Here is a 57,658-nt window from a genome sequence, read left to right on the forward strand (position 1 = left end):
AATGCCAGCTTATGCAGAGTATCTTCCCAAAGGAAAATGCCGATAAAGCCCTAAAATACAGGCTATACCGACATTTACCAGCTTATGAAAAGATAATCAGAAATTTAGTGAGTTTTTAATGTAAAAATAAGGTATATTTTATATACTATTTGAATCATAGTGATGTCAAATATCCCGATAAACATCGGATTTTTTGCGTTTTTCGTATGGTGTAAGTGCGATAGCAAACCCCATACCAAACCCCATACCAAACCCCATACCAAACCCCATACCAAACCCCATAGCTTTTTTAAACTTTTTTCGCACTATAATTGATTGGATAAATCATTTGAATTAGAGCACTATTTCTGTATCAACTCATATAAAGTATCTAGATAGATTCGTTCAGTAAAATGCCCTTTTCCTATCCTGTATTCGATTTCTTTAAGAACAGAGCGGTCTACTCCTTGACAAAGAAGTTCCCAATACTCTACATAATAGTGATCTGCTTCCTTCATCAATTGCTCTTGTTGATCCAAGTTCTCCGTTTCATTCACTTGCAATTCAAGCATCTGCATTTTTTCTTGCAACTCATACAGTTGATTTAATTTATTCATATCCATATTCCTTACCTCATTTCAAATAGTTCAACTGGAGCCTCCAAACGATCCCCTGTATCTTCACTACGACAAATTAAAACTTGCTCATCATTGAAATAACGAACATCTATGATAATACATGCAATTGCAAACTCTTTATCTCGATAACCATAAATAGCTCTTTTTCCAATCAACTTATCTCGTTGATCGATTATGTGTTTCACCCTGTTCATAATCTGTTCTTGATAATATTTTTCTATATCTGACATGAATCTCTGATAGTCATTTTCACAATGTAGAGCAGTTAGTTGATCAACGATATTTTCATCAATGGAAAGTCTTTGCTTCAGTGTTGATGGTATCTGTTCCTCAGACAGATGAAACTGATACAGCATCCAATCCAGCGTTTGTTGATAAATGTGATGAACTTCTTCTATAATGTCGCTAGCTTCTATATGAAAATCATTCACCATTTCTTTTTCATATCGTTTTATTTCTTCCATCGTAATCCATGTAGGTTTCTTATCATCCGGAAAACTTTCATATAAAAGTTTCATATCTAAAATAGGATCTTTCACATTGCCAGACCATAGATTTTTTTCATTTCTTCTTCCAAAACCCAAATAGTAATCACAATCTCCTCGCAAACGATCTAATAGCATGTATTTATACTCATCATCTTCTTTGTATTGATTTATTATTTTCTTCATATCTTCTTCTGGCATATTCTTCTCACCTCTATTTTTCAAGTAATTCCATTCGCAAAATTTCATTGATACGCTGATCTTTTATTGATACCTGTAATAGGTATGTTTGCCTGGTAACTGATATTTTACTTGTTGAAATTAGAGTGAAAATAGCTAATGCTCCATCATCATTTGAATAAAAAGTTGAATCATCTATCTCCGTTTGATAATCTTGATTGTCAATCTGAGCATCTTTAACGGCTATTTTATCAAATAAAGAACTGCTAATGATGCTATTTAATTCTTGATCCCTTTTTTTCTCATTTTTGCTCTCATATACTACACTTACATACCGTTTCAAAAGATCAATATTTTTTTGATTAGTATCTTCTTTCTCTTCAGATATAGTATTTTGATAAACATCTTCTTTCTTCGAATCTATATCTTTTGAAGAAAGATCTCTCTGTGTGCTGCATCCACTCATCATTAACATAATCAATAAAATGATCATATGTTTTTTCATTATGTTCACCCCAATTCTTTAAACAATTTAGTTGGATCGATTATTTTATTAGAAGTTCCCAGAGAACCTGCAGTATCTTCATGGATCTCAATATGCAAATGGGATCCTGTTGAATTTCCACTATTGCCTTGTGTCCCTATTGCTTGTCCTTGAACCACTTGCTGACCCTCATTAACATATATATTTTCCATATGTGCTAGAGTCATATATAAAACACGCTCATCATAGTGAATTTCTAATTGTATATAATTCCCTGCTCCTGCTGCTTGATCAAAAGGACAATAATTCCCATAATAACCTCCATTCGACTCACAACTTGAACTAGCTTTATGTACAATTGCATCTATTGGTGCATAGATTGTTGCTCCATATCCAGCAGAAAGATCCAATCCATAATGAAATGTGTCTAAATCACGACCACCATAATCAGAAGTAACTACTGCATCTCTCATGGGTATAATGAAATCCCCCTCTGCAACTACGATGAGCGAATATGTATAATACGACATTACTTTTGCAGCATAATGCGGATCCCCATAAGAGCTCCAGCCAAGAAGTTCACATTGTAGTTTTGCAAATTCATTTGATGACTCTAAAGACCACTTTCCACCATTCTTTTGGATCCATGAAATATATCCATTTCCAAAGTTATAACCTTGCAAAGCAATTTTAATCGCTTCTAGATCTTGTGGATTTTTTACGTTTGCAAGCTCTAAGCATGACTTTAACTCTTTAATACCACACTCTATAGAATATATTGGATCTAAAATTGCATTTGGCAAGTGCGGATATCGAAAATTAAATGGACCTTCACTCGCTTGCATAGGATCATTACCATTCCCTCCAGACTCAATCTGCATAACAGCTAATATAAGATCTACATATTCCTCCATACCATTATCTGCTGCTATCTCTTTCACAGTCATTCGATAGTTCTCTACTTGAACATTTAAAGTAGATACACGATCAATACTGTCATTGCTTTGCGCATTGCTCACACCGCCACCAGAAACGAGCAAAATAGAAAATAATGCTAACAATGGAAATAGGAAGAAGATCAATAACGATCTACGTATCCATTTCATTATTGATTTCCTCCATCTCTGTTTCTTCCTCAATATCCTTTTGTTCTTCTTGTGAATTATTCTGTTCTTCTAAAGACTCTATACTTTCTTCATTGATCTCTTGTCTTTCATTCGTACTATCTGACGCATCTGGAGAATCTATATCTGATTCAATTGTCTGTACAGTTGAATTGCTATCACTTTCTATTTCATCTTCATTTGCATCATCTATGATATCTAGATCGAGATCAGTCTCATCTTCCAACACGTTATCTGGAATATCACTTAAATTTTCTTCGGTATCTTCTTCTAATGAATCCATTTCTGATGGGATTGTCTCATCTGATTCTTTATCATCCAACTCAAAAGATTTGTCATATGTATTTCCCGAATCTGCTTCCTGTTCTCCTTGCAACATTTCTGCTTGCGTTACCATTTCTTCATCGTCAATTTCTTCTGATAAATTTGAATCTGCATCATGATTTTGATCTTCTGCATTTTTAGCATTTTCTTCACTTTGACTTAATTCATCATCCAAAGCTGTAGATTCATCAAACAGCTTATTATCTTCGGCATTCTCTCCTGCTTCGTCTGCCGCATCTCCATCGTTCATTTCTTCATCATTAAAGATGTCATTATCTTGATCGGAAAGATCCTCTTGGTTTAAACTTTCTGACTCAGTTTCATCTAAATAATTACCATCCTCAGATACACTACTTTCTTCATTTGCAGAATCAATTGAAGTTTGACTGTTCTTTCCAGATAGGTGAGAGAAAGATTGGCTAGGTGATTGACCAACTAATGCTGCCTGTAAAATTTCTCCAGATTCTCTTAATTTTGCTCCAATGGTACTGATATTTTTTGCTGCATAAATGCAAAGAACTAGAAGAAGAACATCGAATGCAATCATAAGCAATGGATGTATAGCAGAAACTTTCACGCATGCCTCCATCACAAAATACATTGCGATATTAAATAGCAAATCTACTCCAATCGATAATATGCTCCAGGTCATGCGATCTAAAAACCATTGCCTTGCTCGATGCGTTCTTCGAATCATCCACCATAGTAATTGATATACGCTTAAAAACATTAATAGAACTTTTAATAATTTAACTATACCAACTCCAATTGCTAAAATGGCAATTACCAATCCAATCAAACCACGATGTACAAGACCCATGAATGAAAGAAATAAAACTTGCGAACAACTAGCGATATCATGAGAAATCGCTGTGTTATTAAAATCATTTAATTCTATCCTTGCATTATTTTCCGTTGGATCATCTAATAGCGTTTGTACTCTAGTTTCTGCATCTTCCTTGCTTTGATTGGCAGATGCAGCAATCGCATCATAAGAGACAGTTCCAAAATGTCTTAACATAAATGGCTGCAGCTGCATAATTTCATATATATTTTCTTTATTAGCAATTTCCATATTCTCCGATTGACCATCGAAAACAAAAGTTTCGACCAGAACATCTTGCGCCAGGCTCTCCATAGAAAACATGATCTTTCTTCCATTTTGTCCAATAAAGATAATCAAAAACATCGATAAAAAACCAGAAAGAATTACTTGCATGATTTGTTTGTATCCATGTAATTTAGTGAAATTTTTAATCAATTGATATAGGATACCGACCAAGGTAACTAAAACGACTACTTTTATAATCCAAGAATTATAATCTGACCAATTAAAGACCACTGATTCTATAGATTTCAAAATCGTATCAACGACCGTCATCATAAATGTACTGCTTACGAAGTTATACAGAACCATAACAAAGAATGTAATCACGCTTCCTAATAATTCCAACAACATTGTAATCACATTTAATAGTGTCATAACAATTGTATGTGGTCGAAATAGATTCAACCCTTCCGTCATTACTGTTTGCGTAGAATTATAGAAATTACGCATATAATTTTCATTACTTTCCTGTGCAGCAGTATTTTCATCTAAACTGCCTAAAGCACCTGTTATAAAGTCACCATTTGAAGAAGTTCCCTGTTCTGAACGTAAAGTAGATTGTACTTTTATAAAATGATCTGCTGCATCAACATGTACAGGCACACTTAATGCAAAAAGAATGCCAATCACAAGAAATATACGTTTTACTTTTATACTCATGCCGGCTCATCTCCCACTACAGCATGCTTTTGCTTGTTGTCTTTTTTCAATGTATAAAATGCTTTTGAGAACGTATTTAAAAATTTCAGTTTCGTCATACACTTTCTGTTATTGTAATCAACGTATAGAAAATTGTACTTTTTTGTTTCACTGAGTCCTTCATCTTTTGTTCTATCCATCAACAATCCACTGAGAGCTGAATTACTTGTTAAATCAAAATGTTTGAGAATTAATTCTATCTCTTGCTTGCTCTTCATGCTGCCTATGAAGAATTGTCCAGTATTGTTTATGATCGAATCCGGAAGATCGCTCCAATTTTGTAGTATGATCAGTAGATTCATCATTTCAGAACGAGCAATTAAATTATTATTAATCAATACATCGATTCCACCCGGTACAGTAGACCAAAGTTTGGCTTCATCAATTAATAAGGTTTTTGGTTTTCCTTTTTCCATTCGAATAAATCGATTCGTAATTTCTGTTGTTTTTCCAATGATCAACGCATAGATGCGATGTTCTAGATCTTCTTCATGATAAACATAGCCTCCTTGTTGAGAAAATACTGGCAATTTTGCAAAGGTAACAAGGTTATATGGACGATCCAAACGAAATACCGAATCAACGTCTGTTGTTTCTTCTCCAAAGAATAATCGTGCCATTGGATCCTTTTTTAATGATTTAACATTGCTGGCTACTTCTGGATCAAGCTCCATTAAATAGTCGATCAGATAGCTCATTGTAAACCTGTGGATCTTTCCATGTTTTTTTGCCAAACACATTTGGTCATATGCTTGATCTATCAATAGCAAATTCACTTTTTGATTGTGATTAACTGCCCTCGATAAATTCACGATATCGTTCTTCGCTAATGCTAATGCCTCCATCGAATCATCTGGATGCAAGAGAAAAGCATCAAACATGCCCGAAGGAGAATCTTTGTCACCAATGATCAGATGTGAAGCTATATCTCCATATCGATTTAATGTATTTATAAGTTCCATTCGATCCCCTTTAGGATCGATGTTCAAAGTTTTATGTCCATAAAAGATCATAGATGTCATCACAAAGTTATTGGCGATTTGTGATTTCCCTGCTCCTGTTTCTCCTGCAAAGATCATTGTAGACGAGGCACTTTTTGCATTTCCTTTTATCGGAGCCTCCACGTCTACAAGGATTGGAAGATCTGCAGGATTCGTGTAAGTAGCAATCGTTCCTCCTGACTCCTCTCCAATATATAAGCCACCAAAAAAATTAAAACTTGCGAAATACAAAACATCTGTCAAATTTAAGTAGTGAGGATAACAGCTATTATATGGAAAAAGATGACGTGCCAATCGTTCTTGTTCCCCGATTGCATAAGTTAATGGAACATGTTTTCCTTCAAACCGTTTACGCATACGATCCGTTCTTTTATTAAGCATCGATTCATTATCAGCTCTTAACCTAAATAACATTTGCCAGCGGAGCTTACTCTCTTCGATACTAGGATCAGCATTTTCTCCTATCTTTGCCAATTCGATTGCCTTTTTTGCATCTACGTCTTGCCGATCCGAAAGATTATAATATCTTTTTGCACTTTTTCTGATATCCTCTCGTTTACTGGTCATATTTCTACGAAATGCTTGCGTATGCTCTAAATCAAATTTCACAATGGTATCTACTGGATAGTCATACTCTTGTATCTTATTAACAACAGTATTTGCACTATTTACTTTCACAGAAAGATATTCGATCCGTTCAGCAATCAATGTACGAGTATAAATCGAAGTAAATTGATCATCTCCTTTACTGATATATTCTTGCTGCAAATAAGTTGGTTGAGGCGTCGTGTAATACTCCTCTACTTTCTTTTCAGAATCAACTGGAAGCGCCAAATAATTATGAAATTCTTCAATATCTTGCTCTGTTAAACGATCTACTGATAAATTTGATGCTAGTTTTTTATAAATTTGTTCATCTACAATCTCACATAAACTAGATGTACGATGATCCATCTTGATGTTTTGATGCTTTAATAGATCTGCATAAAACCTTCTGCGTAATGGCTCTCTATTATCGGTAAATACTACACAGATTCGATAACGATAACGTATTTTCTCTTTCAACTGTTCGCTCACGTCTTTTAATACGCTTTTAGCCAATTTATTCATTTCTTGCCTTTGATTATCCTTGTAAAGTGATTTATATGTTTGTAATATTTCTTTCTTGCTCACCTTTTTAGGCAATATGTATATTGCCCCAGGCATATTGATTGCTAAAATTTTCTCCTTAAGAGTCTCAACCAATGTCTGCAATTGGGTATCACTAGCATATAAACTATTAATTGGCTTTATCCAGTAGTAATACCCTACACAGTCTTCATGTGAGACGATGTTTCCTTCCCCATATGTGTATATTTTCTCCACAAACATAATGGATCACTCCCTCTTTTCTTTTTGATAAATAATGTCTATTTCCATGCATGTCATAAACAATTCTGTATTTTTTGATGGATGTATAGAAAAATGTAAGTAAACGATTCTTTCCAGATTCTCGATCAATTTCAGTTGCAAATGTAACAGTAATCACCTCAAGCAGTACTGTAAGAGCTACTGCAATCACAAACCCAAAATCGCCAAATATCAATGAAAGTGGAAAGCCTAATATAGGTAAACCAATTAATACTCCTAATATCATTCCGATTACTACTGACCATCCAGAAAATTCAAATCCTACATATGGTATATAAATTTTCTGTTTATGTCGTTCAACTAACGTATAATTATAGGAAGATTTAATGCTCATACTTTTACTCCAACAAATCGTAAAATCTGCAGCACTAAATCAAAAATCCAAGTAATCGGGGTTTTTAAAAAATTAAATACTGTTGTAGGCGGTAAGCTTCCAACTAAAAGAAAGCCAGCCGAGACCACGATTCCGATGGCGATCTCATCAATCACTGACGATATTTTTCCACCTGTTCTTTTTAATGAATTACTTGCACTTCTTACCAGCCACATAATTAAGCTCAACCATACGATTACTAAAATCAAATAATAGAAAACTGTAAATCCTGGCATATTTAAAAAATCCATATTAATATTCCTCCATGTCTAAAATTTTATTTGTTGCCTGATCAATCCTAAATCGGATTGTTTGTCTTTGTTGTATTAAATCTGAACTGCTAACTAACACGCTTACATCCACGATATACTCGTCGTTATTTTCTCGAATACTTCCAAAATTTTCGATCTTAATAGTTGTTGTTGCATCTAGTGGATCCAACTCTGATGGATTATTCATCAACAATCTAGCCTGTGTATAATCGCTGGCATATGTTGTTAAAAATAACTGTATTGTTGTTTTTAATTCTTCTTTTTTTGAATCATCACATTCTGTTCCTTCTAAAGCGTGATCAACTGCATATGTTTTTTTTAATTCATCACTCATACTTTGAGAATCTGTATAATTCATAGTTATTGGAGCGATTACTAAGTAACTTTCTCCATTACGAATAACTTTTAGTTTCACATTTGCACCTAGATCTTGTGATTTTTCTTTGGTATCTACTTTTAAATTTATGTGCGCATAATAATTAAAAGCTTCATCTGATTGTTCAACACGATAAATGTCCGTGTTAGTTACTTTTGCCGATTGCACCTCTCCTAATCCATAATCTGCTTTCCAATTTCCATCCAATGCATTGCTGTTCAGATAAGCATTAGTGCTTTCATCTTGAGGAAATTGAAAATAATTAGATATGTATGAATCAACAAAAGAATAATCGTTGATAGCTAACGCATAGGGTGATTCTTTTGTGCTAATCAACAGACCTTTGATTGAACCGATCACAACGATAAGTATTAAGCAATAATACAAAAAACCTTTTAATCGCTGTGTGATATGATCCCACTAAAGTGGACACACGAAATAAATAAACGTGGTTCTATGGAGGTGGGATTTTTCTATGGGGAGAAAACCAAAATTATCAGTTGAACAAAAAGCGAATATTTGTGAACAGTATTTAGGTGGAAAGAAAAGTGTAAGAGAACTGTCTCAAGAATTTGATGTTGGTGTAACCGTTATACGACTATGGTCAAAGATGTATCAGGCAAATGGTGTAAGTGGTTTACAGACAAGTTTACATAATGCAACCTATACGAAAGAGTTTAAGCAACAAGTGGTGGAAGCTTATTTCAACAAAGAAGGTACCATTAATGATCTGATAATTAAATATAAAATTCCTTCATCTACTACCCTAAGAAAATGGATCAAGAAGTATAATGACCTCGAAGAGCTTAAGGATTATGATCCTCAGCCGGAGGTATATATGAAAGATCGCACTAGAAAGACAACGCTGGCAGAACGCATGGAAATCGTAAATCATTGTCTGGAACACGGGAACAACTATAAACAAACAGCCGAGGTATTCGATGTCTCTTATACGCAGGTCTATCAGTGGGTCAAGAAATATCAGTCATATGGAGAAGACGGACTTGTCGATCGTCGTGGACAGCACAAGAGGAATGAGGAGCTCAGCGATAACGAAATATTAAAGCGTAAGGTCAGGATACTTGAACGTCTGCTTAGAGAAAAGGAGATGGAGATCGATCTATTAAAAAAAGTACAAGAAATCGAAAGGAGGCGATCTTCTCTAAGACGAAAAACGAAGCAAAATACCTAGCAGTCAAGGAACTTCACAAGAAGAAGGATTACAGTATTCAATGGATGTGCAAACGTTTGAATACGAGGCGTTCCGCATACTATAAGTGGCTGAAACGTTCCATACCCAGCAATGAACAGGAAGATATGGAATTGGCAGAAATCATCATAGGCTACCATAAAAGATACGGTGGTATCTTAGGATATCGCAGAATGCGCCTATACATCAATCGCGATTATGACAGGCACTACAATACAAAACGGATCCATCGAATCATGAAAATCATGGATGTACATTCATCCATCAGGAGAACAAGAACGTGCTGCACAGTGGCAAACAAAGCAAACCAAACAGTAGAGAATGTACTTCACCGCGAATTTGAAGCGTCAAAGCCGAATGAAAAATGGACAACGGATGTAACGGAATTCAAGGTCCCGCATTCAACAGAGAAAATATATCTTAGTGCATTTTTAGATCTGTATGACCGTTCGATCATAGCTTGGTCAATCAGTAACCGAAATGATAATGCGCTTGTATTCGATACGCTTAATAAGGCAATTGAGAAATATCCTGACACACATCCTCTATTTCATTCGGACCGGGGATATCAATATACCAGTCCATTATTCCAGAACAAATTGAAAAATTATGGAATGGTACAATCGATGTCCAGGGTAGCCTGTTGTTTAGACAATGGTCCAACAGAAGGATTATGGGGTATCATTAAAACAGAGATGTACCGAATGTATGAGATCCATACAAAGGAAGATTTAATTCAAGCAATTAGCAAATACATTGATTTTTATAACAATCGACGTTATCAAGCTAGATTCGATTCCAAAGCTCCTATGGAAGTAAGAGAGGAGGCGTTCAATAATAAGGCACCTAAAAAATATCCAATTGCATATAATCCAAAAATAGCAAAATATAAAGAGACCCTAAAAGAGAATGTAGAAAAAGATGTGTAAATAGTTGAAAACAGGTAAGAATGAAGATGAATAACGATCTTATCAGGAGGAATTCGACATGAACACATCTTTTATTTCGACACAACAGATCAAGGATCTGATCAATGAACAAAAGTTTACATCTACCAAGGATATCATGGACTGCATGAAGAGCATGTTCGCCGATGTCCTCGAACAAACATTACAAGCTGAAATGGATCAGCATCTCGGTTATGAACATGCGGAAAGAAGAAATGATGATGCTAAAAAGAATTATCGCAACGGTTCCGTTAAAAGGACGATGAAAACACAGCTGGGTGAAGTGGAGGTCAATGTCCCCAGAGACCGCAACGGAGAATTCGAACCAAAGATCATCTCAAAGTATCAGCGCAATGCAGATGGTATCGAGGAACGTATCCTGTCCCTTTATGCTGCTGGCATGTCTACCCGTGAGATCAAGGAGCAGATCAAAGGTCTATATGACGTGGAGATATCGGAAGGACTTGTAAGCAAGATCAGTGAGCGTATCCTTCCTGAGGTGAAACAATGGCAGGATCGCCCTTTAGAAGCCTGCTATCCCTTCGTATTCATGGATGCCATCCATTACAAGATCCGTGAAGATCATCAAGTGGTGACAAAGGCTGCCTATGTGATCCTGGGAATCAATGAGGACGGAATCAAAGAGGTCCTTGGCTTATGGGTAGGTGCCAGCGAATCGGCCAAATACTGGATGGGCGTATTGAATGAGCTGAAAAGCAGAGGGGTACAGAACGTTTCTTTGTTCTGCGTAGACGGCCTTACCGGCTTCAAAGAAGCAATCACGGCTGTTTATCCCAAAGCAAGGATACAGAGATGCATCATTCACCAGATCCGCAGCAGCACACGTTTTGTGAGCTATAAACACATCAAGGAATTTATGAAAGATCTCAAGCAGGTATATCAGGCAAATACAGAAGAACAGGCCATGAGCCAGCTGGCGACATTCAGTGAAAAATGGGAGAAACAATATCCAACAGCGGTGCATAGCTGGGAAGAAAATTGGGACATACTAAGCACGTATTTCGATTATCCCGTGGAAATCCGAAAGATCATCTATACGACAAATGCGATCGAAGGACTAAACCGACAATTCAGAAAAGTGACAAAGACAAAGAATGTATTCCCTAATGATGACAGCTTGAGGAAGATGCTGTATCTGGCTATTCAGAATCTGAGCAGCAGATGGACACAGAGGTGCAGGAACTGGGACCTGATCATCAATCAGCTCAGGATCATGGACAGCAGTGAAGAATGATATGTAATAAAAAACGAAAAAAAGCCGGCATGAAATCAACTCAATGATCATACCGGCTTAAGGGACGAGGACAAAGGTCAGGTGACACCATTCGACTTTCACGGGTCAAAACCTGTCGAATATTACTTACACATGATTGGTCACATTCCCCCCTAAAAAACAAAGCCCAATCAGCATGATACTAATTGGGCAAGACTTTTTACTTATTAAACATGTCCACTTGACAGGGACCAGATCAGTATTCGCTTCATCTTTTTTATTTCTTTCTGCAAACGGTTTTCTAGTTCTTCTCCATCATTTATCTTTTCTTTAACTGTCAATTCTTTCTCTCTATCATCCGAGAAATCGTTCGCTTTATGTATTTTTTTAAATAACACATCCATACTCCTTTCCAAGCTCTTGCAACCCTTGCAAATATCGTTCACAAATATATTGCATTTGCTGAACGGTTAGATTCTTTGTTAAAAATTTGCTATTTCCATATACAGAATAAAGGTCTGCATAAACTTTTTGATTCAATGGATCATTTTCAAAATTTCGTAGATGTCCTAATATTTCTACAATGCTTAAAGCTTTATTCTTCTGATGATAATCCAATTTAAGAAAAAGGTAGCGCTGAATGATTTCTTGATAACATTCCGGATATATTTTTTTGAATGAATCAAATAACTGTTTATAATAAGACAACATCACTATCTACCCTCACATCCTTCACTTTTGTACCAGTCTCTGGTACATTTTTAATTAACCAACTCATACCCAACAGCAATACCATTTTCGTCCATAATTACCTTGCAGCTGTATGTCCCTGCTCCACTCTGCTTTCCGGCAGCCATACAATCTGTTCTTGCATCTTCGAATCCATATCCTTGCGCAACATACCACTGTTTTTGAGTTATTATTGGCTGATTAGATGTACCAGTCTCTGGTACATTTTGAGAATCAGTTTCTTTTGATGAGTCACTTATTACCGTAGATCCTTCTTCCTTGTCTGAAGTTTCATTATTATTTTGTTTCTTCGCAATTACTATTAACTTTAATGTTTTAACTGTCTTTAAATTGCTGCTATTTTTAACCGTATAAGTAATGGTATAAGTACCCACCTTATTCAAATCATAATTTCCGCTGATCGCTACTTCTAACTCTCCATCATAGATATACACGGCTTTTTCAATGTACTCTTTTGGATCAAAAGGATCTCCTTCTGTTATTGTCACTTCTTCTTTTGCCAGTTTTAACAGTGGAGGCTTAACAGAAATAATCGTTATTTTTTTCATAAATTCCTTTTGTTCTCCATGCTCCCCAACAGCTATGTAAAGTAAATTTTTTTCTCCTGGCTGACTACTATCAATCGTGGGATATAAAATCTTCGCAGAGGAGGAAGATTTAACCAGATCAACCGGATCAATCTCCTTTCCTACTTTGAAGGTATTTTTATCGACAAAAGTTATGTTTAATTCATCTTTTGTCGGTTGTCGCAAAAGAAGATACCAAGTCAAAAGACTACATATTAATATGATTGCTGCAAAAAATACTGCATATTGCTTTTTAGTCATGGGTTTCACGACGGCGATACATAATTAGCGCTGCCAATAATGCTCCTGTACCAAGGAATACCCAGAATGTTGTTGTATTTGTTGTTCCAGTACCACCACTTTCTGGTAGTGGCATATCTGGATAAATGATTACACGTGTATGATCACTGGAGATCCAATTCTCATCTATAGTAACTTCAACGACCTCATCACTTAATTGATATCCAATAGGAGCTCCAGTTTCTTTAATATAAACTGTACTTCCATACTCAATTCCATCAAACCTCGCTATTCCATCTTTTCCGCCTTTCTGCACGTCAATAACCTTAGTACAGTCTTTATCTGCATACATTGTAAATTCAGCGAATGGTAAGGCTCTAGCTTGGTCATAATAATCAACTTTCAATATATCAATATGATATTTTGCTAAATCATCCTTCATCTGAATCTTCTGAACTTCACTTGTATCCGATATTGTAAACTGGATGTCTTTTGCAATTTCATATCCAAGTGGTGCTTCTACCTCTACCAAGCGATATGTATCTCCAACTACCAGTTTTTCTACAATGTGTGCTGTACCATCTGAGATCCATTCATCTACAATATTGTTATGAGCATCTACTATCTGCAGATGAGCCCCTATCAGTTCTTTTTCACCTGTAATATCTGTTTTAGTTATTTGTACTTGTGTTCGTTCATTTTGAAACTCAAATGCAAATTCTTGTACAGACTGATTTTGATCTGTATATTTTGAATCGAACAAATGGCGAATAGTTCCACCACTTACATATCCTTGTGGTGCTTTTGTTTCCTGAACATACCACAATGAGTTCAGATTACCTTCATAGCGGATTCCATCATCATACATAACACCAAACGCATCATCTTCTAATGGATCAACAGCATATTCTGGTGTTAGATCCATTGGCAGATCTACATCGAATACTGCTTCTCCATTTTCATTAGTAATGGCTGTTGCTACTAAATCATTTGGCTCTAAGATTACTTCGCCATCATAGTTATATACTTTTCTATTTGCATATAAGCTGATTTCTGCACCTTGCAGCTTTTCTTTTGTTTCTGCATCTAACTTAGTAGCAGTTACAGATACTTTTTGACGATCATTCAGATAGGTTTGAAGATCACTGAATACTACAGGCGTAGTTTGATCTTTGTAAGTTAATTCGACATATTTCACTTCATTAGTTAATACATAGCCATTCGGCGCTTGAATTTCATGAATCATATATTTGCCCAATGGAAGTTCTTTTGAAAGAACCTTGCCATCTGATCCAGTCGTAACGGTATCGACAATCGTTCCTGCTGAATATAAAACTGTACCATCGTTCGATGGATCAAGAATATCTTCGCTGGCGATGATATTTGCAGTCATTCCCTCAATACCACGTTCCTCGTAAATAAATTGACCATCTTTATAGTCCGTTAATACTTCACCACGTTTTTCAATCTGAATCTGTCCTTTGACTGCTTGATCGCTCATTTTTACTGTGATCAAAGGAGTTGTTCCATCTGGTAAGGTTTCATAAGCGGTATTCATTGTGATTTTAAACTTCACTGGCTCTGTATTTAGCACATAGCCATTCGGTGCTTTGACTTCTTCTAATTGGTATTCTCCCGGATCAAGAACATCACCAGTCATTACCACTCCATCTTCTGATGTTGTCCACTGATCCACATAATGAGGTAATGGAGTCCATTCCCAATATCCGACATATTCATTTGTAGTCAGATTTTTAATCTTAAAGGATGCTCCTTCAAGTTGAATTGTTTTGCCTGTATCTGCATCTAATTTTACGATTTCAATTACTGCACGGAATTTTTCATCATTCAGTATTCTCCATGCCTGCGGATCTCTGCTATCCTCATCGATCACTACCGTAAAATCGTCAACAGCATAATGATCAGCTGGCACTTTTGTTTCTCGCACAACATATGTTCCATAAGGCAATTCATCCGATACGGCATATCCTTTTGAATCCGTTACTAATATGGATGCTTCTTTTCCTTGAGCGTTCTTTGCAATTGGTGCATCTTCCCAGCTACCATATTGATCGATATCTTTTTGTGCTTTAATTGTAAATTCAACACCTTTTAAAATATCAGCTTCCCCACTGCCATTGTCTGAAACTTTGATGATCTGAAATGCCTGTGATTTTACTTTTTCTTTTACAATCTGATTGACCGTTACAGTTGCTGTCGTTTGTCCTTGATAAGATAAAACGACATCATACTCTGTTTCATCCAATGTATATCCTTCACTGGCTTCGATTTCTTTTAAGTAATATTTTCCTAAGTATAGATCTGAAATACTTGCTTTGTGTTGATTGTTGATCGTTAATTCAGAAACGAGTTCATCTGCATTGTAAATAACAGAATGATCCGCTGGATCTAATATATTCTCTCTTGCATATAGTCCATACTTTGCACCGACAAGTGTTCCCTCTCCTTGTGCAGTATTACCAGTAATACTATCCTTTTTTTCAATATTGATTGTTCCTCGTACTCGTTCATCTACACCATTGACTTCGATCTTTTGTTCATTTTCAGTAATTGTTACTGGATATTTCGTATCATTCAAAATATAGCCATCTGGTGCGATTACTTCTTTTACATAATAGTCGCCAAAACGAAGATAATCACTGGATGCATATCCATTGGCTAAAGTAGTGATTCTAGCAACCTCTTGATTCGTATTTGCATTGTAGATAGCATATACTGCACCAGCTACTTGCTTTCCAGATTCTTTGTCCGTTTTGCGGATCAACACTTTTCCTTTTTTCCAATTGTTCTGTGCAGTAAAGGATGCTGTTTGATTCGCTTGTACGGTTACTTGATGAATGGTAGAATCTAGCACCAAATGATCAGGGACAGCTGTTTCCTGCACATAATAGGTTGCCGGCAGCAGATCATTGATCGTTACTGTTCCATCATTTCCTGTTGTATAAGTGCCGATCGGATTGCTCATATCATTATTTGCAGAAACCTTAAAAGAAGTATTCGGAACAAGTGTTCCATCTTCATCCTGTTTTGCAATCTTTAAAGATCCATATTTATTTACTGTGATATTGATATTGAAACTTCTTGGATCTTCTTGTTTAAATACAGCTACATTTTGTGAGATTGACGAAGAATATAACAAAGATGTACCAACATAATTATCTTTTACTAATTGATACGATACAGTTGCGTTTTCTGGCGCAGCTGCGGTGGCAGTGATCGTTAACTTATTTCCAGATTTTGAAACAGTGATTCCACTGCTTTTAGTATCAAGGTAATAATTACTGAATACTCCATTTGTATCTGTTAATGTTATACTTTCTCCTACATTCAAAGTTAGATTTTGATTTCTAAAAGATGGATACGAATAAAATAGTTTATTCACCTTATCTTGAATAGATTTCTTTTTCGCAGTATAGCCAGTATATGAAGTGCTATTGATCTTTGTTCCTAATGTTTCCCAAATCATCAGCTGGGTAGCAACATAATCTTCATCTGTTTTACCAGATAATTCCCATCCTACATAAGCAATTTGTTCTAATAATCTTCTTTGTGCAGCTGAGGTACTTGTATAACTTGAAGATGAATAATTAGCACCTGTCTGTACTACCACTTCTGGTTGAACACAAAACGCTATTTCTCCATCTGCATAAATATGCTGGAAATTAGCTCCCCAAGCGGAATATCCATTCGCACTTGTTACATTGTAAGAATAGTTAATTGCATTTTTTACTGTTACTGAACCAGTCGCTGCTTTTATAGTTGTGAAATCAAAATTTCCTATTGCTATAATCATCGCCATCATTGTCACAACAAAACGATATATATTTCTTTTCGCTTTTTTTAATATTTTCACAAACTTTTCCTCCTTTTTGTATTGCATTCAATTCATACACTAATGGTGGATCCCGTAACCTATAATTCATATTTGTGCTCCTTTCCAATAAAAAAGGGAGCAATTTTTACTCCCTAAAAATAAAAGGTAGATCACTCTACCTTTTACCACTGCTATTCACCTAAAATGTCAAATATTTTTTAAAAATCCCAATCGGGTGCTTGTCCTTCATAATTAAATCCTACGGTATATCCTACGATATTATCACAAGTATCTACAACTGGACCTACTGAATATGATACTATATTATCTGGTCCATTTTCCTCATTATCTTTAATGTAGGATTTTGCCCAAGCATGGGCTTCTTCTTTGGTGGTAAACATCATTCCACTATTATCATACTGATTTGATGGAACAGTACATGCTGGTTTATTTGAGCCACTTCCAGAGGAAGATCCCGAATTGCTAGAAGAACTACTAGATGATGATTGATTACCATTGCTTGAAGATGGTTTTTTATTCGTGCTGCTGGATAAATTTCCAGAAGATGTACTGCTTGAATTAGTAGATCCGCTTGAAGATGAATTACTATTGGATGTAGTTGTACTTTCCTCTTTTGGTTTGGATTTTACTGTAATTGTGCAGTCTTTCTCTGTTTTATTTCCGTTTGCATCCTCTGCAATTACCTTAACTTTGTAATCGCCTGCTTTCTTCGTATTGATTTCCCCATCCACACTGATCGTTACGTCTGCAAGATCGGTTGCTGAAAAGAGATCTGCAAGATCTTTAGAATAGCCATAATCAATAGATACATTATCTTTGAAATCTTTAAATTCGGGTGCAACTGTGTCCTTGACTTCTACAGATAGCTGTAATGGCTTTTTATCATCTGCATAATCAATTTCCAGTTTGTATTTACCAACCGCTAATGGCTGTTCTTCAGTAATGCTATCAGCATCTATTTTTTCATCCTCATTTGATAGTAAAGATAAAGAAAATTGATATTCACTTTTAATAGAATCATAATTCTCTAATAAACTCTTTAATTGTATGTCTGTATATGGATCTTGCCCATATTCTAATGTTAGTGATTCTTCTTTAAGTGCTGGTACATTTGTAGCACTGCAAGCTGCCAAGCCGATCAAGCTAATCCCACACAATATATTGACCAAAATCTTCTTCATATTCTTTCCTCCATCTTTCATTTTCTACTAAAAAAGGCGACTACTTTCAGTCACCTTTTATACAATTTCTATGGATGAGATCAATCAATTACATTGATTTCATCATACATATTATAGCATAAAAAATTGACATGTAAAGTGACATAAAACTGACATATTTATGGATATTATCGTCTTTTTGATAGAAATATATATTCTTTTTTATCTTTTTTGTAACTAATTTCATTTTTTTAATCAATATTGTCACCCCTTGACAAAGAAAAATTATTATAATTTTTTCAGAATATTTTAATTTTTTCTCTCTTTTGATTAATTATAGCAGATTTTTAATCTTTTTTTGTACCAGTCTCTGGTACATTTTTTTATTTTTTGATAGCTATACCATAAACAATGGCAAAATTAATATGCATTCGATTTAATCTGCGAAAGATATGTCTATCTGAATTACCAATCTTTTTTGCTATCTCCGCAATTGTCAATCCCTCCACGTATCTGAGGTTGATCAATTCTATTTCTGAAAAATCTAAACGATTTATACATATCTGTATCTTATTCAAATACGAACGAATTTCTTCATAATTCCTATCTTTTTGTTCAATTTTTTTTAACAAAGCTGCATCTGCATTTACATATGCACTAAATGATAATGTTTGAATAGATCTACTCTGCAGATCAATATCAATTAATGCGTGATTAACAATGTTTAGAAGTCTGGAATATTCATGTAACACACGCTTTGCTACCTCAATCGTTCTTTTTTTATCTATTTGATCAAAGTATCCGATCAAATAAATCACTCCTTTCGTTACTTTCCGATATATGTACCAGTCTCTGGTACAATTATTTATTCTATATTCCAAAGTTCAAACAAAGATAATAGCTGTTTGATGGCAATCTCCACCGCTTTTTGATCTTCAACAAATTGCATATTCTCTAACCGCTTGCTGAGTTTTTTCACTTCATTAACAGCTCTCTTCACCAACATTATCCTAAGTTCTTGTTCCTGCTGTTCTTCATTTTGCATATCCTCGTATTCATCCTCAATTTCAATTGGATCTTCTTCTACGACTAACTCATCATCTTCATTAAAATATTGCTGTTTCATCACTGTATCTTTGAATACATCCACTTCTTTACGACTAAATGTTTCCGCTGTTTCTAGAAATTCATTTTGATCTTCTTCGCTCAAATCTACCAGTGCAGCTGCTGCATCAATAGAAATTGCATCATCCCGAATCTTTTCCCGGACTTCTTCCGTTGCATGATTTAATACTTTTTCATAATTAGCAACCTGCGACTTTTTAATCCCCATTTCGTCCGCAATCAGCTCCTGAATGCGTCCAGGTATTTTTTCACCAGCAGCTTTTTTCGCCCGATAAATCTCTCTGAGTTCCTCTACAGCCTCCAATTTTTCTGCAGCAGTTAGTGGATCGTTCTCATGATTGTTGAGAATCAACCGCCGACGGGCATCCAAATCACTTAATCTCACTTTTTTACATGGGATATACTCGTAAGTCAAATCACCATGTTCAATGTTATAGAGGATTGCTGAGTATCGACGTTCTCCTCCAATCAATTCTACCTCATACTGTTCATCCTCAATCTCCCTTACCAAAAGATTATTCTCCAAACCATCTTCACGAATGTCCTCAGCAAGCTCTTCAATACGTCGTAGCTTTCGATTTTTGTTTGGTCTTCGGATCTTTGTATAGTGAATATTGACTATCTGATTGTCAAATGCAACCTTCTTTGCATCAAAATTCAGAAAATCGCCTAAAATGCTCTTTCCCATATTAGATCACCTCCAACAATTCCTGTGCAACCACTGCATAATCTACGGCTGCCTTTGCACGAGGATAACGATAACTGATCGGTGCACGATATTTCCGTGATCTCTTGATTGGCAGATAACAGTAACGAATCACTCGTTGAAAAGATACCGGTGCCAACTGTTTTTGTAATTCCTGTAATCCTTTCTGTGTTTCTTTAGATCGGTCAACCTTTGTATATAAGATTCGAAATTTTGTCTGAGAGAATAGTTGTGTGATCTCATTGATCGTCGTTATTGTTCCACGAATCGAATCATCATTGATCTCTGTCGGTATGATAACCAAATCATGTGCCCTCATAATCTCCGCAATTAGCTTATTAAAATACGGTGAGGTATCTATCAGTATGTAATCATATTGTTCCTTCAGTTGAGCCAGCTGTTTTACAAATATATTATCTTCAATTTCTTCATTTGCTAAGTAATCATTGCCTGGAATTATATCCAATCCAGAAAATCGTGTATGATAAACGCAATGCCATACATTCTCATGTTTCAGCATGCCCAGAATACTCTTCTTATAATTCTTTCCACTCAAGCCTTCTGTGGCATTTCGCTGTGGATCGCCATCAATCAATAATACTAATTTACCCATTTTGCTTAATTCATAAGCTAAGTTTTTTGCTGTGGTTGTTTTTCCGGATCCTCCTTTACGATTTCCGATTACAATTACCTTTCCTTTTCTCATACTCTTTCTCCTTCAATTTCTCCATTTTGTACCAGTCTCTGGTACATTTCATTTTTTTGCGATCATCTCAATAAATTGAATTTTTTTCTTACTCCCTGCTTTAGGGGAGTTCTTCACCTTCCCTATATCTACGAGAACATATCTTTCTCTTAAATATGCAATTAATTTTTCTCGATCCTCTTCGCTAAAATATTCAATTTTAATCGTGATCATATTCATCTTCCTTTCCAATTCTCCTTTTTTGTTGATGTTGCAAAACAATTAGTTGTCTAACAGTTCCTAATGTTGTTATCCTGTATTTTCTTTCGATCTTGCCCGATTTTGCTAAACGACGAATCATTACGGATATAGATTTAGGCTGTAACTGAATTAATTCGGAGATCTCTTTATTTGTCATCTCAAAATTATCTGATTTGCAAATCATATCTAATAACATTTCTTCATAAAGTGACTTTCTCATTACATTCTCCTTTTCTATCTATACATCTCAAAACTTTTCTCTTACTTCACAATCACAAACGACTCTTGTGGTTCATCTAACAAAAATTGTAGAAGAATAGCTAAATGTACATCTGCAACATAATGCATAAATTCTTCTTGCACATATTTCTTTTGATATATTGTAAGATCCATATCATCTGTTACTGTTAATTCATGACCTTCATTTCTTTGTATAAATTGAACAAGAGCTTCTATACTATCATCAATACGCTCAGCTCCATTGTGGTAAATTCCTGTATAAACATAACCTAACATATCTTTCCTCCTTTCTTGGTTGCATTCCTCTATTCCGTATGTAATTAAATCTAGCTCCTCTTGGAGGAGGGCGACTCACATATAATCAATGCGACCTAGTTTTTGGCAACAGCCCCCATCCGAACTAAATAATCTAATGCCGTATAAGCGATTTTCAGCCATTTTGCGAGCCGTTGCTGTACTTGATAGATTGTCTTACGTCTAAATTCTTCCGAGCTTATAGCGTCCTCTATCGCATCCATATAGTCTTTTAATTTTCTAGTAAACTGCCAAGCATGCTCTTTGATATATTTCAAATCCTTCGTTACTGTTGATCGATGTACTCCCAAGATATCGGCGATCCGTGAATTAGACAAATGCTGGACATTTTTTAACTCACATACTCGAGTCCTTCTCTCTAAGATACGTTGTTGCTTCTCCGTTCGGTTAAGCAATAAAATTTTACGTTTTCTTCTTGCATAAGCAGCTTTTTTTAATGCCTTTCTCTTTAATACTCTCATATGTAGCTGTTCTTCCGCTGTAATCTCTAGATGTTCAATTATTGTATCTATATTACAACCAGATCGATTAGACGAAGGACGACACTGATTCTCTACTTGTTCTTTGGTTAAAGGAGAATGAAATTGTTCATTTAATTTATTAGCTAACTGTACACTTTCACTCACAGAATATCCAAGCCATGTAGCTTTTTCTCTAGCAATCCAAAGTAATGTTTCCCTGTATCCTTCATATTGCTGCTTCTTATTTCTTAATTCAATCAGTGTTTGAAAATCTTTATAATATCCCTCAAAATAAGGACGACGTTTTGATAGATCCCAATCCACTTTCTTCTTTTGTTTTTTTTCTGTTTTTTTATATTTATTCACTTCATCCATTGTCCATGGAAGTTGATCAGCAAATTGCTGTAATGTATATTGAGTTTCATTCAGCTCTAACACCTGTACAGTTCGCCCTGTTTTTGAATTAATTGTGCCTGGTAGTCTAATTACTTGTGTTGTATTTAGAGCTCGTGGATCCATACCATACTTCTCAAATTTCTTTAAAAAAGATTTCATGACCGCATGATAAAGACGATTCATGTGATATGAGCAATGTTTAAAACAATAAATCACATACAATCCTCTACCACTATCTACTAATGCTGTAGGTTTCACTGATAATTTTCTTTTTATGTACTTATTGTAGAAATCAATCGGCTGTAAATCTGCATACTTATCGATCTTGTAGAAATCAAAATCCAAGCAGAACGCATTGATATGTCGAACTTCTTCTGATTTTTTCTTTTTTCTATAAAAACTATTAAGTGAAAAATATACATCTTTCTCTCCTAGCAAACTATAACAACTTTTTTTAAAATCGTTTATCAAGAATAAGCGATCATAAAAATTCGTTACACGGTCTGCCAAATACCTTACACGGTATTCTTGTAATAAATAAGTAACCTCATCATTCGAAATATCTAACGCTTTTGCAATTTCCTTTTCTGGAAGAGCGGATGCATATAGATCGAATACTCTATCGCCAAACTTCATTGATGTAGATTTCCAGTCTGTTAATAAAGCTGCATAACATGATTGATCACCGCCATCGTGAATCTTTGATATTAAATTATTCATTATCATTTTCTCCAGATTCTATTTCCGGAATAAATTCACTGATCAATCCTTCTTTATGAAGTTCTTTCAAAATAAGTGCTGCTTGTTCTAGCAAAGCCGTCTGACGATTAATTTGTTGTAAATCAAGTCTCTGTTTTGGTGACATATCGTACACGAACTTCAATTGCGGATGACTAGCAATATTCAACGAAAGATTTCTTAACAGAGTTGCTGCTTTCTTACAATGCACTTGTTCTTGAAATTGTTTTATCATGTCGTATTCTTCTTCACTAAACCTAACATTTACTGCATAATTCCGTCTCATGTAGATTCCTCCCATTTGCACAAAAAAAGGCGATATCGTTAGAATAATGTAACGAATATCGCCTTTTAAGTATATAACGAACAATTGTAGAGGTTCGTAAGTTTGCAAATGGTACCGCGTACGGGACTCGAACCCGTGATACAGCCTTGAGAGGGCTGTGGCTTAACCGCTTGCCGAACGCGGCATGAATGCTTTACTATAATAGCATTCTGTATGTAAAATTGCAACTATTTTATTTAATTTTTACTGTCTTCGTTTTACATCCAGGTATTTTCCGACTCTTCTTCTTCATAACGTTCAATGATCTTTTGTACTAAAGGATGTCGAACGACATCTAATGCTGTTAATTCAACAAAGCCGATACCTTCAATTCCTTCCAATAATTTTTTTGCCCCCAGCAATCCACTGTCACGTTTGCGAATCAAATCAATCTGAGTAACATCACCCGTGATAACAATCTTAGAATGAAATCCCATTCTCGTTAAAAACATCTTCATTTGTGATCGAGTGGTATTTTGCGCTTCATCTAATATGATAAAAGCTTCATTTAAAGTTCTGCCACGCATATAAGCCAAAGGAGCAATCTCTATGATTTCTTTTTCTAACATTTTTTCTACAGCTTCTTGTCCAAGGGTGTCATATAACGCATCATATAAAGGACGAAGATAAGGGTCTACCTTTTCCTTTAAATCACCTGGCAAAAAGCCTAAACTTTCTCCAGCTTCTACAGCTGGTCGAGTCAAAATGATCTTTTTTACTTCTCCTTTTTTCAATAAACTAACAGCATACACCACTGCAAGATATGTTTTACCTGTACCGGCAACCCCGCTTGCAAAAACGATATCATTATATTCCATACATTGACACATATAACGTTGCCCTAATGTTTTTGGATAAATACTCTTCCCTTGAAACGTACGCCCAACAGGATGTGATCTGGTAACATCAAAAGATTGTAACCGATGCAGTTTAGCTAACTTACACAAATAGATGACATCACGTTCACTGATTTCTTTTTGCGTCTCAATGAGTTGAAATAATTTTTTGACAACCAGTGTAATCATCGGTTCATCTTCTTTGGAAACCATAATGCGCAATTCATTTTCACGCATGACAAAAGAAGCAGAAAATGTATCGCTCAACAAGTCTAAATACGCATCATTGGGTCCGCAAAAAATAGAAATCTCCTCCATTGAGTATTCTTCTAACGACATGCTAAAACTATCTTGCATGAATACCTCCTACACTACACGGGACTGGATATATCCCGGTATATCGTATAATGAATTTTCATCCTTATTGTACCCGCTTTCTCTTCGAATTGCAAAATATTTTCATTCTCTATGCGATCATCTTTTAAGAAGTCTTTACTTACCTGTTCTCGTGCATTCAATAACAAACGAAAAAATTGAACTGGTTTTGGTATCGCATCATTTTTACTAGAGACTTCAATCGTTTTCCATGTAAAAGCAAACACTCTTCCCTTTACCATCACATGTTTTTCTTTTTGAAATGAATCCAACAGGATCGATGAAACTAATACATCTCCTTTTTTTACAATATCATTCACATTCACACATTTATTGCCGTGTTGAAGATCAAAGCCTGCAATTACACCATCATATTGTGCAATTAAATCTTGATCTCCAATCTTTTCTTCCTCTATTTGATTCTGACTGGTAAAACGAATTTTTAAACGGCTTCCTTCTATATCTGCCTCTATCCAATTCAATGATGGCATCTTTGAGTGTATCAGCTCCTCAATTTCATCTTCTTTTAAAGAATAAAATGGAATTTGCCCATAGTTCTTTTTCAATACAGTAATCAACTGTTCTTTTATCGTTAAGGAATCCCCGGAAATATCTAAAATAAAAATAAACTGTGATAGAAACCACCAAACAGAGAGACAAGTGAGAAAAGAAATGACACGTGAAGGCTTTTTCATATTTCGAAAAAAGAAGCCCAGCACACCATTTGTTTCTATCAAAGATGCTTGTGGAAACAGACGGGAAAATTTTTTTCGCTGATGTACCGGCACACTAGCAAACACAAGATTTTTTTCCTCATAGATATCATATAGTTCCAATCCTTTTTCACTAGAAACTTGCAATACTTTTAGCAAAACACTATTTATTTTCCAGCGATCAACTCCTAATAGATGTTTCATGTTCCTTTATCCTCACACAATGAATCGTGCCTTTTAGTAAGATCTCATCTTTTGTCATGGCCATCATAAAAAGATTTTCTCCCTCAATGATCAAGTCATAATTTTCCATATGCACTTCAACTTCATCATTCTGTGCACGACAAATAGCTTCGTAATGTTCAATCATCAATTGATCTTTATTCAACGTTAGCATTTAAGCCACCTCATCCAAGTATATGCAAAATAAATGACTGATATGAAACATCATTTTTACAAAAAAAAAATCTGCTTTTGCAGATTTCTTTTCCTATTTACCGCGACGTGCTTTACGTGCAGCTTCAGATTTCAGTTTACGACGAACGCCGGGTTTTACATAAAATTCTCTTTTGCGAGCTTCAGCAAGGGTTCCGTTTCGAGATACCTGACGTTTGAATCTTTTTAAAGCGTCATCAAGAACTTCATTTTCCTTCAAAACTACTTTTGGCATTATTTACCCTCCCTTCACTTCACTAGCAAACATCCACATTATATAAAAAACTAAACAAAAATGCAATCTTTTTTCATAATTTTGCTAAGAATTTCATATATTTTCAATTTTCTTCGCTATTCTCTTGTAAATAATAGCGCCGAATACATTCTCTTGCCGCAATATGATCACCGATCCAAGGAGCACGTCCATTTTCACGATACATGAAAACTTCATCCCCTTTTCCTAAAATAAGGATCGTATCGCCTTCATTTGCCGATTCGACAGCTTGACGTATAGCATCGTAACGATTGGCAATGAATATCGATTTTGTATGATGGATTCCACTGCGGATTTCGTCTGCAATTTCATGCGGATCTTCATCACGCGGATCATCCTCTGTCAAAATGACCATATCACAATATTTATCGGCCAATTCTCCAAATATCGGACGTTTTTTCGTATCTCTTTTTCCGGCAGATCCGAAGACTGCAGTAATCTTATGACCTTCTTCCGTGATCATTTGACCATATTGCATGATTTTTTCCATTCCATCCGGTGTATGGGCAAAGTCTACGATTACATTAAACGGCTGTCCTTCCTGGATTCTCTCCATTCTTCCTTCAATCTGCTCAAGACTGCTTACCCATGGCAAAATCTCATCCAAACTCATGTCTGTTTCAGCCAGGGCAGCAATCGCAGCTAATAAATTATATATGTTATAGAGAGCTGCAAGATTTGTCTTGATTGCATATTCCTGTCCATCATGAATCAATGTAAAGCTCGAACCTTTTACATCAATATGAATGTGATCAGCACGATAATCAGCTTCTTTTTCAACGCCGTATGTCACGATGCGTGCTGGACACTGTTCAATAATTTTTTGTCCATGAGGGTCATCCACATTGATAACGGCAAGCCCCTCTGGTTTTAAATTCGTAAACAATTTTAATTTCGCCGCAAAATAGCGTTCCAATGTGCCATGAAAATCAAGATGATCATGTGTCAGATTTGTAAAGATCGCCACATCAAAATCCACCGACTGTACACGGCCCAGTTCCAACCCATGAGAGCTGACTTCTAAAGCACAGGCTTTCATCCCATCTTTTACCATTGCCGCCAGTGTAGAGTGAATGATGATCGGATCAGGTGTAGTTAGATCCGGCGCTTTTTTAATTTTTCCATAACTGATAGCAATGGTTCCAATATAACCGCATGGTGCATGATGTGAATACAGATCACGAATGATATTTGCAATCGTGCTTTTACCATTTGTTCCCGTGATTCCATACATGCGTAATACATGGCTTGGATTTCCATAAAAACGAGATGCCACTTCATTCAATACTGCATTCACATCTTTTACCTTGATATATACGGCTCCTTGCGGCATTTTTTCCAGATCTTTGGAATGAATGACACATACTGCTCCATTTTCGACAGCAGAAGCTGCAAACGTATGGCCATCATTGACCAAACCCTCCATGCAAAAATACATATCCCCTTTTTTTACTTTTCGGGAATCGATAGCTAATCCACTAATTTCAATTGCTGGTACATTATTAAATAATTTATTTAATTTCATAAAGACCCCTCCAATGCAACCGCTAATAAACCAGTATCATGATACCCGATCACCTTTGCAAACATCCGTTTGTTTGCAGGCATCGTTGCTCCTTGGACATAAACAGGAAGATATTCGCTGCTATGACCAAACAGCATATTTTCTTTCATTTCTTCCAAAACGATATCTAACGTCTCTCCAATAAATGTGCCCATAAATTCATGATATAACCGTTGTGATACTTCCCCTAACATTCTTACGCGTTGTTTTTTTACCTTATTTTCAATCTGTCCCTTCATTTTTGCTGCCGGTGTATGGTCTCTTTTTGAATATGGAAAACAATGAATGAAAGAAAAGCGTAGTTCTTCTTCCACTCGTTTTAAAGCAGAACGAAACTGTGCATCACTTTCATTAGGAAAACCAACGATCATATCTGTAGAAATACTGATGTTAGGAATAGCCTGACGGATCTTCTGCATTCGTTGGGCAAACCAAGCCACATCATATGGCCGATTCATTTCTTGCAACACCTTATCATCTGCCGCCTGAATCGGAATATGCAAATGCCGTGCGATCCTTTTTTCCTTTTGCATATAAGCAATGAACGCATCATCAATTTCGTTCATTTCAATGCTGGATATCCGATAGCGGACATAATCAGGCGTGCTGGCTATCAATAACTTTAACAATTCTAGAAGTGAACTTCCCTGATCTCTTCCATATCTGCCTGTATGAATGCCGCTTAATACAATTTCTTGGTGCCCATTCTGTACCATTTGCCGTGCAATAGATACAGCTTCCATCGGTTCTATCGAACGTTCACTGCCTCTGGCATATGGAATGATACAATAACTGCAAAACTGATTGCATCCATCCTGAACTTTCAAAAATGCTCGAGACTGGTGAGAAAAAGCATGTACACTCAGTGATTCAAATGCACGAATTCCTCTTGCATCAACCAGCAAATTCGTCGTTGAAGAACGATTTTGCAATGCTTCTTTAATTTTTGGAACCAGTTCTCCTTTTCCCTGTGCTCCAATGATCACATCTGCCTGTAAAGTTGCAAGCACTTGCGGATCAATCGTCTGCACATAACAACCGACGATAGCGACCAAAGCAGATGGATTTTGTTTTTTTGCCTGATGGATCTTCTGTCTGCTTTTAGAAGCTGCCGTATTTGTCACACAACAAGTATTAATGATATAGATATCAGCCTGCTCATGAAAATCAACTTCCAAAAATCCCGCTTGTCTCATATCTTCTAAATAATGCTGCGACTCATATGTATTTACTTTACATCCCAATGTAGTGATTGCGAATGTTGTCATTTCATCACTCCTAACACAATGTATTATACACTAAAAAAGTAATGCTTCAAGAAATTTCCCCTGATCTGTTACAAGAATAGTTTCTTTCTTTCATTTCCGTATTTAATCATGAAAAAAGATGGCAGAATACCATCTTCATCACCTAAGAATCCACTTTTTCTAATTTCTTTTTTAACTTCTTTTTTATCTCCGCATTTTCTTTTAACATTGTGCTTATTTTTTGTACATCCATCGCTAATAAAGCTTTAGCATAAACATGCAAAACGTCATCATCAAAACGAAGTTTATCAGGCAGGGATAAATTTTGAACACATATACCATGCTCTAATAAAAAGAATCGATTCATCTGCGGAAAATAAAATACTCCGCGATCCTTTTCTCCATCTTTCTCTAATAGCTTCAGCAACCCAAAACCTGCTTCGTATGGAAGATTTCCATAGGTTCCCCATTGCATATACGATGCATAATGGCGCAACTGAAACGAATAGGATGGATACGTATATAATGCAGGAGAAAGAACATAGCGTTGATTGATTTCTTCTGTAAAACACGGTAATACGATCGTATTCCCTCGATAGTCAAATTGTTTTAATCGCTGTAAGAGATCCTTAAGATCGACAAGAAGCAAACGGTTGATATCTTCATAATGCAGTGTATACATATAATCATGCATACTGTCCAACGAGCGAAATAACTGCTCATCTAATAACTCTTTTTGCTGTAAAGCTTCTTTTTTTGCGCTCATTTCGATTAATTCCATATCATTCTTGATCTGGCAGGAAAGATGGCGTTCTTCAAAAAATTGTTCAATGGATCGAATCTCTTTTTTCATGATAGAACATTTTACAGCGGGCTTCCCATACATCTTGGTCAATATTGTGAAAATGTCTTTCATTAAAGGTTCCTCGATTCTACTTCATAATCAATGTCTGCTAAAAGTGAGATTGCTGCGGTCTCTGCACGTAATATACGCGGTCCTAAAGAAATACAGAAGAAACCTTTGTCTTTTGCTATCTCTACTTCTTCCTTTGCAAAGCCGCCTTCACAGCCGACAAGCACAGAAATGGAAGAAAAGGTATTTTCTCTTAATTTTTTTGCCAGATGTAAAGATCTAGCATCTGCCCGTTCATATGCCATCAGATTCATTTCGCTTTTAAAATGATCCAGTTCTTCCATCGTAATTGGATGCTCAATCTTGCAGATAGTGGCACGTTCACATTGCTCACAAGCTTCTAAGGCGATACTCTGCCAACGCTGGATTTTTTTATCTAGTTTCTCTTTTGTTATTTTAACGACACTATAACGTGTAAGGATAGGAACGATACGTGCAACACCTAACTCTGCTGCTTTCTGGATTACAAATTCCCAGCTTTCTCCTTTGATGAGACCCATGATCAATGTTATTTCACAGCCAGCAGAAAGAACAGGAATCGCTTCATAAGGAATTGCCCACACCGCCTTATCTTTGATCTGTATATGTGCAAGCATCACCTTTCCGCTATTATCCGCTAAACGTATACTGTCTCCATCTTTCATCCGCATAACATGAACGATATGATGATACTGATTGGCATTCAATAAAAGGGGAATCTCTTTTTCCATCGTTTCTTCGACAAAATACTGCTGCATAATTACCTCATATTCGTGATACGGCCTTTTAAAGCAAGCGCACGCAACATTTTGATCTCATGTGGTTTTAAGATACGGTATTCCCCCTGACTTAGGTCACTGCAGCCTAAAAAAGCAATCTGTTTGCGATGCAGCCTGCGTACTTCATAACCAAGTGCTTCCATCATACGTTTGATCTGGCGATTTTTCCCCTCATAGATCGTCAGATCAAAACTGCATTGATTTTTCTCTACATCTTTTTCTGTGATCTTAAAACGGCTGGACATCGTGCGATAGCCATCATCCAATACGACACCTTCCTTTAAGGCTTTCATGTCTTCTCCCGTAAGGATTCCGTTGATCGTTAAATTATATGTCTTCGGCAAATGATAACGTGGATGAATGATCTGGTTAGCAAATTCTCCATCATTGGTTATGATCAACGCCCCGCTTGTATCATAATCCAAACGTCCAACAGTAAAAACTCGTTCTTCACAATCCATCAGATCGATCACCGTTTGCCGGCCTCGATCATCACTGGAAGCACAAAGGGTCTTCTTTGGCTTATTCATCAAATAATACACTTTATTTTCACGCTGGATCTGTTCTCCATCGACCTCTATGAGATCACCTTTTTTTACTTGAGTACCTAATTGAGTAACAACCTCTCCATTTACGCGTACTCTGCCTTCCACAATATAACGTTCCGCTTTTCGCCTAGACGTGATTCCGCTTGCAGCAATGACCTTTTGTAATCGTTCCATCCTTGCTATCCTCCTGCTTTCTTTGTTTTCTTTTGTATTTTACACAAAACAATCTCATTTGAAAAGCAGTTTTTTTAGTTTACTTGTTATTTTCTTTTCTTATCTAAATTTCTTGAAAAAAATATAAACCTAATACGATTGCCGCACAGATTCCTGCTATATCCGCAATGATGCCGATCACAAGTGAATTTTTGATCTTACGGATCCCTACACTGCCAAAATATAAGGCAATCACATAAAAAGTTGTATCTGTCGCACCTTGCAGGATACTGCCGATAAACCCAGATAATGAATCCACTCCTTCATTGATAAAGATCGAATGCAAGACGGCCAGAGATGCATTCCCTGAAATAGGGCGAAAGAAAGCCATCGGCCAAATCGCAGATGGGACACAAGGAATCCATTTTTGAAACAATTGGCTGACTGCGGCCATCAATCCCCCTTTCTCCAATACAGCGACCATAAACAGCATTGCTAACATTGCCGGATAAATGCTTACAAATAACTCTAATCCTTCTTTTACCCCTTGCACAAAGCTTTGATAGGCATTAACTCCTTTGCACATCGCCCATAAAAATAAGACTGCGATCATGCCTGGCAAGATCCAATCATTCATGATAATTCCACCAACGGTCAACCGCTAAACCAACAATTGATGCAATTGCTGTGGATAGAATCGCAAAAGGCAGAAAAGAGAGCACATCTTGTGATGAAAAAGAAGCACGAATTGCAATGATAGAAGTAGAAAATAAGGTAACACCAGCTGTATTCAATACTAAAAATGTGATCATCGGACGTGTAGCACATTTCTTGTCCGGATTCTCTTCTTGTAAAAGCTGCATTGCTTTTAATCCGGCCGGGGTCGCTGCCGATCCCAAGCCAAACATATTGACCACAATATTAGTTGCAATATAACTTAACGCTTGCGGATTTTTAACATCCGGCAATAAACGATGCAAAAAAGGACGAAAGAGACGTTCCACTTTATCTAATAATCCAGCATCTTTTGCTACGTTCAATATCCCGTTCCAAAAACAAGTCACACACAAGAGCGGCACGACGAAATCAAATGTATCTTTCCCTACTTCTAATACGATTGCATTGACAACTTCTCCATTTTGATTGACCAATGCATAGAAAATCCCCACACTAATACAAAACAACCATATCCGATTCATATCTTCACCTCCACAAATAAGTATATGCAACTGTATGCTCATCACTGTTAGCTTCCATATGATACCCTTGCTTGTCACAATATTCTTTTACTTGATAATCTGCATGTGAACGCAGAGTAATACCTTGTTCTTGTTCAACATAAAAACTTTTTCCATTCACATGATAGGTTCCTTTTGCTATTAATGGAAGAAAAGAATAAGACGAAAAAACTTTTTCATAATACTGTTGATGAAATGAGAAGTCATCACTCATCTGAAAAGTGACGATCACTACCTGCAGTCCTTCTTTTTTTGCACAGCTGATCAATGTTCGTCCTGCTTTTTTTGTATAACCGGTTTTACCAGAAATCGCATACGGATATTGCGTTAATAATTTATTTTTATTGATCCATTGGATGCCTTTTTCATTGACATATCGTTTTGCAGCAGTGATCTTGGCAAAAGTTGGATCTGTCATTGCATACTTCATCAATAACGCCATGTCATACACACTGGAAAGATTGCCACCATCTTCTTCATCCAATCCACTGGGATTACGAAATACGGTATCTTTCATTCCCAGTTGTTGAGCCTTTGCATTCATCCACTCGACGAAAGTCTCTTCATCTTTTGCCAGAGTAACGGCAATGCTTTTTGCAGCATCATTTCCGCTTCTCAACAACAACCCATATAACAAGTCTTGCAATGAATACGTTTCCCCTACTTTCAAATAGATACTGCTGCCCTGTACACTCAAGATTTCTTTCCCAATCGTAATTTCTTGTGCAAGATCTCCATGTTCCATTGCAACGATAGCTGTCATGACTTTGGAAATACTGGCAACGCTTTGTACCTCATGCAGATTATTTCCATATAATATACGTCCATCTTGCGACATGACACAAAATCGCTGCGTATTTGCCTGAACTGTGAAAGATATTGATATCCAGATACAGAAAGATAAGAATAGACAGATATATTTTTTCATCTTCTCACCTTTTTCATTATATGAAAAGACGGGATCATTTATATCCCGTCTGTCTTTTATTCTTCCACCGCTGGCTCTTCAGTTGTATCCGTATCATTCGGTTCCAAGAAAAGATCCTCATCCAGGCTCATCTGTACCTTTGGAAGCTGCGGCAATTCTTGTAAACTTTCCAATTGAAATGAATCCATAAAAGTATCCGTTACTTTATATAGAATCGGTTTCCCCGGAATATCCATTCTTCCTCCTTCTTCGATCAGTCCTCTGGCAATCAATTTTTTCAACATCATATCACAGCCGACTCCGCGAATTTCCTCAATTTCTGCACGAGTGATTGGTTGTTTATACGCAATGATGGCTAATGTTTCCATTGCAGCAGGCGATAAGGAAGAAGATTTGACGCTTGCAAATAGCCGTTGGGCATAAGGATATACTTTTTCCTTTGTCACAAATTTATAATGGCCTCCAAAATGAATCAGTTCAATGCCAAATTCCTCGCTCGCATATCTCTTTTGTATTTGTGACAGGACCTCTTCTAATTCCGTTGGAAGCACTTCTTGTAAACACTGTGATAATTGTGCAATCGTAATGCCTTCATCACCGCTTAGAAACAATAAGCCTTCAACGATCGATTGCCATTGTACCATATGTATCCTCTCCTTTTATGATCCAGATCATTTCTTCATCATCAATGTGGAAACATAAGATATGATGCTTGATCAGATCCAACACAGATAAAAAAGTAACAATCACCATGCGCAGATCACTGCAATCTTCACAAAGCTGAAGAAAACTCATTTTCCCATTCCAATTTTTCAATCGTTCTTTGATCTGCAGCACACGTTCATCCACTGACATCTCATTCACTTTCATTTTTGTCTCATAAGGATGCGCCAACGCCATACGATGCAAGACACGCCGCATCGCCTTGATCAGTTCATATGGGTTTCCTGCAATGTGCTCTTCTGTTTGTTCTTTCATCCAGCGCGCAGTTTCTTCGCTTAATGGCTTTTCCATTTTTCGCTGCCGGTGTTCATATGCATCCCGCAACGTTTCACTGATTTCTTTAAAACGCTGATATTCCAATAAACGAGCAACCAGTCGATCCCGATGATCTTCTTCATATTCTTCATTTACTTCCACTTTTTCTCTTGGTAATAACTTTTTACTCTTGTATTCCAGCAATGCTGCCAATTCACTAAGATATTCTGAGGCAACTTCCAAATGAAGAGACTCCATGGTGTCTAAATATGCCAGGTATTGGTCAGTCAATACATTCATATCCAAATCAAATAAATCTAATTTATTTTCTTTGATCAAATGCAGCATCAGATCCAACGGGCCTTCGAACTGATCGATCAAGACTTTAAATTCCATGCAAGCCCTCCTTCTACACGCGTATTATTATACCAAAACTTTCGCGCTACGACTAGAAAAATAAAAGAGGCTGTAACGAATAAGGAATAGCCAAAAATAAAAAATGCATCTGATCTCAAAAGAGAAAGGATGCATTTTTTTGGTATAATTTAGCTATGAAAAACATCGAAGTGTTAGAGCTAAATCATTCCTATTTGAGCAATAGGAATTATACCGCATTTCAGATGATTTTACCACTGGATTGTGAAAAAAAGATCGATTCTTCTGATCCGGTGTACAGTTTTCTTGAAGTGATGGAAGGAGTCAACTGGAACAAATATCTTGATCACCCTGCTCACAGAGGGCGTGAAGAATATAATCCCTTCAAGATGATCAAAGTCATCCTGTTTGCGTTCATGAATCATATTTATAGTCTAAGAGATATTGAAAAAAGCTGTAGAACAGACATCCGTTTCATGTTCTTGATGCAGGAGGAAACGCCAAGTCACATGGCATTTCATCGTTTCATCCAAAAGTATTTAAAATATGACATCCAATTCATTTTTAGAGATATATTTGAATCAATTGAGATATTAGATCCGTCAATTGATCATGATACGGTTTATATTGATGGAACCAAGCTTGAGGCCAATGCCAACAAGTTTACTTTCATCTGGAAAAAGACCGCAATCAAAACAAGAGATAAAATATTCACTCGATTAAACGAATGGGTCAAGAAACTGGGTGATCGTATTGAAGCATCTCAAAAAGAGGAGTGGACAATAAAAGACATAGAGAATATGGCTAACCAAATTTTTCATATCGTTGAACAAGAGGGAATCACTTTCATTTATGGAAAAGGTAAGCGAAAAAGCCAGATCCAGCGTTATTATGATGAATTGATGAAATACAAAGAAACACTGCAAAACTGTTTGGAAAGAATTGAACTATGCGGACCTGACAGAAACAGCTGTTCGAAAACAGACCACGATGCAACGATGATGCACATGAAAGAGGACCATTATATGAAGACAGGAATCTTCAAGGCAGGATACAATGCACAGATAGCAGTAAGCAGTGAATATATCCAATTGGCTTGTATCTATCAGGATAGAACCGATCAAAAGACATTTATCAAATTTCTTGAAACATTCAGAGCACTTTATAACAGGATGCCTAAAACAGTAGCAGCGGATGCAGGATATGGATCCTATGATAATTATTTCTTCTGTTTAGAAAATGATATGGAAGCCTATATCAAATATATGATGTATTCAAAAGAAAAAGAAACGAGCTACAAGAAAAAAACATTCATCAAATCAAACTGGAACAGAAATGGAAATGGAAGATATATCTGCCCGGCAGGACATGAATTTGGCTGTATCAATGAAACGGTTGATAAGAGAAGCAAATATTATCGAATCAATCAAACGCACAGTTGTGGCAAATGCACGGATTGCCCACTCAAATCTCAATGTACGAAAGCCAAGGGAGATCGAACGATAAGCGTGAATCCGATACTTGAGGAGTTTGAAAGAACAGCGAGAAAAAAACTAAATAGCGAAGAAGGAATCCATCATCGAGTGCAAAGATCCATACAAAGCGAAGGAGCATTTGGAGTGATAAAAGAAGATTATGCTTATGACAGATTACATAGGAGAAGCATCAAAAATGTAGAAATGGAGTTCCTGTTGGTGTGCGTAGGCTTTAATCTGATGAAATATCATAACAAAAAAACAAGAAAAAAAGCACAAGCATAAATAATGTTGATGGGTTTTCCACAATAGGTGTTTTCATAATGCCAAAAAACAGGGATAATTGGGAGAATTGAAACAATTTCAAAGTAAAGAAAAGAAAAAAGAGGTCGTAACCTCAATAGACAGATTCGTTTAATTAAAATCTTCTATTTCGTTACANTGTTGGTGTGCGTAGGCTTTAATCTGATGAAATATCATAACAAAAAAATAAGAAAAAAAGCACAAGCATAAATAATGTTGATAGGTTTTCCACAATAGGTGTTTTCATAATGCCAAAAAATAGGGATAATTGGGAGAATTGAAACAATTTCAAAGTAAAGAAAAGAAAAAAGAGGTCGTAACCTCAATAGACAGATTCGTTTAATTATAATCTTCTATTTCGTTACGGCCTCTTATCATTCATTTCTTTGTTTTCTGATGATCTGTTTTTTTATTTGCATGGATCGGTCCTCCTAAAAGAAGCTTTTTGCATTCGCGGTACGAGAAAGGAATCAGCGGATACAAATATGGAAATTTGATTGTTTTTGTAGAGATCAATAATATGAAATGAATCAAAATACCGATACTGAGACCGCCCACACCTCCAAACAGTGCAAAGATAGAGATCATTACCCGTATCCATTTGTTAGCAAGAGACAGTTCATAACTGGGAGTCAATAAATTTCCTATATTGGATATAGCGACCATGATCAGGATTTCTTTGCTGTATGCACCAATGCTGATTGCCATATCTCCTAATGCAAAGACAGCGATAAAGCTCATGATGCTAGAGAGAATGGTAGGTGTATGGATCAAAGATTGACGTATCCATTCAACAACTAGATCCACGATCAAAATTTGAACACCAAAAGATATAGGATCCAGATTGTCGATCAAAGGAATCTGCAAGAAAGTTCGATTGTAGTTCATAGACAACACGATCCAAATTGGTAATAGATAAAGTGAAACAGCAATTCCCAGCAAGCGGACGATACGTGTGATCAAAGCAACCGTAGTCGTCTGTGTATATTCTTCCATTTGTTTGGTCTGTTCAAAAAAAGTTGTTGGCAGGATCATCGCACTGGGGCTGTTATCTACCAAAACACAGACATAGCCACGCAAAAGATGAATTGCGCAAATGTCAGGACGTTCACTATAACGGACATGAGGATATGGATTCCAGGTTTTTCCATATAACAATTCACATAAATTTCTTTCTGAAAGTATTTCTTCCTTATCTATGGTCTGCAGACGATGTTCAAAATCACTGAGCACATCCGGGTCCACGATTCCGTTTACATATGCATAAACAATATCGCAACGTGTCATCTCACCTTTTTTTATGATCTTCATTTGCAGTTGGGGATCACGGATCCTTCGACGGATCAGCCCCACATTAAAAATAATATTTTCAACAAATCCGTCATGTGAACCGCGAACGCTGCGTTCGACATTGGGCTCTGTATTTGGCCGAGAAGGATAGTTGCGCACTTCTACACAATAATAAGGTGTATGATCTTCTAATAATACCAGACATTGTCCGCTCAGCATGCTGGTCAATGCAGCCTCCTCATCATAAATTGTTTCGATTGCTGCCGGATATAGCGTCAATTGCAACGTATTAGCGGCACTGATCACAAAACTCTCTGATATCAAGGCTAATAAATTGGCATCGGTTAACGATGATAAAAAAATTAATGTTCCCTGTAACTCATCTACTTGAATATCACGGAAGACGACATCAAAACTTCCGTGGAAGCGTCTTCGCAGCGCTTCTTTTCTTTCCATCCAAGAATTCATGATTTTGGCCGAAAAAATACAGCTGCGATAAAAGCAAATAAGATTCCTGCTGTGATGCCGGCAGCAGTAAGATCAAAGGTTCCTAATAATATGCCAAATATTCCTTTTGTTTCTGCAGCTTTCAATGCACCGTGAATCAAAGAATGACCAAAACTGGTGATTGGCAATGCAGCTCCAGCTTGAAAATGATCTAGCAACCAGTCATATATACCGAATGTATCCAACGCTGCCCCCAGCACAACGAATAAAGAAGTAATATGCCCTGCTGTTAATTTTGTATGATCATATAAAAGCTGTGCTATCAAACAAATGCTGCCACAGCAAACAAATGCAAGAAGATAGTCCATCAAACTTCCCTCCTTTGGTATTCGATGGCATGTGCAATACAGGGGATGCTTTGTTTTTGAAATGTTGCAATTGGCGATAACAATGCTCCCGTCGCTAAAACCAACACCCGGTTTAACTCTTTTTTTCGCAGGCGTTCAAATACGTATGCTATAGTTACACACATCGAGCATGCGCTCCCGCTCCCTCCACAAAAAACCGGCTGCCTGTTTCGATCATAAATCAACAACCCGCAATCATTCATATTTGTAAATTGTGTGAATCCTTTTTGTGCCAGCAGATCCAGCAAAAAGGAAAAGCCGGCATGTGATAAATCGCCAGTTAAGATCAAATCATAATCGGATAGAGTAGAATGAGTCATGGATAAATGACGCAACAATGTGTCATAAGCTGCCGGCGCCATCGCAATCCCCATATTGCCGGCATCTGTAAAATGCCAATCAACAATCTTTCCTAATGTACAATTCGTTACTTGAATACATGATTTTTGAGAGGACAGCAACACGCTCCCTGCCCCTGTAACAGTTGTCGTTGTCGTTTCTTTTTTTTGTACTCCGTATTCATTGGGAAAGCGATACTGTCTTTCTGCTGTGGCATTATGGCTGGATGTAAATGCCAGCATATTTTTGGCCCAGGATCGATCGACCATGATCGAAGCTAAAGCAATCGCCAGAGAAGATGTTGCACAAGCAGCATAGACGCCGATCAATGGTATATGTAGATCCTTTGCAAAATAATGCGTTGCCAGCAATTGATTCATCAGATCTCCGCCAACTGCTCCGCTCAGGTTTTCCAAATGCAGGTTTGCTTTTCGCATGGTCAGATCACAAGATCTGTTTAACAGTGAAATTTCGCCTTTCTCAAAGGTATCCTGTCCATCATAGAGATCCTTGCTGATATAGTCAAAAGAAGAGCCGCACGGTCCCTCTCCTTCCATCGGGCCCACACAGGCAGCACTCGACTGTATAAACACATGATCAAATCGAATCGTATTCATCATATACCTGCCATCCATAGATAACGTAAAGAGCCAAAAATGACCGCTGCAACGACGCCATAAGTGATCACCGTGCCTGCAAGCTTAAACATATTACAGCCTATGCCCATGACCCACCCTTCGCTTTTTCCTTCCAATGCACTGCTCGTCAAAGAATTAGCAAAGCCGCTGATTGGCACAAACATACCTGCCCCGCATTTTTGCGCAAACCGATCATACACGCCGATGGCAGTCAACAAAGAAGCTATAGCCATGACAGTAACTGCCATCATCGCATAAGCATCTGCTTGTTGCATAGCAAAGACTGTTTGATATACCGTTAACAAGATTTGTCCAAAAGCGCCGACAGCACCACCACTGAGAAAAGCCATCAGTGCATGTTTGCCGTCTTCTTGTTTCGGCTGGTGCCTATCCGCATAAATTTTTAATTTGTATTCTTTCATTCGATCACTCCCAATGATAGTATGTCCCTATTTAAGATCTTCAACCATGCTTTCCGCTACTTGTTGCTTATGCCCCCTCCATGGTAAACTGAAACTATACGAAAAGAGGGGAATTTATGCAAAAAAAAATTCAATCAAAAATACTATATAAGGGCAGTATCTTTACTTTGACCAACGATACGATCGAGATTGAAAACGGCATGATCTGTCATCGCGATATCATTCACCATCATGGTGGATGTGCAATCTTAGCACAAATAGAAGATAAGGTCTTATTAATCTCTCAATATCGTTATGCTGTTGAGAAAACACTATTTGAGATTCCTGCGGGAAAAATAGAAAATAAAGAAGAGCCTTATGATACGGCCATGCGTGAGCTCAATGAAGAGTGTGGCTATGCCTGTCATTCTCTTTCGCTGATCACCGCCATGTATTCCACACCTGGATTTTGCAATGAAAAGATTTATATTTATGAAGCCAAGCAGCTCTTTGTTCCTCAAGAGCGCAAAGCAATGGATGAGGATGAATGTATCAGCGTACACTGGATTCCTTTACAGCAGGCTTATCACTGGATCCAACAAGGGAAGATCGTCGATGCAAAAACGATTATCGCTATCCAGTATGCCATGTTAAAAAAACAAATAAGATGATTTCTATGCGCGAATCTTAAGAAATTGTACTATAATGGAACTAATAAATGGAAAGGTGTCTTGTTTATGAATTTTGTATTTATATCTCCAAACTTTCCTGAGAATTATTGGATGTTTTGTCGTGGATTAAAAAAACATGGAGCTACGGTATTGGCCATCGTAGATTGTCCCTATGATTCTCTAAGTAAACAACTGAAAGAAAACATTGATGAATGCTATGTCGTCTCTTCTTTGAACGATTATGATGCACTCATTCGGGCAATGGGTTATTTTACATTTCATTATGGAAAAATTGACTGGGTCGAATCCAATAACGAATATTGGCTGGCACAAGACGCACGCCTTCGTCAAGACTTTCACATTACCACTGGTATCACGATCGATCATATTGCTGACTACCAGTCAAAATCGCGTATGAAATATTATTATGAGCAAGCCAACGTTCCAACTGCACGTTGGCAGATGGCAGATACAGCAGATAATGCGATTGCATTTGCAAAAACTTATGGATACCCGATCATCTGTAAGCCTGATGTAGGGGTAGGTGCAAACAGTACCTATAAATTAAATGATGAGGAAGAGATTCGCCAGTGCTTTGCTAAAACATTTACACAGCCGATGTTACTAGAGGAGTACATCACAGGTGAATGTTTTACATTTGATGGAATCACAAACAGCAAAAAAGAGATCCAATTTGCCACCAGTCATCATTACGTCGGCTCTATCATGGATTCCGTAAATGAACGAGACAGCATCGGCTGTTATTCACTGATAGATATCCCAGAAGACATTATGGATGTTGGTTCGCGTTGTGTGCAGTCTTTTGATACCAGAAGCCGGTTTTTCCATTTTGAATTTTTCCGTCTGAGTGAAGATCATCCACAACTAGGCAAGAAAGGAACGATCTTAGGCTTGGAAGTCAATATGCGTCCTCCTGGCGGCTTTTTACCGGATATGATCGATTATGCAAACGATTTTGACATCTATGATATTTGGGCGCAAGTCATGATCAATGATCATGTTGCGATTCCTTCCCATACTCGTAAAAGCTGTGCTTTTGCAGGCAGGCGAGACAATATCGAATATACACATACAGAATACGATATCAGTACTAAATATCGTTCCAATATCAAAATGATCCAACGCTTGCCTGAAGTACTTGCACATGCAATGGGCAATACGATCAGCGTTGCAGTATTTGATACCTTAGAAGAAGTAAAAGAATTTTTTAATTATACATTGGAGAAAAGAAAATGAAACTACAAGCAGTAATCTTCGATATGGATGGTACTTTATTCGATAGTGAACGTATCGCCCAAAAAATTTGGTACCAATTAGGAGAAGAATTTGATCTTCCCGTATCAGATTCATTTTTGCGTGAACTGGCCGGTCGTGACTGGAACAGTGCAAAAAATGTATTTGAACGCTATTTTCCGCAGGAATGGCCATTAGAAAAAGTAAAAGAACGGCAGAAAGAATTATTTGCACAGTTTTACCAAAACAATGGGGCAGATGTCAAAAAAGGCTTCTATGACATCCTGAACTATTTATATGAAAAGAAGATACCAATGGCTATTGCGACCTCTTCTTTTCCACTTTGCGTAGAGGCAAACTTGCAACATGCGCAGGCGCAGCATTATTTTCAAAGCATCGTTACCGGTTATGATTCAGACGTAAAAGCAGGAAAGCCGGCTCCTGATATTTATGAATGTGCTGCCAAACGGTTGCATGTTCCCATCAAGCAATGCATCGTTGTTGAAGACTCCCCTAGCGGTATTTTAGCTGCCGATGCAGCACAAGCGATGCCGCTGTTGATTCCCGATGCTGCTTATGTCAACGATGCTATTCGAAAGAAAGCCAAATGGATCTTAAAGAGCTTGGATGAAATGATTCCTCTATTAGAAAAGGAGGAAAGCTCATATGATATTTAAAAAAGAAGTTTGGATGACCCCTTATCAGATGATGCGGACACTGCATATTTATGTGCCGGATGAAGTGCAGTCTTCCAAACAGCGCTATCCTGTTTTTTATATGTATGACGGACACAATCTTTTCGATGACGCAGAAGCTACTTATGGAAAATCCTGGGGATTAAAAGAATATCTTGACGGACAAAAAGAAAAAAGGATCATTGTTGGAATAGAGTGCAATCATGAGGGAAATCAACGTATCGTCGAATATTGTCCATATACTTTTTATGACCATCGTCTAGGAACAATCGTGGGCAGCGGCAAACAAATGATGGAATGGGTCGTACAGGAATTAAAACCTTTGATCGATCAGGAACTGCCTACTCTTCCAGATAGGAACCATACATGGATCGGCGGCAGTTCTATGGGCGGACTCATGGCATTGTATTCAATCACCTATCACAACGCCGTCTTTTCAAGGGCAGCTTGTTTATCTCCGTTTTTAGGTCCAGTGCGAAAACAAATTGCCCAAGATTGCCAGCTTTTGCTTCAAACAGATACCTATATTTATCTTTCTTGGGGAAGTAATGAATCACGCTCTAAAAGAGGCTTTACTTATATGAGCAAAGTCAATATAGAAATAGCCAACTTATTGTATCAACAAGACATCCATCTCCGCTTGAATCTTGTGCCTGGCGGACAACATTGTGAGGCTTCTTGGGAGAAAGAGATTCCCACTTTCTTTCAATTCTTCAAACAGTAAGCATGAACTTACTGTTTTTTTCTGTTTAGTGCTTAAATGGACTTTTATCTCTTTTTTATCTATAATAAAACCTGATAAGAAAGGAGCATACCGATGGATCGCAGCGTACAGACAAGATATCTTCATGAAAACAAGCAACGGATCATTGCCATTTCTGATATACACGGCAATCTTTCTTTGCTTAAAACACTTTTAGATCAAGTACACTATGATGAATATGAAGATACATTGCTTTTCCTAGGTGATCTAATAGAAAAAGGGAATGAAAACCTTGCGACATTACGATACATCATGAACCTTTGTCAAAATGGGAATGCCTATGCTTTAATGGGAAATTGTGATTTTGTCTGCAAAAATATCGTTCATCACTACAATTTGCATTTTTTAAACAAGATCTTATGTCAAAGGCAAGCAAGCATTCTGCATGAAATGGCAGCACAAATCGGCATCAGTATTGACCAATCAACAGATATGGAACGGCTTTGCGATCGGCTGCTCGCGCATTTTTTCAAAGAACTGCATTGGGTGGATACACTCCCCCAAGTCATTTACACAGACAATTACATTTTTGTCCATGCAGGTATTCTCAACGAACAGACATTCGGCAGCGACTTTCGTGAAGTACTGACTTTTCCTCATTTCTTATTAAATGGAAAAGATTTCAAACACTATGTTGTTGCTGGCCATATGCCAGTGAGCGAATACTGTCAAGATATTGCTTGTTTCAATCCGATCATAAACGAACAAAAACACATCATATCCATCGATGGCGGCAATATGGTGAAAAAAGCAGGACAGTTAAATGCTTTGATCATTCAAAATGATCGTTTTTCTTTCAAAAGTGCGGATTCGCTGCCTCTTGCACAAGCACTTTGCGATGTCAATGTCAAAAATCAAGATCCATTGTTCATCACATGGAGAGAAAGTGAAATCGTTCGTTTAGAAAAAGGAGAAAAACGTGATTTTTGTTTACATCTTTCCTCCGGTAAAAAACTTTGGATCGACCATGCTTTTCTACATAATGAGGATGGAAAATGGAAAGCAGATGATTTTACGACCTATCAAATGCCATTGAAACGTGGAGAATATGTTTCGATAGTAAAAACATATGACCAATTTGCACTCATAAAAAAAGAAGGAATCTTAGGTTGGTGTCGAAAAGAACACTTACGCTGCTGATTCCTTTTTCTTATTATCGTAATTTCATGACAGTTTCGCAAAATTGTTTGACTGCTTCTTCTTTTGTATCCCAAGAAGTAACGATTCGAATAGCTGTATGCTCATCATCCAATTTTTCCCAATCGCCAAGTTCAAAATGTTGACGAAGGGTTTGCAGTTCGCTTTGAGTGAAGATTGGAAAAATTTGATTTGTCTGTGATTCAAATAAGAAATCAACATGACACTCACGCAAAGTCTGCGCAATCTGTTGAGCCATCGCATTGGCATGGTTTGCCAATCGAAAATAAAGATCCCCCTCAAACAACACCTCAAATTGAATTCCCAGTAAGCGGCCTTTTGCCAGCATACCTCCATTTTGTTTGATGTGGTAACGAAAATCCGGTTTTAATGCTGGGTTTACAATAACTAAAGCTTCACCGAACAATGCCCCGTTTTTTGTACCGCCAATGTAGAATACGTCGCATAATTTTGGCAAGTCTTCAATCTTTAAATCATTATCTTTTGCACATAAGGCATTTCCTAAACGCGCACCATCTAAAAATAGATATAAGTGATGTGCATGGCAGCATTCACTAATTGCTTTTAGCTCATTATATGTATAATAGGTACCCAATTCCGTGGCATCCGATAAATAGACCATGGCCGGCTTGACCATATGTTCATCCGTATGTTTCAACACGATTTGTTCAATTTCTTTAGGCGTGATTTTCCCGTCTTCCCCTTTTGCATACAGCACTTTATGACCGCTGTTTTCTACTGCACCAGTTTCATGAACGTTGATGTGTCCACTTTCTGCACAGATAACAGCTTCATGCGGCCGTAATGCAGCTGCAATTACGGTTTTATTACATTGTGTTCCCCCTACTAAAAAATGAACATCACAATCTTCGCAAGCAATGACTTTTTTGATCTTATCTGCCGCAGCTTGGCAATATTCATCCAGCCCATACCCGCAGCTCTGCAAATGATTTGTTTCTTTTAAACGTTGCAATATCTCGTCACATGCTCCCTCACTATAATCATTTACAAATGAAATCATTTTCTATTCCTTCTTTCCTTTATCAAACTGTAATTAGAATACCACAACTCATGCATATTGAAAATCCCATTCCTTGCATTTATAAAAAAATAGCCTATACTTATACGTGATAATGGAGGTAAAACTATGTTTGAAATCAACGAATCTTATTTATTTGATTTTGCAAAAAAACTTTTGTCCATCGATTCTCCTAGCGGCTATACGATGCATGCAATCCATTTCATGGAAGAAGAGGCAAAATCGCTTGGTTATACATGTGAGCACAATGCAAAGGGGAATTTGCTCATCCGTGTTCCTGGATATGATTCCACGCATACCCTTGCTTTAAGCGCCCATTGCGATACTCTTGGTCTCATGGTGCGTTCCATCAAGGAAAATGGTACCCTCGCTGTAACACCAATCGGCTCTCCTACACTGCCTACTTTAGACAGTGAATATTGCCGTGTCCTTACACGCGATGGCAAAGTATATACTGGCACCATCTTATGCAAGGCAGCAGCAAAACACGTACACCCGGATGCTTCCACATTGACCAGAGATGCGGATACCCTGGAAGTTCGAATCGATGAAGTCGTAAAAACAAAGGCTGATGTAGAAAATCTGGGAATTCAAAATGGAGATTATATTGCAATCGATCCCAAAACTGTGATCACCAAAAGCGGATTTATCAAATCTCGTTTTCTTGATGATAAGATCAGCTGTTCTTGTTTATTTTCTGTCTTGCATTATATCAAGGAGAATAACTTAAGATTTAAAAATGATTTGCTATTTGTCTTCAGTACATTTGAAGAAGTAGGACATGGTGCAAGCAGCATGCCGAGCGACGTAGATACGATGCTCGCTGTTGATATGGGATGCATCGGTCTGGATCTTGCATGCAGCGAATATGATGTCAGCATCTGCGCGAAAGATAGCAGCGGGCCATATGATTACGCAATGACAAGCACACTGATTTCATTGGCAAAAGACAATCAATTAAACTATGCAGTTGATATCTATCCTATGTATGGCAGCGATGTCTCTGCAGCATTAAAAGGCGGCAATGATATTAAAGGAGCATTGATCGGACCTGGTGTGCATGCCTCACATGGAATGGAGCGAACACACATCAGTGCATTAAAAAGTACGATTTCTCTTGTATTAGCCTATTTATCTGCCAATAAATAAAATAAAAAGACAGGATGCTATTTTATCTTTGATCAAAACGATCACAGATAAAATAGATAAACTGTCTTTTTTAATGAAATGACAATAATGCACTCTCTAGACAAGCCGAAAGCTTTAGTCTTTTTGCAACACCGTCCGCAAATACGATTTCAATCTCGTCATCTTCTGGAAAGATTCGCCGAATGCGTCCATTGCCTAAAGTTTTATGAACAATTCGTTTTCCCGACCGTAATGTTGCCTTCGACACTTCTTTTGTCTTTCTTTCTTTTCTTTCCCCAGCATCTTTTGCTTTCATCAACAAATATAAATCGTGAATGAATGCATGTGGTGTCATTTTCTGCATAAATGCAGTCTTTGCAACCAAGAAGACCATACGTTTCGATATTTTAGACAAGATGCTGTAAAGAAATCTTTTTTCTTGAATCTGGTCCGGGAACACTTGATAAAAAGCATCTAGACAATCCAAAAAGCACACTTCTTCAAAAACTTTCCCTTTTACTTGCGAAAAACTATAAAGAGAAATGGAATGTTCTTGTTCATCTTCTATGCTCATCAAATGTTTGAACCGCTCTAATAATTCTGCCGGATCCTTATAACGTTGCGCCATCGTGGCAAATACCAGAATGTTAGGATTTTTGATCGTAACACCTTTCTGTTTAATATAATCTTCATAATGCAGTTTTGTTAAGACAAATAACAGCATTTTGATGGAGTCCAGATGTTGTGCAATACGGATTTCCTCAATGTGTTTGATAACTCTATTTTTTGTGGAAGAGCGTATCGAACTATTGAATATAGCGCTATAAATATCTAAACTGTCATCTTCCTGCAGCATTTGTTCGATCTCGTTTAAATTTCGATCACTCAAACCAAATCCAATTTTTTTCTGAATCAAAGTAAACGCATAATAATCTTTCGGATCCATCATCAAACGAAACAAAGCTAACAGATCATGAATGGTATTGTCACGGAAAAAGCTGTGAAAATTAGACACATGGAACGGAATGTTCTCTTTGTCTAACAAATCTGCTAATGGCAATAATGTAAAATGTTCTCTACTTAAAAATACCATATTTGAATCATTTTTTGCTAAAATGAGAGCTTGGTGATAAGAAGCATCTAAGTCTTTTGCTGTCAGAAAGCGGACAACAGAATCGTCTTGCAGATGGAAATCATAATCACTATGCATAAATTTTTGTATCATTTCATCGATATTTGCATCACACCGGTAATTATGATCCAGCTCAATTTTGACAGCATCCGGAAAAATATTTAAAAATTCTTCATATCGCAGGCGATATGGAGCATGCGAACCTGCATATTGATCATTATCGATGAATAAAGCAACCGAACTTTGTTCATCGCTGATCAATTGCAGCATCTTATGTGCAGCCAACGATAAATTTTGGGCATCATCTACATGAATAAAACGAATTTGTTCACGTATCTGCCGGCGTAAGCTCTCCTCTTTCAAAAGACATTGGTATGCTTCTACCATCAAGTCTTCATAACTCATTAAAGAACGCTGCTTTTTATATTTTTCAAACTGCTGGAATAAATAATAAAAATTCATATTTGGATATGTGATCTGCTGTATCTGCGCCTCATCCATCAGCTGTCCGCGACAGATACAAAGTTGTTTATACACTTCATCCAATTCATAATGATTAAGCTGTATACCAAAAAATTCTTGAATCATCTTAGAGACTTGCAGTCGAAAATCTCGTGACACGTGCGGTTGTGTACCGCCATATAATTGATGATATCGATACAATATTTGAAAACAAAACTGATAAATAGACTTGAAGGAAGGTACATCCTCACCACACGGATCATAACTCTCTTTCCATAAGCGTTCCAAATTTTTTGTGTCTTCCTTATATGCAGTAAGATTCAGTACTTTTTTAAAAGAAATTCCTTCTTCTCGTAAATACTGTAATCTTTTTAACAACAATGTCGTCTTTCCACTGCCAGAACGCCCTTGAATATAAAATTTTCCCTTTGTTTGAAAAACTCCTTGTTCAAAATTTTCCGTCTGGTTGATCATGCATATCCCCTTCCTATAATAATCGAACATGTTTATAATTATATCTCATTTTTGAAATCATTTCATCAAAAAAATCAATAAAATGTAAGACACAAAAAAATCAATAAAATGTAAGATATTTGTTCATGTAATAATACAAATTTACAGCATATATCAAATCAATTAAAAAGAGGCTGTAACGAAATAGAAGATTTTAATTAAACGAATCTGTCTATTGAGGTTACGACCTCTTTTTTCTTTTCTTTACTTTGAAATTGTTTCAATTCTCCCAATTATCCCTGTTTTTTGGCATTATGAAAACACCTATTGTGGAAAACCCATCAACATTATTTATGCTTGTGCTTTTTTTCTTATTTTTTTGTTATGATATTTCATCAGATTAAAGCCTACGCACACCAACAGGAACTCCATTTCTACATTTTTGATGCTTCTCCTATGTAATCTGTCATAAGCATAATCTTCTTTTATCACTCCAAAAGCTCCTTCGCTTTGTATGGATCTTTGCACTCGATGATGGATTCCTTCTTCGCTATTTAGTTTTTTTCTCGCTGTTCTTTCAAACTCCTCAAGTATCGGATTCACGCTTATCGTTCGATCTCCCTTGGCTTTCGTACATTGAGATTTGAGTGGGCAATCCGTGCATTTGCCACAGCTGTGCGTTTGATTGATTCGATAATATTTGCTTCTCTTATCAACCGTTTCATTGATACAGCCAAATTCATGTCCTGCCGGGCAGATATATCTTCCATTTCCATTTCTGTTCCAGTTTGATTTGATGAATGTTTTTTTCTTGTAGCTCGTTTCTTTTTCTTTTGAATACATCATATATTTGATATAGGCTTCCATATCATTTTCTAAACAGAAGAAATAATTATCATAGGATCCATATCCTGCATCCGCTGCTACTGTTTTAGGCATCCTGTTATAAAGTGCTCTGAATGTTTCAAGAAATTTGATAAATGTCTTTTGATCGGTTCTATCCTGATAGATACAAGCCAATTGGATATATTCACTGCTTACTGCTATCTGTGCATTGTATCCTGCCTTGAAGATTCCTGTCTTCATATAATGGTCCTCTTTCATGTGCATCATCGTTGCATCGTGGTCTGTTTTCGAACAGCTGTTTCTGTCAGGTCCGCATAGTTCAATTCTTTCCAAACAGTTTTGCAGTGTTTCTTTGTATTTCATCAATTCATCATAATAATGCTGGATCTGGCTTTTTCGCTTACCTTTTCCATAAATGAAAGTGATTCCCTCTTGTTCAACGATATGAAAAATTTGGTTAGCCATATTTTCTATGTCTTTTATTGTCCACTCCTCTTTTTGAGATGCTTCAATACGATCACCCAGTTTCCTGACCCATTCGTTTAATCGAGTGAATATTTTATCTCTTGTTTTGATTGCGGTCTTTTTCCAGATGAAAGTAAACTTGTTGGCATTGGCCTCAAGCTTGGTTCCATCAATATAAACCGTATCATGATCAATTGACGGATCTAATATCTCAATTGATTCAAATATATCTCTAAAAATGAATTGGATGTCATATTTTAAATACTTTTGGATGAAACGATGAAATGCCATGTGACTTGGCGTTTCCTCCTGCATCAAGAACATGAAACGGATGTCTGTTCTACAGCTTTTTTCAATATCTCTTAGACTATAAATATGATTCATGAACGCAAACAGGATGACTTTGATCATCTTGAAGGGATTATATTCTTCACGCCCTCTGTGAGCAGGGTGATTAAGATATTTGTTCCAGTTGACTCCTTCCATCACTTCAAGAAAACTGTACACCGGATCAGAAGAATCGATCTTTTTTTCACAATCCAGTGGTAAAATCATCTGAAATGCGGTATAATTCCTATTGCTCAAATAGGAATGATTTAGCTCTAACACTTCGATGTTTTTCATAGCTAAATTATACCAAAAAATGCATCCTTTCTCTTTCGAGATTAGATGCATTTTTTATTTTTGGCTATTCCTTATTCGTTACAGCCTCTTCTTTTTCTTCAAGCAGCCCCATGATCTCATCACGGAAGATGCGGGCATCCATCTCTTTCAGATTTTCTGAAACAGCTGGACGGAATTCCATATGAGCCATGATGTCTTTTTCTAAATCAACACCAGGCGCAATTTCTGTTAATGTTAATACACCATCTAGCAGTTCGAATACTGCACGTTCTGTAATGTATAACACTTTCTGTCCTGTTTCTTTTGCGTAAGCAGCTCCAAATGTTACTTGTTCAACATCTTTGATAAACTTTTTGATTCTGCCTTCCTGCAGGATATGCAACTGCCCATCTTTTACTTCTACTTTTAAACCGCCAGCGGTAAAAGTTCCACAGTAAACGACAACAGGCGCTGTTTGCGTAATGTTGATAAAGCCACCACAACCGGCTATTTTTGGTCCAAAGCGGGAAACATTGATATTACCAAAACGATCACATTCTGCTAATCCTAAGAAAGCTTGATCTAGACCGCCGCCATCATAAAAGTCAAACTGATAAGGCTGATCTAAGATAGCAGTTGGATTTGTACATGTACCAAAAGCAGTACCTGCCATCGGTACTCCGCCAATACCACCTGTTTCAACGGTTAGTTTTAAACCAGGTAAACCTTCTTCATTTGCAACATTTGCAATACCTTCCGGCATACCGATACCTAAATTGATGATTGCATGCGGATCTAATTCCATTGCAGCACGACGGCAGATGACCTTGCGTTCATTCAATTTCATTGGTGGAATAGAATCAACAGGTACTTTTACCTCTCCACATAAAGCTGGGTTGTAATATGCTTCATATGTCTGCCAATGGTTCTCTGGACGGGAAATAACGATGCCATCCACATAAATGCCTGGGATTTTTACTTTTCGCGCATCTAATGTACCGTTTTGAACAACTTTTTCAACCTGCAACAACACAATACCGCCAGAATTTTTTGCAGCCTGTGCAATGGCTAATGAATCCAACGTTGCAGCTTCTTTATCCATTGTTGCGTTTCCATCCTCATCACAATAAGTTGCACGGATCAAAGCAACATTGACCGGGAATGACTTATAACGCAGCCACTCTTCACCATCCATTTCAATCAATTCTACTAAATCTTCTTTTGTACGCTCATTCATCTTTCCGCCTTCTAATCGTGGATCGACAAATGTCTTTAAACCGATCTTGGTAATGACACCGGGACGATGTCCTGCAATTTCACGGAACATCAGCGAAATCGTACCCAATGGCAAATTGTATCCCTCTACTTTATTTTCAAATACCAATTGCTGCAGCTTTGGAATCAATCCCCAATGTCCGCCGATAATTCTTTTTAGCAAACCTTCATGCCCGATCTTGTTCAAACCAAGTTTATCTGTTCCATCACCGATACCAGCAGAGAACATGATCGTTAGATCACGCGGATGTCCGCTTTTCAAAAAGCTTTCTTCAATTCCAACTGAAAATTCCTGCGGATGTCCACAACCGATAAATCCGCCGATACCAACAGTTGCACCATCAGGAATCATGGAAACAGCTTTTTCCAAAGAGATTATTTTACTCATCTACATATCACCTTTTCATTTCTACTTATTAGAAAACTGTTTGTCCTTCACTTTTTCAAGGAAGCAAGTCATACCATAAGTCTGATCTTCACTTGCAAAGCAATCAGAGAATTCTTTTACTTCGATTGCGATACCGCCATCGATATCACACTGTAAACCTTCGTTAATAGCTTTTTTTGCATTTGCAACAGCAATTGGCGCATTTTTAGCAATGCCATTTGCCATTTTCATGACTGTTTCCATTAATTCACCGGCTGGTACCACTTTATTTACCAAACCAATTTCTGCAGCACGATCTGCTTTGATATTACGGGCAGTATAAATCATTTCTTTGGCAATGCCTGCACCGACCAAACGTGCTAAACGTTGAGTACCTCCAAAACCAGGCGTAATTCCTAATCCTACTTCTGGCTGACCAAATACGGCATTATCACCGGCAATGCGAATATCACAACTCATTGCCAGTTCGCAGCCGCCGCCTAATGCGAAACCATTTACGGCTGCAATGACAGGACAACGGAATGTTTCGATCTTACGGAACACTTCATTACCAAATTTACCATATGTAGCAGCTTCTTCTACTGTTTTATCTTTCATTTCTGCTATATCTGCACCGGCAACAAATGATTTTTCACCAGCACCAGTAATAACTAAAGCATATACATCTTTGTCTGCAGCAACTTCATCAAGTGCAGCATTCAATTCTGTCAATACTTCTGTGCTTAAAGCATTCAATGCTTTGGGACGATTGATCGTAATAGTTGCAACATGACCTTCTTTTGCAATTAATACTGTTTCCATATTTTATAAGCCTACCTTTCTTTTTAAAAAGTGAATCCATCAACTCCTATGTGAATGGAATGGATTCACTTTCTATTATTCTATATTTAACTATTTACTGTAATCGTAGAATCCGATACCGCTCTTTTGACCCAATTTGCCGCCACGTACCATTTTTCTTAATAATGTGCAGCAACGATATTTTGGATCGTGTGTCTCAGCAAAGAGTACATCCATAATAGCAACGACAATATCCAAACCAATCAAATCACCTAAAGCTAAAGGTCCCATTGGATGGTTAGCGCCTAATTTCATTGCTGTATCAATATCTTCAGCAGAAGCAATACCTTCCTGCAGGATGAAAGCTGCTTCGTTGATCATTGGTACCAAGATACGGTTTACAACAAATCCTGGACCCTCTGCTACTTCAACTGGAGTCTTACCTAAAGATTTGCTGATTTCGATGATTGCTTCTTTTGTCTCAACAGGTGTGTTGATACCAGAAATAACCTCTACCAATTTCATACGATCTGCCGGGTTAAAGAAATGCATGCCAATTACGTGATGCTTGATTCCTTTTGCAATTTCTGTTACGGATAAAGAAGAAGTGTTTGTTGCAAAAATGCAGTCTTCTTTACAAATTTCATCCAACTGAGAGAACAGCTCTTTCTTTGTATCCATGATTTCCAAAACTGCTTCTACGATCAAATCGCAATCAGCAAGATCTGCATATTCTCCAGCTTTTAAGTTACCTTTGATTTCTGCTGCTTTTTCGGCAGTCATTTTTTCACGGCTAACCAGTTTATCTAATTTTTTACCGATTTTATCAATTCCGCCTTGTGCCCATTCCAGCTTGATGTCACAAACTGTTACATCATATCCATTTGTAGCGAATGCATTTGCAATGCCTTGACCCATTGTACCTGCGCCAATAACTCCAACTTTTTTCATGATAGTACTCTCCTCTCTTCTTACTTATTTTTATTAATTCAATTATGCTTTTTTAGCAGCGATGATCTCATCCTTTAACAACGGCAAGATTTCTTTTACATCACCGATAAATCCCATATTTGCAATGGAGAAGATCTCTGCCTGTGGATCACGGTTGATAGCGATGATCATATCTGATTTTTCCATACCAGCCACATGCTGACATGCACCAGAAATACCACAAGCGATATACAGAGATGGGCGAACTGTTTTTCCAGTCTGTCCTACCTGAATAGCTTTATCAACAAAGCCGTCATCTACGACTGCACGTGAAGCGCACATTTCTCCACCTAATTCTTCTGCAACGGCTTTTACCATATCTAAGCAGTCTTCAGCACCACGGCCAGCAGCAACCAAGATATCTGCTTTTGTAATGTCGACACCTTCTACTACTTTTTCGATTACTTTCTTTACAACAACTTTTGGATCTGTATCTGTCCATTTTGGTGAGAAAGTGACTACTTCACCAGTTCTGCTTGCATCTGGTGCATCCATTGCAAACACGTTTGGACGAATTGTAGCCATTTGCGGACGAGTATTTGGACAAATGATCGTACCAAATAAATTACCGCCAAATGTAGGACGTGTTACCAACAATAAAGCTTCGCCATCTGCTACTTTTGTCTGATCCATTTCGATCTTAGTAGCATCAGCTGTCAAACCTGCATTTAAACGTGCAGCAACGCGTGGTGCTAAATCGCGTCCAAGAACAGTTGCACCTGTCAAGAATGAATCTGGTTTAAATTCATTGATGACCTGTGTCAAAGCATCAGCATAAAACTGTGTGGAATAGCTTTCTAATAATGCATCGTCTACAACGATTACTTTATCAGCACCATGTGCGATTACTTCATTTGCTTTATCAGCAATGTTATGTCCTAACAAAACACCAACAACTTTGAAGCCTAAGCTTGGAATGGAAGCAACTAATTTTCTTGCTTCAGAAATCAGCTCGTAACCTACGTTGGCAATTTCGCCGTTCTTCTGTTCTACAAATACGTAAATGTCTTTGTATCCTTCAAATTTAGCCATGTTTCTTCTCCTCCTATTTTGTGATGATCTGCTTTTCTTTTAATGTTTTTGCGATCAACTTAGCAGCCTCTGCAGCAGGCATATCAAATGTTTCTGTTTCTGCTGAAACATCCTTAGTAAAAGTAGCATGTACTTTTGTAGGAGAACCAGCTAAACCAACTAAACTTTCATCGATGCCCAGATCATCAAAAGTAAAGATCGTCAGTTCTTTTGAGAAAGAATCAACAATATCGTTACAGTTCATATAACGAGGCTCATTCATTCCACTTAATGTAGTCAATACACAAGGTAATTTTGCTTCAATAATTTCTTCGCAATCTTCCAATGATTTTTTAACAGTTACTGTTTTGTCTGTCAATTCAATAATTTCATCTACATACGTAACTTGTGGGATACCTAAACGCTCAGCAGTCTGCGGACCAACCTGTGCTGTATCGCCATCAATTGCCTGACGTCCGGCAATGATCAGATCATAACCGATTTTCTTTAAAGCGCCGGCCAAAGTAGTAGATGTAGCGCAAGTATCTGCACCACCGAATTTACGGTCAGTGATCAATACACATTCATCTACGCCACGCGCGTATAATTCTTTCAACATGTCACCAGCTTGACCTGGACCCATTGAAACAGCAACAACTGTTGCTCCATATTTTTCTTTCAACTGCAATGCAGCCTCTACACCAGCTAAATCATCTGGGTTGATGATACTAGGAACACCAGCACGGATCAACGTACCAGTTACTTTGTCTACACGGATTTCTGTTGAATCCGGTACTTGTTTTACAAGAACGATAATTTTCATGATCTTCGTTTCCTTTCCTTCTATCTATTATTACTTCAGCATTGCGCCACTGATTACCATGCGCTGTACTTCCGATGTACCTTCATAGATTTCTGTGATCTTAGCATCACGGAACATTCTTTCTACTGGATAATCACGAGTATAACCATAACCACCCATCAACTGAATTGCTTTTGTAGTTACTTCCATAGCTACTTCAGCAGCAAATAATTTTGCCTTTGCAGCTTCTACTGTATAAGGCATACCTTTCTCTTTTTTCATTGCTGCATCGTAAACCAACCAACGAGCTGCATCTACTTTTGTCTGCATATCAGCTAATTGGAATTGTGTATTTTGGAATTTAGCAATTGCACGTCCGAACTGTTTACGTGATTTAACATAAGGAACGACTTCATCGATTGCGCCTTGTGCGATACCTAAAGCCTGTGCAGCAATACCGATACGGCCACCATCCAATGTCATCATGGCAATCTTGAATCCCTTGCCTTCTTGTCCAAGCAACTGATCTTTGCTCAAGCGTACATTATTGAAGATCAATTCACTTGTTGCACTACCGCGGATACCCAATTTCTTTTCATGTTGTCCGAAAGTAAATCCTGGCATACCTTTTTCAACGATAAATGCAGAAATACCATGTGTGCCTTTTGATTTATCTGTCATTGCGAAGATGATATAGACATCTGCCTCACCAGCATTTGTGATAAAGATTTTTGTACCGTTTAAGATATAATCTTCACCATCTTTTACAGCTGTTGTCTGCTGACCTGCAGCATCTGTACCTGCGTTTGGTTCTGTTAAACCAAATGCAGCTAATTTCTTGCCTGTACAAAGATCTGGCAGATATTTTGCTTTCTGCTCAGGTGTACCAAATTGAGCGATTGGCCAAGTTCCTAAAGATGTGTGTGCGGATAAAACAACACCTGTTGTACCACATTTTTTGCTCAACTCTTCAACTGCAAGAATATAGCAGAGATAGTCGGCTCCAGCTCCTCCATATTCACGAGAATATGGAATACCCAGCATTTTGCATGCCTTCATTTTTTCAACAGTTTCTCTTGGGAAACGTTCTTCTTCGTCGACTTCGGCTGCAAGAGGTTTTACTTCTTTTTCAGCGAATTCAGCGAATAACTTCTTCATCATTTGTTGTTGTTCTGTTAACATGAAGTCCATAATGTTCTCCTCCTTGAATAAATGAACCTAGATTGTGTGTCTGATTCACCTTCACATAATCCTTTCTAATTTTATCCTTTTCAATGTAACGCGTCAACCGGTTTGTTAAAATTTTAACAAACAAAAACTCACTAAATTTCTGATTATCTTTTCATAAGCTGGTAAATGTCGGTATAGCCTGTATTTTAGGGCTTTATCGGCATTTTCCTTTGGGAAGATACTCTGCATAAGCTGGCATTTACCAGCATG

At 37.2% G+C, this 57,658-nt stretch carries 59 protein-coding genes and 1 tRNA gene; 10 read left to right on the plus strand and 50 right to left on the minus strand.

The genetic code is table 11. From position 1 onward, the window contains the following. Positions 1-341: 341 nt before the first annotated feature. From BQ9859_RS04530 to BQ9859_RS04570, 9 genes are all read right to left on the minus strand, one after another. A complete protein-coding gene (locus BQ9859_RS04530; protein ID WP_075877053.1) occupies positions 342-602 on the minus strand; it encodes a hypothetical protein in 261 nt (86 codons plus the stop codon). 5 nt (positions 603-607) lie between these two features. Then, on the minus strand, positions 608-1,303 hold the full coding sequence (locus tag BQ9859_RS12515; RefSeq protein WP_075877054.1) for an LPD11 domain-containing protein: 696 nt from the start codon (positions 1,301-1,303) through the stop codon (positions 608-610). A 13-nt stretch (positions 1,304-1,316) separates the two neighbouring features. Beyond that, positions 1,317-1,787 (minus strand): hypothetical protein, encoded by a 471-nt coding sequence (locus BQ9859_RS04540; RefSeq protein ID WP_075877055.1) that lies wholly within the window; start codon positions 1,785-1,787, stop codon positions 1,317-1,319. A gap of 5 nt (positions 1,788-1,792) precedes the next feature. Then, positions 1,793-2,872, minus strand: coding sequence for a lysozyme family protein (locus BQ9859_RS04545; protein WP_075877056.1), 1,080 nt, complete (start codon positions 2,870-2,872; stop codon positions 1,793-1,795). Continuing rightward, positions 2,856-4,982 (minus strand): midas domain-containing protein, encoded by a 2,127-nt coding sequence (locus BQ9859_RS04550; RefSeq protein ID WP_075877057.1) that lies wholly within the window; start codon positions 4,980-4,982, stop codon positions 2,856-2,858. The genes BQ9859_RS04545 and BQ9859_RS04550 overlap by 17 nt, the downstream gene beginning before the upstream one ends. Continuing rightward, positions 4,979-7,132 (minus strand): ATP-binding protein, encoded by a 2,154-nt coding sequence (locus tag BQ9859_RS04555; RefSeq protein WP_235846393.1) that lies wholly within the window; start codon positions 7,130-7,132, stop codon positions 4,979-4,981. Before BQ9859_RS04555 ends, BQ9859_RS04550 begins: the two co-directional genes overlap by 4 nt. Positions 7,133-7,340: 208 nt before the next feature. Then, entirely contained in the window at positions 7,341-7,766 is a 426-nt protein-coding gene (locus BQ9859_RS04560; RefSeq protein ID WP_075877059.1) for a hypothetical protein, read from the minus strand. After that, complete coding sequence (locus BQ9859_RS04565) at positions 7,763-8,056, minus strand: hypothetical protein (RefSeq protein ID WP_075877060.1); 294 nt, start codon at positions 8,054-8,056, stop codon at positions 7,763-7,765. The genes BQ9859_RS04560 and BQ9859_RS04565 overlap by 4 nt, the downstream gene beginning before the upstream one ends. 1 nt (position 8,057) lies before the next feature. Next, positions 8,058-8,813, minus strand: a complete 756-nt coding sequence (locus tag BQ9859_RS04570; RefSeq protein ID WP_075877061.1) for a conjugal transfer protein — start codon at positions 8,811-8,813, stop codon at positions 8,058-8,060. A 115-nt stretch (positions 8,814-8,928) separates the two neighbouring features. Here BQ9859_RS04570 and BQ9859_RS04575 point away from each other — a divergent pair, with 115 nt between their 5' ends. From BQ9859_RS04575 to BQ9859_RS04585, 3 genes are read left to right on the plus strand one after another with little or no spacing between them, the layout of a single operon-like run. Then, positions 8,929-9,645: a helix-turn-helix domain-containing protein gene (locus BQ9859_RS04575; RefSeq protein ID WP_075876200.1), complete on the plus strand. Its 717-nt coding sequence runs from the start codon at positions 8,929-8,931 to the stop codon at positions 9,643-9,645. Continuing rightward, on the plus strand, positions 9,609-10,592 hold the full coding sequence (locus BQ9859_RS04580) for an IS3 family transposase (protein WP_075877062.1): 984 nt from the start codon (positions 9,609-9,611) through the stop codon (positions 10,590-10,592). The genes BQ9859_RS04575 and BQ9859_RS04580 overlap by 37 nt, the downstream gene beginning before the upstream one ends. Before the next feature lie 58 nt (positions 10,593-10,650). Next, a complete protein-coding gene (locus BQ9859_RS04585; RefSeq protein WP_075877063.1) occupies positions 10,651-11,865 on the plus strand; it encodes an IS256 family transposase in 1,215 nt (404 codons plus the stop codon). Between the two features lie 206 nt (positions 11,866-12,071). Here BQ9859_RS04585 and BQ9859_RS12425 read toward each other — a convergent pair whose 3' ends face one another. From BQ9859_RS12425 to BQ9859_RS04715, 28 genes are all read right to left on the minus strand, one after another. Beyond that, positions 12,072-12,242: a hypothetical protein gene (locus BQ9859_RS12425; RefSeq protein WP_154666054.1), complete on the minus strand. Its 171-nt coding sequence runs from the start codon at positions 12,240-12,242 to the stop codon at positions 12,072-12,074. After that, the gene (locus BQ9859_RS04590; RefSeq protein WP_075877064.1) at positions 12,232-12,555 is read right to left on the minus strand and encodes a hypothetical protein; all 324 of its coding nucleotides are present in this window, start codon (positions 12,553-12,555) and stop codon (positions 12,232-12,234) included. The genes BQ9859_RS12425 and BQ9859_RS04590 overlap by 11 nt, the downstream gene beginning before the upstream one ends. 50 nt (positions 12,556-12,605) lie before the next feature. Then, the gene (locus BQ9859_RS04595; RefSeq protein ID WP_075877104.1) at positions 12,606-13,421 is read right to left on the minus strand and encodes an immunoglobulin-like domain-containing protein; all 816 of its coding nucleotides are present in this window, start codon (positions 13,419-13,421) and stop codon (positions 12,606-12,608) included. Further along, the gene (locus tag BQ9859_RS04600) at positions 13,414-17,274 is read right to left on the minus strand and encodes a SpaA isopeptide-forming pilin-related protein (protein ID WP_075877065.1); all 3,861 of its coding nucleotides are present in this window, start codon (positions 17,272-17,274) and stop codon (positions 13,414-13,416) included. Before BQ9859_RS04600 ends, BQ9859_RS04595 begins: the two co-directional genes overlap by 8 nt. A 179-nt stretch (positions 17,275-17,453) precedes the next feature. Continuing rightward, complete coding sequence (locus tag BQ9859_RS04605; RefSeq protein WP_075877066.1) at positions 17,454-18,437, minus strand: immunoglobulin-like domain-containing protein; 984 nt, start codon at positions 18,435-18,437, stop codon at positions 17,454-17,456. Positions 18,438-18,799: 362 nt separating this feature from the next. Continuing rightward, positions 18,800-19,225, minus strand: coding sequence for an ECF-type sigma factor (locus BQ9859_RS04610; protein ID WP_075877067.1), 426 nt, complete (start codon positions 19,223-19,225; stop codon positions 18,800-18,802). Between the two features lie 56 nt (positions 19,226-19,281). Further along, complete coding sequence (locus BQ9859_RS04615) at positions 19,282-20,229, minus strand: ParB/RepB/Spo0J family partition protein (RefSeq protein ID WP_075877068.1); 948 nt, start codon at positions 20,227-20,229, stop codon at positions 19,282-19,284. A 1-nt stretch (position 20,230) separates the two neighbouring features. Then, positions 20,231-20,953: a ParA family protein gene (locus BQ9859_RS04620; protein WP_075877069.1), complete on the minus strand. Its 723-nt coding sequence runs from the start codon at positions 20,951-20,953 to the stop codon at positions 20,231-20,233. 48 nt (positions 20,954-21,001) lie between these two features. After that, the gene (locus BQ9859_RS12430) at positions 21,002-21,166 is read right to left on the minus strand and encodes a hypothetical protein (protein ID WP_154666055.1); all 165 of its coding nucleotides are present in this window, start codon (positions 21,164-21,166) and stop codon (positions 21,002-21,004) included. Beyond that, positions 21,153-21,413, minus strand: coding sequence for a helix-turn-helix domain-containing protein (locus tag BQ9859_RS04625; RefSeq protein WP_075877070.1), 261 nt, complete (start codon positions 21,411-21,413; stop codon positions 21,153-21,155). The genes BQ9859_RS12430 and BQ9859_RS04625 overlap by 14 nt, the downstream gene beginning before the upstream one ends. A 41-nt stretch (positions 21,414-21,454) precedes the next feature. Continuing rightward, the gene (locus BQ9859_RS04630; protein WP_075877071.1) at positions 21,455-21,709 is read right to left on the minus strand and encodes a hypothetical protein; all 255 of its coding nucleotides are present in this window, start codon (positions 21,707-21,709) and stop codon (positions 21,455-21,457) included. A gap of 95 nt (positions 21,710-21,804) precedes the next feature. Then, on the minus strand, positions 21,805-23,325 hold the full coding sequence (locus tag BQ9859_RS04635) for a hypothetical protein (protein ID WP_083662668.1): 1,521 nt from the start codon (positions 23,323-23,325) through the stop codon (positions 21,805-21,807). Then, positions 23,318-23,629 carry a hypothetical protein gene (locus tag BQ9859_RS04640; RefSeq protein ID WP_075877073.1) on the minus strand — a complete coding sequence of 104 codons (312 nt, stop codon included), beginning with the start codon at positions 23,627-23,629 and terminating at the stop codon, positions 23,318-23,320. Before BQ9859_RS04640 ends, BQ9859_RS04635 begins: the two co-directional genes overlap by 8 nt. Before the next feature lie 109 nt (positions 23,630-23,738). Then, positions 23,739-23,813: transfer RNA gene (locus tag BQ9859_RS04645), tRNA-Glu, on the minus strand. A gap of 73 nt (positions 23,814-23,886) precedes the next feature. Beyond that, positions 23,887-24,861, minus strand: a complete 975-nt coding sequence (locus BQ9859_RS04650; protein ID WP_075877074.1) for a PhoH family protein — start codon at positions 24,859-24,861, stop codon at positions 23,887-23,889. Positions 24,862-24,875: 14 nt separating this feature from the next. Next, complete coding sequence (locus tag BQ9859_RS04655; protein ID WP_075877075.1) at positions 24,876-25,796, minus strand: sporulation protein YqfD; 921 nt, start codon at positions 25,794-25,796, stop codon at positions 24,876-24,878. Then, positions 25,774-25,989, minus strand: a complete 216-nt coding sequence (locus BQ9859_RS04660; protein WP_075877076.1) for a YabP/YqfC family sporulation protein — start codon at positions 25,987-25,989, stop codon at positions 25,774-25,776. The genes BQ9859_RS04655 and BQ9859_RS04660 overlap by 23 nt, the downstream gene beginning before the upstream one ends. A 93-nt stretch (positions 25,990-26,082) precedes the next feature. Continuing rightward, positions 26,083-26,262 (minus strand): 30S ribosomal protein S21, encoded by a 180-nt coding sequence (gene rpsU, locus BQ9859_RS04665; RefSeq protein WP_075877077.1) that lies wholly within the window; start codon positions 26,260-26,262, stop codon positions 26,083-26,085. Positions 26,263-26,365: 103 nt separating this feature from the next. Beyond that, entirely contained in the window at positions 26,366-27,826 is a 1,461-nt protein-coding gene (locus BQ9859_RS04670; RefSeq protein WP_075877078.1) for a UDP-N-acetylmuramoyl-L-alanyl-D-glutamate--2,6-diaminopimelate ligase, read from the minus strand. Further along, the gene (gene mtaB / locus BQ9859_RS04675; protein WP_075877079.1) at positions 27,823-29,133 is read right to left on the minus strand and encodes a tRNA (N(6)-L-threonylcarbamoyladenosine(37)-C(2))-methylthiotransferase MtaB; all 1,311 of its coding nucleotides are present in this window, start codon (positions 29,131-29,133) and stop codon (positions 27,823-27,825) included. Before mtaB ends, BQ9859_RS04670 begins: the two co-directional genes overlap by 4 nt. Positions 29,134-29,275: 142 nt before the next feature. Then, positions 29,276-30,028: a hypothetical protein gene (locus BQ9859_RS04680; RefSeq protein ID WP_075877080.1), complete on the minus strand. Its 753-nt coding sequence runs from the start codon at positions 30,026-30,028 to the stop codon at positions 29,276-29,278. Next, positions 30,028-30,762: a 16S rRNA (uracil(1498)-N(3))-methyltransferase gene (locus tag BQ9859_RS04685; protein WP_075877081.1), complete on the minus strand. Its 735-nt coding sequence runs from the start codon at positions 30,760-30,762 to the stop codon at positions 30,028-30,030. Before BQ9859_RS04685 ends, BQ9859_RS04680 begins: the two co-directional genes overlap by 1 nt. 2 nt (positions 30,763-30,764) lie before the next feature. Beyond that, positions 30,765-31,505, minus strand: coding sequence for a pseudouridine synthase (locus BQ9859_RS04690; protein WP_075877082.1), 741 nt, complete (start codon positions 31,503-31,505; stop codon positions 30,765-30,767). Between the two features lie 103 nt (positions 31,506-31,608). Continuing rightward, entirely contained in the window at positions 31,609-32,121 is a 513-nt protein-coding gene (locus tag BQ9859_RS04695) for a spore maturation protein (protein WP_235846394.1), read from the minus strand. Then, positions 32,114-32,683 carry a nucleoside recognition domain-containing protein gene (locus BQ9859_RS04700; RefSeq protein ID WP_075877083.1) on the minus strand — a complete coding sequence of 190 codons (570 nt, stop codon included), beginning with the start codon at positions 32,681-32,683 and terminating at the stop codon, positions 32,114-32,116. The genes BQ9859_RS04695 and BQ9859_RS04700 overlap by 8 nt, the downstream gene beginning before the upstream one ends. A 4-nt stretch (positions 32,684-32,687) precedes the next feature. Continuing rightward, positions 32,688-33,650 carry a D-alanyl-D-alanine carboxypeptidase family protein gene (locus tag BQ9859_RS04705; protein WP_075877084.1) on the minus strand — a complete coding sequence of 321 codons (963 nt, stop codon included), beginning with the start codon at positions 33,648-33,650 and terminating at the stop codon, positions 32,688-32,690. A 56-nt stretch (positions 33,651-33,706) separates the two neighbouring features. Further along, on the minus strand, positions 33,707-34,294 hold the full coding sequence (scpB, locus tag BQ9859_RS04710; protein ID WP_075877085.1) for an SMC-Scp complex subunit ScpB: 588 nt from the start codon (positions 34,292-34,294) through the stop codon (positions 33,707-33,709). Next, positions 34,269-35,024, minus strand: coding sequence for a segregation and condensation protein A (locus BQ9859_RS04715; RefSeq protein WP_075877086.1), 756 nt, complete (start codon positions 35,022-35,024; stop codon positions 34,269-34,271). The genes scpB and BQ9859_RS04715 overlap by 26 nt, the downstream gene beginning before the upstream one ends. Before the next feature lie 155 nt (positions 35,025-35,179). On the opposite strand from BQ9859_RS04715, the gene BQ9859_RS04720 reads away from it, so the two are divergent. After that, a complete protein-coding gene (locus BQ9859_RS04720; RefSeq protein WP_075876680.1) occupies positions 35,180-36,763 on the plus strand; it encodes an IS1182 family transposase in 1,584 nt (527 codons plus the stop codon). A 396-nt stretch (positions 36,764-37,159) separates the two neighbouring features. Here BQ9859_RS04720 and BQ9859_RS04725 read toward each other — a convergent pair whose 3' ends face one another. From BQ9859_RS04725 to BQ9859_RS04740, 4 genes are read right to left on the minus strand one after another with little or no spacing between them, the layout of a single operon-like run. Further along, entirely contained in the window at positions 37,160-38,527 is a 1,368-nt protein-coding gene (locus tag BQ9859_RS04725; protein ID WP_235846395.1) for a spore germination protein, read from the minus strand. 8 nt (positions 38,528-38,535) lie between these two features. Further along, positions 38,536-38,886 carry a stage V sporulation protein AE gene (gene spoVAE / locus BQ9859_RS04730; protein ID WP_075877088.1) on the minus strand — a complete coding sequence of 117 codons (351 nt, stop codon included), beginning with the start codon at positions 38,884-38,886 and terminating at the stop codon, positions 38,536-38,538. Further along, positions 38,886-39,881, minus strand: a complete 996-nt coding sequence (locus BQ9859_RS04735; RefSeq protein WP_075877106.1) for a stage V sporulation protein AD — start codon at positions 39,879-39,881, stop codon at positions 38,886-38,888. Before BQ9859_RS04735 ends, spoVAE begins: the two co-directional genes overlap by 1 nt. Further along, positions 39,881-40,324, minus strand: coding sequence for a SpoVA/SpoVAEb family sporulation membrane protein (locus BQ9859_RS04740; protein ID WP_075877089.1), 444 nt, complete (start codon positions 40,322-40,324; stop codon positions 39,881-39,883). Before BQ9859_RS04740 ends, BQ9859_RS04735 begins: the two co-directional genes overlap by 1 nt. Positions 40,325-40,440: 116 nt before the next feature. Here BQ9859_RS04740 and BQ9859_RS04745 point away from each other — a divergent pair, with 116 nt between their 5' ends. The 5 genes from BQ9859_RS04745 to BQ9859_RS04765 all read left to right on the plus strand — a co-directional run bounded on the left by BQ9859_RS04745 (position 40,441) and on the right by BQ9859_RS04765 (position 44,826). Then, positions 40,441-40,974: an NUDIX hydrolase gene (locus BQ9859_RS04745; protein ID WP_075877090.1), complete on the plus strand. Its 534-nt coding sequence runs from the start codon at positions 40,441-40,443 to the stop codon at positions 40,972-40,974. Between the two features lie 66 nt (positions 40,975-41,040). After that, positions 41,041-42,231 carry an ATP-grasp domain-containing protein gene (locus BQ9859_RS04750; protein ID WP_075877091.1) on the plus strand — a complete coding sequence of 397 codons (1,191 nt, stop codon included), beginning with the start codon at positions 41,041-41,043 and terminating at the stop codon, positions 42,229-42,231. Next, complete coding sequence (locus BQ9859_RS04755) at positions 42,228-42,905, plus strand: HAD family hydrolase (RefSeq protein ID WP_075877092.1); 678 nt, start codon at positions 42,228-42,230, stop codon at positions 42,903-42,905. Before BQ9859_RS04750 ends, BQ9859_RS04755 begins: the two co-directional genes overlap by 4 nt. Beyond that, positions 42,895-43,647: an alpha/beta hydrolase gene (locus BQ9859_RS04760; protein ID WP_075877093.1), complete on the plus strand. Its 753-nt coding sequence runs from the start codon at positions 42,895-42,897 to the stop codon at positions 43,645-43,647. Before BQ9859_RS04755 ends, BQ9859_RS04760 begins: the two co-directional genes overlap by 11 nt. A gap of 93 nt (positions 43,648-43,740) precedes the next feature. Further along, positions 43,741-44,826: a metallophosphoesterase gene (locus BQ9859_RS04765; protein ID WP_075877094.1), complete on the plus strand. Its 1,086-nt coding sequence runs from the start codon at positions 43,741-43,743 to the stop codon at positions 44,824-44,826. A 13-nt stretch (positions 44,827-44,839) separates the two neighbouring features. On the opposite strand, the gene BQ9859_RS04770 is transcribed toward BQ9859_RS04765, so the two are convergent. Beyond that, positions 44,840-45,865 carry a threonine aldolase family protein gene (locus BQ9859_RS04770; RefSeq protein WP_075877095.1) on the minus strand — a complete coding sequence of 342 codons (1,026 nt, stop codon included), beginning with the start codon at positions 45,863-45,865 and terminating at the stop codon, positions 44,840-44,842. Between the two features lie 126 nt (positions 45,866-45,991). Here BQ9859_RS04770 and BQ9859_RS04775 point away from each other — a divergent pair, with 126 nt between their 5' ends. Next, on the plus strand, positions 45,992-47,032 hold the full coding sequence (locus tag BQ9859_RS04775) for a M42 family metallopeptidase (protein ID WP_456237776.1): 1,041 nt from the start codon (positions 45,992-45,994) through the stop codon (positions 47,030-47,032). Between the two features lie 70 nt (positions 47,033-47,102). Here BQ9859_RS04775 and BQ9859_RS04780 read toward each other — a convergent pair whose 3' ends face one another. The 8 genes from BQ9859_RS04780 to BQ9859_RS04815 form a co-directional block, all read right to left on the minus strand. After that, a complete protein-coding gene (locus BQ9859_RS04780) occupies positions 47,103-49,079 on the minus strand; it encodes a UvrD-helicase domain-containing protein (RefSeq protein ID WP_075877096.1) in 1,977 nt (658 codons plus the stop codon). 330 nt (positions 49,080-49,409) lie between these two features. Continuing rightward, positions 49,410-50,993 carry an IS1182 family transposase gene (locus BQ9859_RS04785; protein ID WP_075877097.1) on the minus strand — a complete coding sequence of 528 codons (1,584 nt, stop codon included), beginning with the start codon at positions 50,991-50,993 and terminating at the stop codon, positions 49,410-49,412. 64 nt (positions 50,994-51,057) lie between these two features. Then, positions 51,058-52,635 (minus strand): acyl CoA:acetate/3-ketoacid CoA transferase, encoded by a 1,578-nt coding sequence (locus tag BQ9859_RS04790; RefSeq protein WP_075877098.1) that lies wholly within the window; start codon positions 52,633-52,635, stop codon positions 51,058-51,060. 21 nt (positions 52,636-52,656) lie between these two features. Continuing rightward, positions 52,657-53,436, minus strand: coding sequence for a short-chain-enoyl-CoA hydratase (locus tag BQ9859_RS04795; protein ID WP_075877099.1), 780 nt, complete (start codon positions 53,434-53,436; stop codon positions 52,657-52,659). Between the two features lie 90 nt (positions 53,437-53,526). Next, the gene (locus tag BQ9859_RS04800) at positions 53,527-54,366 is read right to left on the minus strand and encodes a 3-hydroxyacyl-CoA dehydrogenase family protein (protein ID WP_075877100.1); all 840 of its coding nucleotides are present in this window, start codon (positions 54,364-54,366) and stop codon (positions 53,527-53,529) included. A 42-nt stretch (positions 54,367-54,408) separates the two neighbouring features. Next, a complete protein-coding gene (locus BQ9859_RS04805) occupies positions 54,409-55,437 on the minus strand; it encodes an electron transfer flavoprotein subunit alpha/FixB family protein (RefSeq protein ID WP_075877101.1) in 1,029 nt (342 codons plus the stop codon). 13 nt (positions 55,438-55,450) lie between these two features. Further along, the gene (locus tag BQ9859_RS04810) at positions 55,451-56,239 is read right to left on the minus strand and encodes an electron transfer flavoprotein subunit beta/FixA family protein (protein WP_075877102.1); all 789 of its coding nucleotides are present in this window, start codon (positions 56,237-56,239) and stop codon (positions 55,451-55,453) included. Positions 56,240-56,269: 30 nt separating this feature from the next. Further along, positions 56,270-57,409, minus strand: coding sequence for an acyl-CoA dehydrogenase (locus tag BQ9859_RS04815; RefSeq protein WP_075877103.1), 1,140 nt, complete (start codon positions 57,407-57,409; stop codon positions 56,270-56,272). Positions 57,410-57,658: the final 249 nt, after the last annotated feature.

This window comes from Merdibacter massiliensis, from assembly GCF_900155395.1.
GTDB lineage: Bacteria > Bacillota_I > Bacilli_A > Erysipelotrichales > Erysipelotrichaceae > Merdibacter > Merdibacter massiliensis.

What these genes read in the sequence shown, in the direction of transcription:
- BQ9859_RS04530 (WP_075877053.1), bottom strand. Translation starts at nt 602, where the DNA reads ATGGATATGAATAAATTAAATCAACTGTATGAGTTGCAAGAAAAAATG.
- BQ9859_RS04670 (WP_075877078.1), bottom strand. Translation starts at nt 27,826, where the DNA reads ATGAAATTAAATAAATTATTTAATAATGTACCAGCAATTGAAATTAGT.
- BQ9859_RS04625 (WP_075877070.1), bottom strand. Translation starts at nt 21,413, where the DNA reads ATGAGAAAGTCACTTTATGAAGAAATGTTATTAGATATGATTTGCAAA.
- BQ9859_RS04755 (WP_075877092.1), top strand. Translation starts at nt 42,228, where the DNA reads ATGAAACTACAAGCAGTAATCTTCGATATGGATGGTACTTTATTCGAT.
- BQ9859_RS04595 (WP_075877104.1), bottom strand. Translation starts at nt 13,421, where the DNA reads ATGACTAAAAAGCAATATGCAGTATTTTTTGCAGCAATCATATTAATA.
- BQ9859_RS04660 (WP_075877076.1), bottom strand. Translation starts at nt 25,989, where the DNA reads ATGCTAACGTTGAATAAAGATCAATTGATGATTGAACATTACGAAGCT.
- BQ9859_RS04785 (WP_075877097.1), bottom strand. Translation starts at nt 50,993, where the DNA reads ATGAAAAACATCGAAGTGTTAGAGCTAAATCATTCCTATTTGAGCAAT.
- BQ9859_RS04590 (WP_075877064.1), bottom strand. Translation starts at nt 12,555, where the DNA reads ATGTTGTCTTATTATAAACAGTTATTTGATTCATTCAAAAAAATATAT.
- BQ9859_RS04620 (WP_075877069.1), bottom strand. Translation starts at nt 20,953, where the DNA reads ATGAGAAAAGGAAAGGTAATTGTAATCGGAAATCGTAAAGGAGGATCC.
- BQ9859_RS04615 (WP_075877068.1), bottom strand. Translation starts at nt 20,229, where the DNA reads ATGGGAAAGAGCATTTTAGGCGATTTTCTGAATTTTGATGCAAAGAAG.
- scpB (WP_075877085.1), bottom strand. Translation starts at nt 34,294, where the DNA reads ATGGTACAATGGCAATCGATCGTTGAAGGCTTATTGTTTCTAAGCGGT.
- BQ9859_RS04565 (WP_075877060.1), bottom strand. Translation starts at nt 8,056, where the DNA reads ATGGATTTTTTAAATATGCCAGGATTTACAGTTTTCTATTATTTGATT.
- BQ9859_RS04605 (WP_075877066.1), bottom strand. Translation starts at nt 18,437, where the DNA reads ATGAAGAAGATTTTGGTCAATATATTGTGTGGGATTAGCTTGATCGGC.
- BQ9859_RS12430 (WP_154666055.1), bottom strand. Translation starts at nt 21,166, where the DNA reads ATGATCACGATTAAAATTGAATATTTTAGCGAAGAGGATCGAGAAAAA.
- BQ9859_RS04810 (WP_075877102.1), bottom strand. Translation starts at nt 56,239, where the DNA reads ATGAAAATTATCGTTCTTGTAAAACAAGTACCGGATTCAACAGAAATC.
- BQ9859_RS04585 (WP_075877063.1), top strand. Translation starts at nt 10,651, where the DNA reads ATGAACACATCTTTTATTTCGACACAACAGATCAAGGATCTGATCAAT.
- BQ9859_RS04775 (WP_456237776.1), top strand. Translation starts at nt 45,992, where the DNA reads ATGTTTGAAATCAACGAATCTTATTTATTTGATTTTGCAAAAAAACTT.
- BQ9859_RS04790 (WP_075877098.1), bottom strand. Translation starts at nt 52,635, where the DNA reads ATGAGTAAAATAATCTCTTTGGAAAAAGCTGTTTCCATGATTCCTGAT.
- BQ9859_RS04690 (WP_075877082.1), bottom strand. Translation starts at nt 31,505, where the DNA reads ATGGAACGATTACAAAAGGTCATTGCTGCAAGCGGAATCACGTCTAGG.
- BQ9859_RS04750 (WP_075877091.1), top strand. Translation starts at nt 41,041, where the DNA reads ATGAATTTTGTATTTATATCTCCAAACTTTCCTGAGAATTATTGGATG.
- mtaB (WP_075877079.1), bottom strand. Translation starts at nt 29,133, where the DNA reads ATGACAACATTCGCAATCACTACATTGGGATGTAAAGTAAATACATAT.
- BQ9859_RS04655 (WP_075877075.1), bottom strand. Translation starts at nt 25,796, where the DNA reads ATGAAACATCTATTAGGAGTTGATCGCTGGAAAATAAATAGTGTTTTG.
- BQ9859_RS04795 (WP_075877099.1), bottom strand. Translation starts at nt 53,436, where the DNA reads ATGGAAACAGTATTAATTGCAAAAGAAGGTCATGTTGCAACTATTACG.
- BQ9859_RS04695 (WP_235846394.1), bottom strand. Translation starts at nt 32,121, where the DNA reads ATGAATGATTGGATCTTGCCAGGCATGATCGCAGTCTTATTTTTATGG.
- BQ9859_RS04715 (WP_075877086.1), bottom strand. Translation starts at nt 35,024, where the DNA reads ATGGAATTTAAAGTCTTGATCGATCAGTTCGAAGGCCCGTTGGATCTG.
- BQ9859_RS04705 (WP_075877084.1), bottom strand. Translation starts at nt 33,650, where the DNA reads ATGAAAAAATATATCTGTCTATTCTTATCTTTCTGTATCTGGATATCA.
- BQ9859_RS04640 (WP_075877073.1), bottom strand. Translation starts at nt 23,629, where the DNA reads ATGAGACGGAATTATGCAGTAAATGTTAGGTTTAGTGAAGAAGAATAC.
- BQ9859_RS04680 (WP_075877080.1), bottom strand. Translation starts at nt 30,028, where the DNA reads ATGAAAGACATTTTCACAATATTGACCAAGATGTATGGGAAGCCCGCT.
- BQ9859_RS04545 (WP_075877056.1), bottom strand. Translation starts at nt 2,872, where the DNA reads ATGAAATGGATACGTAGATCGTTATTGATCTTCTTCCTATTTCCATTG.
- BQ9859_RS04575 (WP_075876200.1), top strand. Translation starts at nt 8,929, where the DNA reads ATGGGGAGAAAACCAAAATTATCAGTTGAACAAAAAGCGAATATTTGT.
- BQ9859_RS04800 (WP_075877100.1), bottom strand. Translation starts at nt 54,366, where the DNA reads ATGAAAAAAGTTGGAGTTATTGGCGCAGGTACAATGGGTCAAGGCATT.
- spoVAE (WP_075877088.1), bottom strand. Translation starts at nt 38,886, where the DNA reads ATGGACTATCTTCTTGCATTTGTTTGCTGTGGCAGCATTTGTTTGATA.
- rpsU (WP_075877077.1), bottom strand. Translation starts at nt 26,262, where the DNA reads ATGCCAAAAGTAGTTTTGAAGGAAAATGAAGTTCTTGATGACGCTTTA.
- BQ9859_RS04735 (WP_075877106.1), bottom strand. Translation starts at nt 39,881, where the DNA reads ATGAATACGATTCGATTTGATCATGTGTTTATACAGTCGAGTGCTGCC.
- BQ9859_RS04770 (WP_075877095.1), bottom strand. Translation starts at nt 45,865, where the DNA reads ATGATTTCATTTGTAAATGATTATAGTGAGGGAGCATGTGACGAGATA.
- BQ9859_RS04725 (WP_235846395.1), bottom strand. Translation starts at nt 38,527, where the DNA reads ATGGAAAGAAAAGAAGCGCTGCGAAGACGCTTCCACGGAAGTTTTGAT.
- BQ9859_RS04560 (WP_075877059.1), bottom strand. Translation starts at nt 7,766, where the DNA reads ATGAGCATTAAATCTTCCTATAATTATACGTTAGTTGAACGACATAAA.
- BQ9859_RS04720 (WP_075876680.1), top strand. Translation starts at nt 35,180, where the DNA reads ATGAAAAACATCGAAGTGTTAGAGCTAAATCATTCCTATTTGAGCAAT.
- BQ9859_RS04760 (WP_075877093.1), top strand. Translation starts at nt 42,895, where the DNA reads ATGATATTTAAAAAAGAAGTTTGGATGACCCCTTATCAGATGATGCGG.
- BQ9859_RS04685 (WP_075877081.1), bottom strand. Translation starts at nt 30,762, where the DNA reads ATGCAGCAGTATTTTGTCGAAGAAACGATGGAAAAAGAGATTCCCCTT.
- BQ9859_RS04540 (WP_075877055.1), bottom strand. Translation starts at nt 1,787, where the DNA reads ATGAAAAAACATATGATCATTTTATTGATTATGTTAATGATGAGTGGA.
- BQ9859_RS04780 (WP_075877096.1), bottom strand. Translation starts at nt 49,079, where the DNA reads ATGATCAACCAGACGGAAAATTTTGAACAAGGAGTTTTTCAAACAAAG.
- BQ9859_RS04630 (WP_075877071.1), bottom strand. Translation starts at nt 21,709, where the DNA reads ATGTTAGGTTATGTTTATACAGGAATTTACCACAATGGAGCTGAGCGT.
- BQ9859_RS04740 (WP_075877089.1), bottom strand. Translation starts at nt 40,324, where the DNA reads ATGAAAGAATACAAATTAAAAATTTATGCGGATAGGCACCAGCCGAAA.
- BQ9859_RS04765 (WP_075877094.1), top strand. Translation starts at nt 43,741, where the DNA reads ATGGATCGCAGCGTACAGACAAGATATCTTCATGAAAACAAGCAACGG.
- BQ9859_RS04635 (WP_083662668.1), bottom strand. Translation starts at nt 23,325, where the DNA reads ATGAATAATTTAATATCAAAGATTCACGATGGCGGTGATCAATCATGT.
- BQ9859_RS04700 (WP_075877083.1), bottom strand. Translation starts at nt 32,683, where the DNA reads ATGAATCGGATATGGTTGTTTTGTATTAGTGTGGGGATTTTCTATGCA.
- BQ9859_RS04815 (WP_075877103.1), bottom strand. Translation starts at nt 57,409, where the DNA reads ATGGACTTCATGTTAACAGAACAACAACAAATGATGAAGAAGTTATTC.
- BQ9859_RS04745 (WP_075877090.1), top strand. Translation starts at nt 40,441, where the DNA reads ATGCAAAAAAAAATTCAATCAAAAATACTATATAAGGGCAGTATCTTT.
- BQ9859_RS12515 (WP_075877054.1), bottom strand. Translation starts at nt 1,303, where the DNA reads ATGCCAGAAGAAGATATGAAGAAAATAATAAATCAATACAAAGAAGAT.
- BQ9859_RS04650 (WP_075877074.1), bottom strand. Translation starts at nt 24,861, where the DNA reads ATGCAAGATAGTTTTAGCATGTCGTTAGAAGAATACTCAATGGAGGAG.
- BQ9859_RS04555 (WP_235846393.1), bottom strand. Translation starts at nt 7,132, where the DNA reads ATGAATAAATTGGCTAAAAGCGTATTAAAAGACGTGAGCGAACAGTTG.
- BQ9859_RS04805 (WP_075877101.1), bottom strand. Translation starts at nt 55,437, where the DNA reads ATGGCTAAATTTGAAGGATACAAAGACATTTACGTATTTGTAGAACAG.
- BQ9859_RS04550 (WP_075877057.1), bottom strand. Translation starts at nt 4,982, where the DNA reads ATGAGTATAAAAGTAAAACGTATATTTCTTGTGATTGGCATTCTTTTT.